The sequence below is a fragment of the Sphaerisporangium sp. B11E5 genome (assembly GCF_039871875.1).
Lineage (GTDB): Bacteria > Actinomycetota > Actinomycetes > Streptosporangiales > Streptosporangiaceae > Sphaerisporangium.
The window spans coordinates 1-57,671 of sequence record NZ_JBDPMD010000016.1 but is presented as its reverse complement, the minus strand read 5'-3'; the positions used below and the strand labels follow the sequence as shown (position 1 = coordinate 57,671).

51 protein-coding genes and 1 tRNA gene (1 of these 52 running past the window's edge) are annotated in these 57,671 nt (G+C 64.2%); 37 read left to right on the top strand and 15 right to left on the bottom strand.

Annotated elements, in window-relative coordinates; translation table 11 throughout:
• The 16 genes from ABGB17_RS17270 to ABGB17_RS17195 all read left to right on the top strand — a co-directional run.
• A protein-coding gene (locus tag ABGB17_RS17270; RefSeq protein ID WP_347630583.1) for a carbamoyltransferase C-terminal domain-containing protein crosses the window boundary here: on the top strand, positions 1–193 show its 3' end. 1,544 nt of this gene lie to the left of the window's left edge; only the last 193 of its 1,737 coding nucleotides appear in the window; the start codon falls outside the window, past its left edge; its stop codon occupies positions 191–193.
• Complete coding sequence (locus ABGB17_RS17265) at positions 190–1,257, top strand: hypothetical protein (RefSeq protein ID WP_347630581.1); 1,068 nt, start codon at positions 190–192, stop codon at positions 1,255–1,257. Before ABGB17_RS17270 ends, ABGB17_RS17265 begins: the two co-directional genes overlap by 4 nt.
• 84 nt (positions 1,258–1,341) lie before the next feature.
• Positions 1,342–1,854: a topology modulation protein gene (locus tag ABGB17_RS17260; protein WP_347630579.1), complete on the top strand. Its 513-nt coding sequence runs from the start codon at positions 1,342–1,344 to the stop codon at positions 1,852–1,854.
• Between the two features lie 34 nt (positions 1,855–1,888).
• Complete coding sequence (locus ABGB17_RS17255; RefSeq protein ID WP_347630577.1) at positions 1,889–2,716, top strand: class I SAM-dependent methyltransferase; 828 nt, start codon at positions 1,889–1,891, stop codon at positions 2,714–2,716.
• An 11-nt stretch (positions 2,717–2,727) separates the two neighbouring features.
• Positions 2,728–3,486 carry a phosphotransferase gene (locus tag ABGB17_RS17250; protein ID WP_347630576.1) on the top strand — a complete coding sequence of 253 codons (759 nt, stop codon included), beginning with the start codon at positions 2,728–2,730 and terminating at the stop codon, positions 3,484–3,486.
• The gene (locus tag ABGB17_RS17245) at positions 3,483–4,130 is read left to right on the top strand and encodes a histidine phosphatase family protein (RefSeq protein WP_347630575.1); all 648 of its coding nucleotides are present in this window, start codon (positions 3,483–3,485) and stop codon (positions 4,128–4,130) included. Before ABGB17_RS17250 ends, ABGB17_RS17245 begins: the two co-directional genes overlap by 4 nt.
• On the top strand, positions 4,127–4,969 hold the full coding sequence (locus ABGB17_RS17240) for an aminoglycoside phosphotransferase family protein (protein WP_347630574.1): 843 nt from the start codon (positions 4,127–4,129) through the stop codon (positions 4,967–4,969). The genes ABGB17_RS17245 and ABGB17_RS17240 overlap by 4 nt, the downstream gene beginning before the upstream one ends.
• An 83-nt stretch (positions 4,970–5,052) precedes the next feature.
• The gene (locus ABGB17_RS17235) at positions 5,053–6,189 is read left to right on the top strand and encodes a hypothetical protein (protein ID WP_347630573.1); all 1,137 of its coding nucleotides are present in this window, start codon (positions 5,053–5,055) and stop codon (positions 6,187–6,189) included.
• Between the two features lie 256 nt (positions 6,190–6,445).
• Positions 6,446–7,251 (top strand): IS5 family transposase gene (locus ABGB17_RS17230; protein ID WP_347628319.1). Its coding sequence is split into 2 segments (ribosomal slippage): positions 6,446–6,791 and positions 6,791–7,251, totalling 807 coding nucleotides; the frame shifts between segments, so codons are not numbered across the junction.
• A 387-nt stretch (positions 7,252–7,638) separates the two neighbouring features.
• Positions 7,639–8,391 carry a hypothetical protein gene (locus ABGB17_RS17225; RefSeq protein ID WP_347630572.1) on the top strand — a complete coding sequence of 251 codons (753 nt, stop codon included), beginning with the start codon at positions 7,639–7,641 and terminating at the stop codon, positions 8,389–8,391.
• A gap of 556 nt (positions 8,392–8,947) precedes the next feature.
• Positions 8,948–9,286 carry a hypothetical protein gene (locus ABGB17_RS17220; RefSeq protein ID WP_347630571.1) on the top strand — a complete coding sequence of 113 codons (339 nt, stop codon included), beginning with the start codon at positions 8,948–8,950 and terminating at the stop codon, positions 9,284–9,286.
• Positions 9,287–9,457: 171 nt separating this feature from the next.
• Positions 9,458–9,886: a hypothetical protein gene (locus ABGB17_RS17215; protein WP_347630569.1), complete on the top strand. Its 429-nt coding sequence runs from the start codon at positions 9,458–9,460 to the stop codon at positions 9,884–9,886.
• Positions 9,887–10,004: 118 nt separating this feature from the next.
• Complete coding sequence (locus tag ABGB17_RS17210) at positions 10,005–11,063, top strand: DUF4192 domain-containing protein (RefSeq protein WP_347630567.1); 1,059 nt, start codon at positions 10,005–10,007, stop codon at positions 11,061–11,063.
• A complete protein-coding gene (locus ABGB17_RS17205; protein WP_347630565.1) occupies positions 11,060–12,586 on the top strand; it encodes an ATP-binding protein in 1,527 nt (508 codons plus the stop codon). Before ABGB17_RS17210 ends, ABGB17_RS17205 begins: the two co-directional genes overlap by 4 nt.
• 81 nt (positions 12,587–12,667) lie before the next feature.
• The gene (locus tag ABGB17_RS17200) at positions 12,668–13,696 is read left to right on the top strand and encodes a DUF932 domain-containing protein (protein ID WP_347630563.1); all 1,029 of its coding nucleotides are present in this window, start codon (positions 12,668–12,670) and stop codon (positions 13,694–13,696) included.
• Positions 13,697–13,755: 59 nt separating this feature from the next.
• The gene (locus tag ABGB17_RS17195; RefSeq protein WP_347630561.1) at positions 13,756–14,343 is read left to right on the top strand and encodes a hypothetical protein; all 588 of its coding nucleotides are present in this window, start codon (positions 13,756–13,758) and stop codon (positions 14,341–14,343) included.
• Positions 14,344–14,469: 126 nt separating this feature from the next.
• On the opposite strand, the gene ABGB17_RS17190 is transcribed toward ABGB17_RS17195, so the two are convergent.
• On the bottom strand, positions 14,470–15,339 hold the full coding sequence (locus ABGB17_RS17190; RefSeq protein WP_347630559.1) for a helix-turn-helix domain-containing protein: 870 nt from the start codon (positions 15,337–15,339) through the stop codon (positions 14,470–14,472).
• 259 nt (positions 15,340–15,598) lie between these two features.
• On the opposite strand from ABGB17_RS17190, the gene ABGB17_RS17185 reads away from it, so the two are divergent.
• Positions 15,599–16,075 (top strand): DUF2690 domain-containing protein, encoded by a 477-nt coding sequence (locus tag ABGB17_RS17185; protein WP_347630557.1) that lies wholly within the window; start codon positions 15,599–15,601, stop codon positions 16,073–16,075.
• A 123-nt stretch (positions 16,076–16,198) separates the two neighbouring features.
• Here ABGB17_RS17185 and ABGB17_RS17180 read toward each other — a convergent pair whose 3' ends face one another.
• The 8 genes from ABGB17_RS17180 to ABGB17_RS17145 form a co-directional block, all read right to left on the bottom strand.
• Positions 16,199–17,512 (bottom strand): NlpC/P60 family protein, encoded by a 1,314-nt coding sequence (locus ABGB17_RS17180; protein ID WP_347630556.1) that lies wholly within the window; start codon positions 17,510–17,512, stop codon positions 16,199–16,201.
• On the bottom strand, positions 17,509–18,414 hold the full coding sequence (locus ABGB17_RS17175) for a replication-relaxation family protein (protein WP_347630554.1): 906 nt from the start codon (positions 18,412–18,414) through the stop codon (positions 17,509–17,511). The genes ABGB17_RS17180 and ABGB17_RS17175 overlap by 4 nt, the downstream gene beginning before the upstream one ends.
• 12 nt (positions 18,415–18,426) lie before the next feature.
• Positions 18,427–18,939 (bottom strand): type IV secretory system conjugative DNA transfer family protein, encoded by a 513-nt coding sequence (locus ABGB17_RS17170; protein WP_347630692.1) that lies wholly within the window; start codon positions 18,937–18,939, stop codon positions 18,427–18,429.
• Between the two features lie 683 nt (positions 18,940–19,622).
• On the bottom strand, positions 19,623–20,798 hold the full coding sequence (locus tag ABGB17_RS17165) for a hypothetical protein (protein ID WP_347630552.1): 1,176 nt from the start codon (positions 20,796–20,798) through the stop codon (positions 19,623–19,625).
• Positions 20,795–22,552 carry a conjugal transfer protein TraC gene (locus ABGB17_RS17160; protein WP_347630550.1) on the bottom strand — a complete coding sequence of 586 codons (1,758 nt, stop codon included), beginning with the start codon at positions 22,550–22,552 and terminating at the stop codon, positions 20,795–20,797. Before ABGB17_RS17160 ends, ABGB17_RS17165 begins: the two co-directional genes overlap by 4 nt.
• Positions 22,549–23,487: a PrgI family protein gene (locus tag ABGB17_RS17155; RefSeq protein ID WP_347630548.1), complete on the bottom strand. Its 939-nt coding sequence runs from the start codon at positions 23,485–23,487 to the stop codon at positions 22,549–22,551. The genes ABGB17_RS17160 and ABGB17_RS17155 overlap by 4 nt, the downstream gene beginning before the upstream one ends.
• Positions 23,484–25,055 (bottom strand): hypothetical protein, encoded by a 1,572-nt coding sequence (locus ABGB17_RS17150; protein ID WP_347630546.1) that lies wholly within the window; start codon positions 25,053–25,055, stop codon positions 23,484–23,486. The genes ABGB17_RS17155 and ABGB17_RS17150 overlap by 4 nt, the downstream gene beginning before the upstream one ends.
• Positions 25,056–25,061: 6 nt before the next feature.
• On the bottom strand, positions 25,062–26,213 hold the full coding sequence (locus tag ABGB17_RS17145; RefSeq protein WP_347630544.1) for a pilin: 1,152 nt from the start codon (positions 26,211–26,213) through the stop codon (positions 25,062–25,064).
• Positions 26,214–26,634: 421 nt separating this feature from the next.
• Here ABGB17_RS17145 and ABGB17_RS17140 point away from each other — a divergent pair, with 421 nt between their 5' ends.
• From ABGB17_RS17140 to brxL, 8 genes are all read left to right on the top strand, one after another.
• The gene (locus ABGB17_RS17140; protein ID WP_347630542.1) at positions 26,635–26,946 is read left to right on the top strand and encodes an XF1762 family protein; all 312 of its coding nucleotides are present in this window, start codon (positions 26,635–26,637) and stop codon (positions 26,944–26,946) included.
• Positions 26,943–27,968: a site-specific DNA-methyltransferase gene (locus ABGB17_RS17135; protein ID WP_347630540.1), complete on the top strand. Its 1,026-nt coding sequence runs from the start codon at positions 26,943–26,945 to the stop codon at positions 27,966–27,968. The genes ABGB17_RS17140 and ABGB17_RS17135 overlap by 4 nt, the downstream gene beginning before the upstream one ends.
• A gap of 215 nt (positions 27,969–28,183) precedes the next feature.
• Entirely contained in the window at positions 28,184–30,094 is a 1,911-nt protein-coding gene (locus tag ABGB17_RS17130; protein WP_347630538.1) for a recombinase family protein, read from the top strand.
• A gap of 1,364 nt (positions 30,095–31,458) precedes the next feature.
• Positions 31,459–32,019 (top strand): hypothetical protein, encoded by a 561-nt coding sequence (locus tag ABGB17_RS17125; protein ID WP_347630536.1) that lies wholly within the window; start codon positions 31,459–31,461, stop codon positions 32,017–32,019.
• Positions 32,016–35,483, top strand: coding sequence for a BREX system P-loop protein BrxC (gene brxC, locus ABGB17_RS17120; protein WP_347630534.1), 3,468 nt, complete (start codon positions 32,016–32,018; stop codon positions 35,481–35,483). Before ABGB17_RS17125 ends, brxC begins: the two co-directional genes overlap by 4 nt.
• Before the next feature lie 435 nt (positions 35,484–35,918).
• A complete protein-coding gene (locus ABGB17_RS17115) occupies positions 35,919–38,675 on the top strand; it encodes a DNA methyltransferase (RefSeq protein WP_347630532.1) in 2,757 nt (918 codons plus the stop codon).
• A complete protein-coding gene (gene pglZ / locus ABGB17_RS17110; RefSeq protein WP_347630529.1) occupies positions 38,666–40,987 on the top strand; it encodes a BREX-1 system phosphatase PglZ type B in 2,322 nt (773 codons plus the stop codon). Before ABGB17_RS17115 ends, pglZ begins: the two co-directional genes overlap by 10 nt.
• A gap of 2 nt (positions 40,988–40,989) precedes the next feature.
• Positions 40,990–43,455 carry a BREX system Lon protease-like protein BrxL gene (gene brxL / locus ABGB17_RS17105; RefSeq protein WP_347630527.1) on the top strand — a complete coding sequence of 822 codons (2,466 nt, stop codon included), beginning with the start codon at positions 40,990–40,992 and terminating at the stop codon, positions 43,453–43,455.
• Positions 43,456–44,828: 1,373 nt separating this feature from the next.
• On the opposite strand, the gene ABGB17_RS17100 is transcribed toward brxL, so the two are convergent.
• Both ABGB17_RS17100 and ABGB17_RS17095 read right to left on the bottom strand, forming a co-directional pair.
• The gene (locus tag ABGB17_RS17100) at positions 44,829–46,397 is read right to left on the bottom strand and encodes a hypothetical protein (RefSeq protein WP_347630525.1); all 1,569 of its coding nucleotides are present in this window, start codon (positions 46,395–46,397) and stop codon (positions 44,829–44,831) included.
• 340 nt (positions 46,398–46,737) lie between these two features.
• Entirely contained in the window at positions 46,738–47,502 is a 765-nt protein-coding gene (locus tag ABGB17_RS17095; protein ID WP_347630523.1) for a helix-turn-helix transcriptional regulator, read from the bottom strand.
• Positions 47,503–47,661: 159 nt separating this feature from the next.
• On the opposite strand from ABGB17_RS17095, the gene ABGB17_RS17090 reads away from it, so the two are divergent.
• From ABGB17_RS17090 to ABGB17_RS17080, 3 genes are read left to right on the top strand one after another with little or no spacing between them, the layout of a single operon-like run.
• The gene (locus ABGB17_RS17090; RefSeq protein WP_347630521.1) at positions 47,662–48,009 is read left to right on the top strand and encodes a hypothetical protein; all 348 of its coding nucleotides are present in this window, start codon (positions 47,662–47,664) and stop codon (positions 48,007–48,009) included.
• Positions 48,006–48,539, top strand: coding sequence for a GntR family transcriptional regulator (locus ABGB17_RS17085; protein ID WP_347630519.1), 534 nt, complete (start codon positions 48,006–48,008; stop codon positions 48,537–48,539). The genes ABGB17_RS17090 and ABGB17_RS17085 overlap by 4 nt, the downstream gene beginning before the upstream one ends.
• Before the next feature lie 47 nt (positions 48,540–48,586).
• Entirely contained in the window at positions 48,587–49,249 is a 663-nt protein-coding gene (locus tag ABGB17_RS17080) for an HD domain-containing protein (RefSeq protein ID WP_347630517.1), read from the top strand.
• On the opposite strand, the gene ABGB17_RS17075 is transcribed toward ABGB17_RS17080, so the two are convergent.
• Together ABGB17_RS17075 and ABGB17_RS17070 are read right to left on the bottom strand one after the other, a co-directional pair.
• Positions 49,133–49,609 (bottom strand): NUDIX domain-containing protein, encoded by a 477-nt coding sequence (locus ABGB17_RS17075; RefSeq protein ID WP_347630515.1) that lies wholly within the window; start codon positions 49,607–49,609, stop codon positions 49,133–49,135. The two genes, ABGB17_RS17080 and ABGB17_RS17075, sit on opposite strands and share 117 nt — an antisense overlap.
• Positions 49,610–49,612: 3 nt before the next feature.
• On the bottom strand, positions 49,613–50,353 hold the full coding sequence (locus tag ABGB17_RS17070) for an XRE family transcriptional regulator (RefSeq protein WP_347630513.1): 741 nt from the start codon (positions 50,351–50,353) through the stop codon (positions 49,613–49,615).
• Positions 50,354–50,504: 151 nt separating this feature from the next.
• On the opposite strand from ABGB17_RS17070, the gene ABGB17_RS17065 reads away from it, so the two are divergent.
• On the top strand, positions 50,505–50,783 hold the full coding sequence (locus tag ABGB17_RS17065; protein ID WP_347630511.1) for a hypothetical protein: 279 nt from the start codon (positions 50,505–50,507) through the stop codon (positions 50,781–50,783).
• A 207-nt stretch (positions 50,784–50,990) separates the two neighbouring features.
• On the opposite strand, the gene ABGB17_RS17060 is transcribed toward ABGB17_RS17065, so the two are convergent.
• Positions 50,991–51,362, bottom strand: coding sequence for a winged helix-turn-helix domain-containing protein (locus ABGB17_RS17060; protein ID WP_347630509.1), 372 nt, complete (start codon positions 51,360–51,362; stop codon positions 50,991–50,993).
• Between the two features lie 106 nt (positions 51,363–51,468).
• On the opposite strand from ABGB17_RS17060, the gene ABGB17_RS17055 reads away from it, so the two are divergent.
• From ABGB17_RS17055 to ABGB17_RS17020, 8 genes are all read left to right on the top strand, one after another.
• Complete coding sequence (locus ABGB17_RS17055; protein WP_347630507.1) at positions 51,469–51,798, top strand: hypothetical protein; 330 nt, start codon at positions 51,469–51,471, stop codon at positions 51,796–51,798.
• A 1-nt stretch (position 51,799) separates the two neighbouring features.
• Positions 51,800–53,152: an FtsK/SpoIIIE domain-containing protein gene (locus tag ABGB17_RS17050; protein ID WP_347630690.1), complete on the top strand. Its 1,353-nt coding sequence runs from the start codon at positions 51,800–51,802 to the stop codon at positions 53,150–53,152.
• 36 nt (positions 53,153–53,188) lie between these two features.
• A complete protein-coding gene (locus ABGB17_RS17045; protein ID WP_347630505.1) occupies positions 53,189–53,821 on the top strand; it encodes a DUF2637 domain-containing protein in 633 nt (210 codons plus the stop codon).
• A 17-nt stretch (positions 53,822–53,838) separates the two neighbouring features.
• Positions 53,839–54,177, top strand: coding sequence for a hypothetical protein (locus ABGB17_RS17040; RefSeq protein ID WP_347630503.1), 339 nt, complete (start codon positions 53,839–53,841; stop codon positions 54,175–54,177).
• Positions 54,170–54,307 (top strand): hypothetical protein, encoded by a 138-nt coding sequence (locus tag ABGB17_RS17035; RefSeq protein ID WP_347630501.1) that lies wholly within the window; start codon positions 54,170–54,172, stop codon positions 54,305–54,307. Before ABGB17_RS17040 ends, ABGB17_RS17035 begins: the two co-directional genes overlap by 8 nt.
• Positions 54,308–54,402: 95 nt before the next feature.
• Positions 54,403–55,782 carry a replication initiator gene (locus tag ABGB17_RS17030; RefSeq protein WP_347630498.1) on the top strand — a complete coding sequence of 460 codons (1,380 nt, stop codon included), beginning with the start codon at positions 54,403–54,405 and terminating at the stop codon, positions 55,780–55,782.
• Positions 55,779–55,970 (top strand): helix-turn-helix domain-containing protein, encoded by a 192-nt coding sequence (locus ABGB17_RS17025; protein ID WP_347630495.1) that lies wholly within the window; start codon positions 55,779–55,781, stop codon positions 55,968–55,970. The genes ABGB17_RS17030 and ABGB17_RS17025 overlap by 4 nt, the downstream gene beginning before the upstream one ends.
• Complete coding sequence (locus tag ABGB17_RS17020; protein ID WP_347630492.1) at positions 55,967–57,331, top strand: tyrosine-type recombinase/integrase; 1,365 nt, start codon at positions 55,967–55,969, stop codon at positions 57,329–57,331. Before ABGB17_RS17025 ends, ABGB17_RS17020 begins: the two co-directional genes overlap by 4 nt.
• A gap of 207 nt (positions 57,332–57,538) precedes the next feature.
• Here ABGB17_RS17020 and ABGB17_RS17015 read toward each other — a convergent pair.
• Positions 57,539–57,611 (bottom strand) — tRNA-Arg (locus ABGB17_RS17015).
• Positions 57,612–57,671 lie beyond the last annotated feature (60 nt).

Below are 57,671 nucleotides of genomic sequence, written 5' to 3'. Positions count from 1 at the left end.
CGAGGATGGCAACCCTTTCCTGCACGATGTGCTGATGTCGTTCGGTCGCCGTACCGGCGTGCCTGTGTTGATCAATACGTCACTCAACGTCAAGGGCAAGCCGATCTGCGGCACGCCCGCCATGGCGTTGGACTGCCTGGCCGAGAGCGGACTGGACGCGCTGCTTCTGGAAGGCCGGTGGATCACCAAATGAGAATCGGCTACAGCTTCTGGGGATTTCTCGGACCGGGCATCACCGACACCCCGGACGGCGGGCGCAGCCATCGGCGCCCCTTCCTCGATGCCATCATCGGCGCCGGCCACGAGGTCGTGCTACTTCAACCGGACCGCGACCTCGCCGAAGCCGGAGACGCCGTCGCGTCCAGCTACCGGTTCCACGCGGGCCTGCCGGACATCGAGGTGCTCTTCCTGGAGTGGCGCTGGCCGATCGCCGGCCGTAACACCACACCGTGCGGCACCCCCGGGCACACCTGCGACCTGCATCGGCAAGACCAACTGGTCGCCCACTACATCGACAGTCTCGGCACGCCGACGATCCTCTGGGACAAGGACCGGCAGTTGCCCGCCCACGCTCCCTTACGGCACCACAGGCGCGTCATCGTATGCGAGGCGGCCCTCACCCCGACCGCGGGGGCTCGCTCCCTGCTCCTCCCCTTGGACGATGCCCGACTGCAAGGGGCCTACCCTGTGGCACTTGCCGCGAGGGAGCGCCCGCACCCTTTGTGCTACATCGGTAATCAATACGACCGAGACGAAGCTTTCGATACCTACTTCGTTCCGGCGGCGGCCCGCGTGCCGCACCTGGTGGCCGGCAAGTGGAGCGATGTCAGCCGCTGGCCCGGAGTGAACTTCATCGGTCGCGTTCCGTTCGACGAGGTCGAAAAGATCTACTCCCGAAGTTTGGCGACCGTGCTGCTGCTACCGGATCGATACGCAGTAGCCGGACAGATGACCCAGCGAATCTTCGAGGCGGTCCTGGCCGGGTGCGTTCCGCTGGCGCCTGCCACGATCTCCCAAGCGGACGCGTTCGTCCCTCCACAGATGGTCGTGAACGACGCGACAGACGTCGTTCGCGCTCTGCTCCAGCTCGATGAGATCACCGGCGGCACTGAACACGCCGAAATGATCAATGCCTGCCTGGACCGGCTCGAGATGTTCCGGCTCAGCCGTCAACTACAGGTGGTGCAGGAGATGCTGGAGGACCTGGGCAGCATTCGCTGCCGCGGTCGGTCCGGGGAGACGAGGGCGGGCCGATGAGACCGCTTGATCTGCATCTTCGGTGTTCAGGGCGCGAGCGTAACTCGTCACCAACCATGTCGCCCGCAGCTATCGTGGAGGACCATGCACATGAACCGGGTCGCCATTGTGGGGTCCGGCGGCAGCGGCAAGTCGCACGTGGCGCGCGAACTAGGTCGCATCCTGGGCGCGCCGGTCACTCATCTCGATGCCGTCTACTACGACGACGAGTGGAACCCGACGCCCCAGGACAAGTTCGAGGCGGTCCAGCGCCAACTCGTGTCCGAGCCGCGATGGATCATCGACGGCAACTACAACAGCACTCTGGAGATAAGGCTCCAGGCGTGCGACACCGTGGTGATGATGGACGTGCCGACCCGAATGGCTCTCTGGGGAATCCTGTCCCGCCAGGTTCGGCACGGTGGCGGGCAGCACACCGCGGGGGTCTACAACCGGGTCAACCGCGATGTGATCACATACGTGGCCACCTACCGGCGGCGCATGCGGCCACGGGTCCTCTCGAAGATCGACCAGCATGCCGCTGGCAAGCCGCTGGTGTTGCTCACAGATCGCGCGCAGACGCACCGCTGGCTGGAGAAGGTAGCCGCCGGCCGTTGAGCCGACGTCAGGGCCGTCCAAGCGGAGGACGGCCATGACGCCGATACGCACCGCTTTCACCGACGCAGCCACCACCGCAGGCCTGTACCGCGACAGTCGTCGCCTCGCCGCCCGCACTTCCGCTCTGCACTCCGCCAAAACAGCTGGACGGCCTGTCGCCGACGTCATCGCGGAACTGGCCGCGCGTCATCTCACCACCCCACAGACGGCGCTGATCACCGACATCGGGTGCGGACGGGGTACCACCAGCCGCGTACTGACCGAACAGCTTCGACCGCGACGGCTGCTCGCGATCGACGCGTCACCGGCGATGCTCGCCGCCGCCCGCGCCCGCGCTGCACGGCACGCCCTCATCGCGTTTGTGCAGGCCGACTTCCGCGAACTTCCGCTACGTGACGCGAGCTGCGACCTGGCCGTGGCCGCATTCTGCCTCTACCACGCTCCCGATCCCCGCCTGGCCGTCGCCGAGATCGCTCGCGTCCTCACTCCAGACGGTACGGCCATCCTCGTGACCAAGTCCGCCAACAGCTATCGGGCCCTCGATGAGTTGGTAGCCGCCGCAGGACTGGATCCGATCGCCACCAAACGTCCAAGCCTCTACGCCGCCGCACACAGCGGCAACCTGGCCACTTTGACCACACCTTTTCTCCACGTCAGGCAGGTGCAGCACGAGGTGCACCGCTTCACCTTCACCGGCGCTGATCACCTCGCCGACTACCTCGCCACCAGCCCTAAATATGACCTGCCGCCTGGTCTGCTCGGTAATCCGGGAGCCATCGCGACGGCGCTACGCGCGGCCCGGGCGGATGAGCAACTGGAGACCACATCCACCGTCACGTATCTGATCGCCACAGGCAGATGACCCTTCCCGCCATGAGCTGCGCAGAGACCTTCACCAAGTGGTACGCGAACAGCGAGGACCTCCGACAGGCCGCAGCCCACCACGCCTGGCTCAGCGAACACGCCCACCCGCTCCGGCAACCACCTATCGTCGCCGTCCACCCTGACCGCATTGACTTCACGTTTCTCCATGGCCGGCACGCGAGCATCATGGACTTGGGCGTCGTCGCAGCCCTTCTCGGACGCGCTCACGTCAGCGCGTGGACGAGTGACCTGCACCAGGCGAGGCTCACCGCGCCGCATGCGTTGCCCGGCGGGCGTGTGCTGGCCGACTTCGTCTCCCCGCGCGTCGCCGCCCTGCGTCGCCGGCAGCTCGCCGGGTTGGCCACCGAACGACAGGTGGAGGCCGTCCAGCCGCTCTTCGCCCCCGCTTCTGATGAGCCGGTCGCTTTCTACAAGGACACCAACCCGCGCAACGTGCTCATCACTCCCGCTGGGGAACCGGTCATGGTGGACATCGACGATGTCACCTTGGCCCCGTTCGGCTATGACCTCGCCAAGCTGGTGGTCACCCTGGCGATGACGTATGGCGCTATTCCAGCCGACTGCGTCACTACCGCCCTGGCCGCCTACAACAGCCCTTTACTCACACGCGGTCTGCGACCCGTCTCAGAGAACCGACTGCTCGACTACGCCGAACTGCATCACCTGCTCACCCGGCCCTACCTCGGCATGGGCGGCTATCGCCATCCATGGCCGACCGTCCGCTCCACACTGGAGAAGCTACGGTGATCGTCACAGAACTGGTCTTCGTCCGGCACGGCGAAGCGCAATGCAACGTCGACGGCATCGTCGGCGGGCCCCGGACCTGCACCGGCCTGACCGACCTCGGCCGCCGTCAGATGGCCGTCACCGCAGCCCAGCTCGCCATCGAACACGAGGCCGCCCGGTTCACCCACCTGTACGCCGGGCCACGCCTCCGCCTGCGTCAAAGCGGCCGGATCCTTGCCGACGCTCTGAACCTGCCGCTGACAGTGAGCACCAGTTTGGACGGACCAGTGCACGGCGAAGCGGACGGCAAACCCTGGCATGCGATCAAGACACTCTTCCGTGGCGGCCCTCATGCCCATCCCGACCGCCCATGGGCGCCTGGGTCCGACACATGGAACGGATACCTCCACCACGCAGGAACGATGCTCGCGGCTTTGATCCGCCGCCATGAGGGCGAGCGGCTGCTGTTCGCCGTCCACGGTGAAACCGTGCTGACTGCCCACACCTTGCTGCTGGAGCTCCGGCCGGGCGTGACAGCGGGCTTCACCGTCGACCATGCGTCAATCACCCGATGGGATCAGCACCGCAACCGGTTCGGCGCCGAGCGCTGGATGCTGGCCCGCCACAACGACACCGCCCACCTCACCTCGTCGAGCACCCCATGACGGCTCTCGACGGGCGCGTGCTCGCCACCGCCCGCCGCACGCTAGGCCCTCTCACGCCTGTGCCCGACGCGTCCCTGCCACCACACCTGCTTCTCGTGGCGACCGCGGACGGCCGGCGTTACGTCCTCAAGAGACACAAGACGCCTCACCGCTTCCAGGCCGAGGTTCACGCTTACGCCTCCTGGTTGCCGCATCTCGCGGACCACACACCCACTTTGATCAGTGCCGACGCCGCAACCCTGTCTCTGCTGCTCACCCACGTCCCGGGGCGAAGCGCCACACAACTTCCTGGAGGCTCACCGGCGGAATGGAACGCTCACCACGCCGCCGGCCGTGTCCTCCGCCTGATTCACCAGATACCGCCCGGGCCGCACCCCAAGCCGGATGTAGCCGTCTATCTGGCCGAACGCATGCGCTGGTGGTCAGTTCGAGCCCGTAACTCCTCCCTCATCTCGACAGCCCAACTTCGCGCCTTACACATCAAGGCCGACGTCCTGGCTGCCACCACCCTGGACAGAGCGGTGTGCCACCTCGACTACCAGCCTCGCAACTGGATCGTCACTCCCAACGGAGCCGTCACCGTCGTGGACTTCGAGCACACCCGCCTCGACGCCCGCATTCGCGACTTCACCCGCCTTTGCTGTCGCAACTGGATGATCGAGCCCCGCCTGCGCCAAGCCTTCTTCAATGGTTACGGCCACCACCCCACGCAAGAAGACCAGGTCCAGCTTGGACTGTTCGCCCTTCTGGACGCCATCACCGCACTGGTGCGCGGTCATGAGACCGGCGACCCCGAACTCCTTGCCCACGGTCGGACCGTACTGACTCGCCTACCTTGAGAAGCTGGGCGTTTCGACAAACGAGGCCGTTATCGTGCGATGGGCGTCTTGCGGTTGATTGACCGTCCCTGTACTCGTTGACCATGACGGCGTCATGGCCTGCGGACAGCCTGGAGCTGGCACGTCTGGTCAGCGTGCTCGGAGAGCTCACCATGGAACCGACGGCCACGCTCTTCGACGAGGGCAACCCCCGGCTGTTCCGTGCCGGCTCCGCGCCGCACGACCCACGGCTTGGCGGCATCCAGGCGCTCCGCGGCCTCGGGGAGACCTTCTACGAGGGCGTACGGCACGAGGCCGGCGGTCTCAGCCCTTCATGGATCACGTTAGGTACACCGGGAACTGCGCTGCCATCGCCTGTGACAGGGGCGACCCTGGTGCCGCTCGCGAGTGCCCAGTGGTCGCCCGAGCAGGACGTCTGGATCAGCCGGCTGCTGCCCTACTCGGATCTGACCGTGTTCGTACTGCCCCTGCGCGTCAGCGAGACCTACACCACGTACTCGGAGTCGGCGACCCGGCACGACTACCACCTGGCCGCCGACGTGCTCGAGTTCAACAAGCACTACGAGAGCGCGGTGCGCGCGGGGCGGGCGGTCTTCCTGCCGCGCGAGTTCTTCGTGCACGACGAGACGGCCATGTGGTCGGAAACCAGCCGGTACTTCGCGCCGTACGCGCCGTCCGTCCAAGACGCCGTGTTCGTGCCCGCCAACCAGGCCGCCCGGCTGCCCGGCGGGCTGGAACCGCTGACGTTGTCCCGGCTCATGCTGCCGTACTTCGAGGGCGCGACCCCGGAGACGCTGATCAAGCTACGAGAGAGCGAGAACGAGGCATTCAGCCGTTTCGCGTACTGGATGCGGGCGAAACTGAAGGAGTTCGACGAGGCGCCATCCGAGGCGGCGATCAGGGACATCGTCGCCGAACTGGACTACGGCGTCGCCGAGCTGGCGGTGGAAGCCAGGAAGCTGAGCCGGGGACGGCTGCTGAACGGGGTTCATGTCGGATTCTTCTCGATCAGCATCGCGGTGGTGACCATGAACCCCGACCCATTGGCGCAGCAGATCGCCGGGATAGTCGGCTCGGTCTCTCTGCTCGACCTCGTCCGCGAATTCGTCGCGAGTCGCGACGCCCGCGACGACCTGCGCAAGAGCGAGTTCTTCGTCCCCTACCTGATCAAGCGGCCCGACGGCCTCGGCCGGGTACGGCGGCGGCGCCGCCGGAACTGAACGGCCGCGCCCCGGCTGCCCGCCAATCTTTCAGCACCCCTCCCGTTACCGCTCCTGATACTCCTCCGATTGATCCTGCCGTTTAATCAGGCCTGCCATGACGTGCATCTATGCAGGTGGCAGACGAATCGCGGGGCCGGAAGCGGCACCGACTGGATGAGGGTGCAGCTCTCTCTTAGAGCTCCTAACAGAATGATCTCTGTTGTGCTTTGATCTCTCGCTGTAGCGGTGGCGAGAGGGGTGGGTCGTGGCGCGGCTGAAGCCGTGGGAGGTCAGTGACGAGTTATGGGCGGTCATCGAGCCGTTGCTGCCCAAGCATCAGCGGCGGGTCCGCCATCCGGGACGCAAGCGGCTGGATGACCGCCTGGCCTTGCAGGGCATCCTGTTCGTCCTGCACACCGGGATCGCCTGGGAGCATCTGCCGCAGGAGCTGGGGTACGGCTCGGGTATGACCTGCTGGCGGCGGCTGGCCGAGTGGAACAAGGCCGGGGTCTGGCAGCGCCTGCACGAAGTGCTGCTCGATCGGCTCCGCGCCGCCGACGCCCTGGACTTCTCTCGCGCCGCGGTGGATTCTTCCCACATCAGAGCGCTAAAAGGGGGGCGCAGACCGGTCCGAGCCCCGTCGACAGAGGCCGGTTGGGCAGCAAGCATCACCTGATCACCGAAGCGACCGGCGTCCCGCTGGCAGTCATCCTGACCGGCGGCAACCGCAACGATGTCACCCAGCTGGTGCCGTTGCTGGAGGCCGTCCCAAACGTACGCGGCAAGCGTGGCCGGCCTCGCAGGCGTCCCGATGTCGTCCTGGCCGATCGCGGCTACGACCACGACAAGTACCGCAAGCAGGTCCGAGCCCTGGGCATCCGACCGCTCATCGCCCGCCGAGGAACCGAGCACGGCTCCGGCCTGGGCAAACAACGCTGGGTCGTCGAACAGACCTTCGCCCTGCTGCACCACTTCCGACGGCTGCGCATCCGCTGGGAGATCCGCGAGGACATCCACCGAGCCTTCCTCAGCCTCGGCTGCGCCCTCATCTGCTGGCGACGCCTCACCTCATTGCGTTAGGAGCTCTTATAGGGCAGGGGCGGGCGGAGAAGGCTTTGATTATCTATGTCGGAGTCGCCTTTTGTGGCAGAGAAGCTTTTTCTGTTATGGCTCGCCTTTCTGTCCCGCCTCTCTGTATCTATTGCGGCGGCTGCATCTGATTGTCAGCTGATAGCCCGCTGGATAGGCTTATTGGGCGCCGGATCTGGACAGGTAAAACCCTGTGGCGCCAGCGGGATTTCATTGATTCGATCTCTGTTTTGCGATTCAATTGAATTAGTCAGGAAGGGTGGATGACATGTAAACCGCGCACATGTCCCGAACGATCGGAGGAGCTCAATGTCGGGGTGGATTTTCGGAAAGTACGTCCCGTCCAATGTCCCGGGGGCAAACCTTACCCCTGAGGACATGGCGCGCGTCACCGTAGCGGACTGGGAAGACATCCGGAAGCTCGCGCGCGGGTACTGCCGCACGGTCGATTCCACGCGGTCGCGTAAGCGCATGGATGGAAGCGCCACCGTCGTCAAGGAAGGTCACGCACCCTACGGCACCGATGACGTCTCGGACGACGTCACCCAGGACGCCGTTCTCCTCTTCGCTCAACGGCTCCGCGACGTTCTCTCCTCCTGCGCTCGGGCGCCGGAGAGCGGTCCGGCGCGGGAGTCTCAGGCATGGATCTACGTCCGCAAGGACGGCGCGGAGATGACCATCACGCGCGTCACGCTTCAGCGCTGGGCTGTGCGGGACGCGGCGGCGCGGAACGGGTACCGGCTGGACGTTCCACCAACCGAGATCGATGCCACACCTGGCGCTCAGGTCATGCGGGGTCTGCCGCATGTCGAGAACGCGGCGCGTGCGGCCGTGGCGTACCACGCTTCGCAACACAGCGCGGAGATCTTCAGGACGGCGTTCGGGGACGGACAGGAATTCCCCGTGCTCCGGGACGCGCTGACCATCGCGACGCAGGCGGAGGACTTGGGGCGTGCGGGCATCCTGGCGCGCATGGCGCAGGCGCGGCACGGCGGGGCCTACGGCTCCCGCCGTGCGGTCATCCGAACCAGGGATGCCGCGCGTACGGAGTGGCAGGAGCTCTCCGGGCGCTTGGATGAGGCCAGAGACGCGCTGGTGTACGGGGGTACCCTCAGCGCCGAGAGCGACTGACAGAGCTTCACAGAGCGCCCGGAGCCGAATGGCTCTGGGGCGCTTTGCTGTGTGCCATAAGTGCGCTTATAAATCTTGAATTCTTCGGACGGTTGGGCCGTGTGCCCTCCCGTATTTATGTGAGAGCGAAATCGCTGACGGTACGCGCCGGACGGTGCGCGCCACGCTGTGCCATACGACGCAGCGAGCTACGCCTCATACCGTGATGTAGACGCATACGGAGCAGGCGGGCATCGGATAGAACGCCATGCGCGTGCGGTGAAAGAATCTTGCCGGGCGCGGACGGTCGGGCCATTCCGGTCCCCGTATTCAAGTGAGGGCAAGACACCGTGACGTGCGCGGTGCTCGCCTGACTCACACGGTGTTGACAGCACCGTGGCTGTTCGTCGGCGGAGAGTTCGCGTCTGGCTCTCCGCGTCCGGAACGACGCAATGAGACGGCTTCATATTCAGGTCCGCATGGGGCTCGCTGGTTGAACCCGTGGACGGCGAACTGACACGCCACATCGCTGTGGCCTGGGCGTAGGGCTCGGGCCCTGTCGTTCACGGGAGTCCGCATGGACATCAGCCAGGCGCTAGTGAACATGATCAGGTCGGAGCTGCTGCGCAAGGATTTCTCCACGGGGTCGAAGGGTTTCTACGGCTCCGCCAAGGTCGTCGCAGGAGGGGTCCGGTATCAGGGCCAGGCACAGGCGGTGCTCGTCGGCTCCAAGCTGGACCCCGACGCCGTGGTGGAGGCGACGGCTGAGGAGATGGCGGCAGCTCTGGCCGATGTGTTGACTGGCCTCAAGCCGCGCACCTTCAAGAGCGGCCGGACCGGGTTCCGGGCCGCGGCCAAGGTGGAGCTGCACGGGCAGCGGTACCAGACCAGCGTTCAGGCGGTCCGCCTGTCCTGACCGTGCGGCGTGCCGGGATCTCGCGTGTCTCCCGGGCGCCCACTGGAGGACGGCCACGCCCCGATCGCCGGCCTGTGGATCTCAGCCGCACTTCCGCTTCATCACCCAAGATCGTCGCCCGAGTACCGCGCCTACTCGGGCGGCTTACGCATTCCGGAAAGGAGGATGCTCATGACCGCTCGCGAATACGTGGCGCTCCCCCCAGGGTGGATGATCTCGTCCCGTTTGCTGGCGCTGTGGCCGATAGACGATGACCACAGCTTGGAGCTGGGGCCATGTGGTCGCACACCAGAGGGCCGACTCCGGTGGTACTACCGGCTGGCTCGGAAGAACGACACCGTTTTCGCCGGTACTGATATCGCCAGTGGAGTCGGGGGCACTCTCACCACGAACGAGCTGGTCAACGCCGCCCGAGCTGTTCTGTCATTGCTCACGCTCCGGCCCGGTGACACCGACCGGGAGTACTTCTACGCCTACACCGAGGACCAGCGGAACTGGTGCGACGCGCACGCCGAATCGCTGTCCATCTACGCGATGGAGGACGTGTGCGGCTACTGCGGTGGCGTAGATCATCCTTCGCCCGGCTGTGTGAACCGGTGATCTAAGTGGATCAAGGTCCTTCGGACCTTCGCCACCCCACGCGCTGACACCCCTGGCGCTACTCAGTGCCTGTCGCCCTCGGCTCCGCCGAGGGCTTTCGCATTTCTGGAGGTGTTTCATGAGCGACTTCGTGCGGGTATCTCGCCCATCCGAGTTGGTTGCGATGGTGCCCTATCTCCTGGGCTTCCACCCCAGCCTCAGCATGGTCCTGATCATGCTCAAGCCGGAAGCGACCAGCGTCCTCGCTACGATCCGCTTCGATCTGCCGGACGACACCTGCCGGTGGAGGGTCCAGGAACTGACGGATCTGATCACGCGTAACGCGGTCACTCATGTCGTGCTGGTCGGGTACGGTCCCGGTGCACGCGTGACCCCGTCGATGGATGCCGTCCTGACGGTGCTTTCGGAGCAGGGAACCGAAGTGGTGGACGCGCTTCGGGTGGAAGAGGGCCGGTACTGGTCGTACCTGTGCCCCGATCCGGGGTGCTGCCCCCCGGAAGGGGCGCCGGTCGACACGTGCGAGAGGGTCACGGCTGCGGCCGTCGTGGCTGGGTTGGTCGCCCTCCCGGATCGTACGGCCGTAGCGGCGAGACTCGCCCCGGTCGAGGGTGAGAAGCGCGAGGCGATGCGGGACGCGACGCTGGCCGCCCACGAGAAGGCGACATCGCTGCTGGCTTCCACGACGTCGATCGGCGCGTACTGGTACGCCGAGGGGCGTGCCCGGATCAAAGAGGCTCTCGAACTGGCGGACCGAGAGGAGGATCTCTCCGACGAGCAGGCCGCGTGGCTCGGCATCCTGCTGACGATCATCGTGGTTCGCGACTCGGTGCTGACCTTCACGGACTTCTCTGATCAGACGCATCTGCGCTTGTGGTGCGAGGTCGCCCGCCGGGTGGAGCAGGCATACGTTCCCGCACCGGCCACGCTGGCCGGCCTCATGGCGCTGGCCACCGGTGACGGCACCGTCGCGAGCGTCGCCGTCGAACGTGCGCTGTCGGTCGACCCGTGCTACTCCTTCGCTGTACTTCTCCGTCAGGGGTTGAAGGCCGGCATCCGCCCGGACGTCATCGACCGCCTCAGGACGCCGCCGCTGGCCCAGCACATCGCCGCCGTGGTCACTCAGAACCCTGACGTGATCCGTCCGATCCTGCGCGACATCACGTCCGAAGGGCGGTGACGTCTGTGGGATTCGCCCGCGTCCACACCGCCGTCTTGATCGGCGTGACAGGACATCTCCTCCAGGTCGAGGCGGACGTCACTGACGGGTTGCCCAGACTGCATGAGACCGGCCTGACGGAGCCGGTGACCCCAGAGACACGTGATCGGGTGCGCGCGGCGGTCATCAACAGCGGGCTGGCCTGGCCTGAGTCGCGCACCACGGTGAGCGTCCTTGCGGAGGGCAGACCTCAGCGGAGCACCAGCAGCGACCTCGCCGTGGCGGTCGCGCTCTTGTCCGCGTCCGGCGCGGTGCCCGCATCTCAGCTCTCGCGCTGGGTCTTCCTTGGCGAGCTAGGGCTCGATGGTTCCGTCCGGCCGGTCCGGGGTGTGCTGCCCATGGTCCGCGCAGCCGTCGCCACCGGGCGTGCCCGCGTCGTGGTGCCAGAGGCAAATGCTGAGGAAGCATGTCAGGTGGCCGACACCACGGTGGTACCGGTCCGAGTCCTCTCCCAACTGGCCGCGTTGCTCCGAACGGAGCAACTGGAGGAGCATGCCCGCACCTGCCCTCTACCCGATCAGCGCTCGGCCGGCACCTCTGTGGATCTCGCCGACGTCAGAGGCAATCCAGCGGCCCGCCGAGCCCTGGAGATCGCCGCAGCGGGAGGGCATCACATCTTCCTGCAAGGACCGGCGGGCAGCCCGACCACGATGCTCGCCGAGCGGCTGCCCACGATCCTTCCGCAGCTCGATGAGGAGGCGGCTCACAAGGTCAGGGACGTCTACTCCGCAGCGGGCCTGTACCCTCCTGACGATCCGATGGGCGCCCGCCCGCCGCTGGTGAGCCCGCACCACACCAGCACCTCAGCTGCGATCTTCGGTGCCGCTCGCCCAGGAGCAGTCTCCCTCGCTCACCGTGGTGTGCTGTACCTGGACGACGCCGCCGAGTTTCCGGCCACGATCCTTCATCGCCTGCGGCGCACGCTGGACGCCGGTACGGCGTCCCTACTCTGGAACGGGGAAACCATCCCCTACCCAGCCCGCTTCACCCTCGTTCTCAGCTCACCGCCGTGCCCGTGTGCGACGCAGGGGTGCACCTGCACCCCGCTAGTCGGCCGCCGGTACATATCCCGGCTCGCGGTCTTGCTGGATCGTGTGGAAATCCGTACCAATGTGGTCCGGCCGAGTGAGTTCGAACTGCTGCGCGGCCCGCGAGGCGAGCCCAGCACGACCGTGGCCGAGCGTGTAGCCATGGCACGAGAACGCGCCGCCGTCCGCCTGGCCGACACACCATGGCGGACCAACGCCGAGATCCCGCTACTGGAGATGCAGGCCGCCTACCGCCCCGCAGCCGGTGCGCTGGACCCGCTGGACCACGCCCTGGACACCGGGCTGGTCGGCATCGCCTCCTACACCCGAGTACTACGGGTCGCCTGGACGATCGCCGACCTGCGCGGCGTGGACATCCCTGACCACAACGACGTCCACGAGGCACTAGCCCTCTGGAAGGGCGACCCCCAGGACGTGAACGAACCCACCGCATAGCGCCACAGGTTCGCGACCGTGGCAGCACCGACCAGGGCACCGGAACGAACCGGTGCCCCTTCGCATGTCAGGAGGAGAAACATGTCCAAAGAGACCCTGGCCTGGCTCAACGCGAACACCCTCATCGGCTTCACCAGCAAGCGAGGCACCGCGTGGCACTACCGGGCCAACCTGCAAGGCGACGAACAGAACCACTACGTCGGCCCCATCCCCGTGGAGGACGTCAAGCGCCGCCTCTTCGGATGGACGGCCCTGTCCCGCCCCATCTACGTCGAGGACCCCGTCACCGGCGGCCTGGCCGAGATCCCCGACCGCCAGGCGATCCTGCGCAGCGACACCGGCCACGTCATGGGCATCTTCTCCGACGGCTACCAGCCCCACCCCTACATCGAATGGCTCATCACCACCATCGGCCGCCTCCTCGACGACGACCTGTCCATCGGCTCAGCAGGCCTGCTACGCGACGGCGCCGTCGCCTGGGTCTCCGTCGAAGTACCCGAGAACATCCGCACCCCAGAAGGCGTGGAATTCCGCCCCCACCTGTTCGGCGCGACCTCCTTCGACGGCTCGCTGGCGACCACCTTCAAACGAGCCATCACCAACGTGGTCTGCGACAACACCATGGCCGCCGGCCTGGCCGAGCGAGGACAACAAGTCAAGATCAAACACTCGAAGCACTCCAAGCTCCGCCTCGCCGAAGCCCGCGACGCCCTCAACATCGTCCACCAGGTAGCCGACGACTTCGCCGAGCAAGTCAGACGTCTCTGCCAAACCCCCGTCACCAACCGCCAATGGCAGGCGGTCCTGAACGAACTCGCCCCCCTCCCCGAGGACCGCGGCCGCGCCTGGACACTGGCCGACAACAAGCGCCAGACCCTCACCCAACTCTGGCACCACGACAACCGCGTCGCCCCCTGGTCAGGCACCGGCTGGGGCGTACTCCAGGCCGTGAACACCTACACCCACCAGGGCCAAACCGTCCGCGGCACCTGCCGCGCCGAACGCAACCTCCTCCGCGCCGTCACTGGCGGCATCGAAGACCTCGACCGCGACACCCTCACCCTCTTGGAGAAGGTTCTCGCCAGACCGGTCCTGACCTCCGTCGCATGAGGTGAGAGGCAGGCTGCCGGGCCGGCACTCATCCTGAGCCGGGCATCTGCGATCTGCTGGTGCTGATTTCCTTCGTCTTCAGCGTCCTGAACCCGGATCCCCTGGATTATGGGTTCGACGTCAGGCAGTGGAACTGCGAGGGGAGTGCCTGCGTGAACGACGAGACAGAAGCCCTGCTCCTCGACGTGGTCGGCCGCCTTGAGAAGGCCATCGTCGCCCGCGACTGCCCGGCCATCGTGGTCCTGGACGGTCGGCGCAAACTCGTGCTGAGCGACTACGACTACCTCCGGGACCCCCCGACCGCTGCCGCATTCGAGAGCAGGGCCGCTGTCAAGGCGCACGAGATCAACGCCGCACGCTGGGTGCTCGCGGTACCGCAGGTATGGGTGTTCCAACCGCCCGACACCGTCGCTACGCGAGCGGTTTCCAACCATCCCCTTCGCGAAGGTGAACAAGAGGCCATCACCTGGATGAGCTGCGATCGCAGCGAAGGCGTGGATTACGGGCGGGTGGCCTACGCGCGGCGTCCCAGCGGTGAGCCTGTCTTCGAAGAGCCGGAGGTCTTCACCGTGGGGGTCCGGCCGTACGAGAGCATGCCGGGATTCACAATGCTCCAGGCGTATCTGGCGGATGAGCCGGATACCTAGTGCACTGCACAAACATTCACCGCATGGGCTGATTCACCGCAGTGGTTGTACAACCTTCGGCCCTGCGAGGAAGCGTGCGTGCCGGCAGGTTGGCTCGCTGGGTCGGCGAGCGCCTGCATCAGCGCGCTAGCGGGAGCGAACGCATCGGGTTCTGGTGGGGGGGTAGGTTTGGCCCTCGCGTTCGATGGTCATCTCGGCGTAGACGCAGTCCTGGAAGCTGACGAGTTGGTCCCCGTAGACGCCTTGGCCGGCGTACCTGATTTGGAACCGGGCGGAGGCGGCATCCGCGGGTCGGTGAACGTCTATATGGATCATGAGGGTAGGTGATTGGGGAAGGCCTGCGCTCTGCGTGAACTTTCCCCATATGGTGCCGCAGCGAGGTGAGGCACGTAATTCCAGAAGACCGACCAGATATTGTGGAGGACCGTAAACATCTATGGCGTCTACCGTCTCTGCGTCGACGGCGCAGCCCGTTACCTTTGGGTCGCTTCCATCGGGAACGATGACGGCAGGGCTATCGGCGGTGACATTGGACCTGTGGCGTAGAAGCTCGTAGATCCCGATCACACCGAAAACCAGAAACAGCCCCGCCGTTACCGTGATAAGTGTTCGCCGTCGACGCGACCACGCGTACCGGCTGGGGTTCGCTGGGGCCGGGGGATCAATCGGAGTGACGGATGATGACGGTGGCGACGGATGCACACGGCGTTTGGCGAACACGTCGCCATGCCGTTCAAGCCTGGCCTCTTCCAGCACGCTCACCAATGTGCCGGGCTCAAGCCCGAGAACCTGCTCGTACCCCTTGACCACCTCGTCGGTGGCCATGGAACCGCCACGCTCGTAAGTCAGAAGCGTCGTGTGGGAATGGTAGCCGAGCCGTTTCGCCATCGATCGCAAGGAGAGAGCGCCCGCTTCACGGGCTCGCCGCATCGCGGAGCCGATCCATTGTTCCGGCTGCGTCGCTTCGGGGCGAACGAGTTCATCGTCTGAAGCCATCGCACCACCGATCTCTTGAGACGTTGACGATCCTCAGCCTACGCGGTCGAGCATGTGCATGAATCGACCATGGTCGGGTGGTCGGTCTTTGGTCGGTCTTCCCGCCGACCAGGCACCTCAGGTCTCAGGCTGCGTTGAGGAAGGCATCACGGAAGCGCGACGGAACCGGCTGAGAAAGGAGTGGCACCTGCTCGTATCCGTCCAGGCGCCCCGGTGGTGCTCCGAATCAACCGGCAACGTCTTATGAAGGGCAGTAACGATGCGCAAGCTCCGGCAGATGATCCAAACAGCAATTGGTGCACTGGTCCTTTTCGCAGCAGCTTTCGCCACCTCGGGGCCGGTCATGGCCGCAGGCTGTTCCGGCACCGGCTGCAACGGCAAGGACCCCATCGCGATGGGATGCGCCGATTCGCGGGCTTACGACGTTTATACGCGGGAGATCAACTACGGCGGCACCAATCTGTCCGCGACGATGCGGGTCATACTCCGGTATTCACCGACCTGCGGCACGAACTGGGCAAAGGTTGAGGTCACCAGAAGCAACCCGTCGAACTACTCGTTCCAGATCGCGTTGACGCTGCAAGACAGCGGCTACAACACGGTGTCCGGTACCAGCCACGGCACGGTGGGGCGCAGTGGCTACGGGAACATGTACTACGCGCCCACCACGCCCATGAGGGCCTGTGGAGTGCTTTCCACCTTCGGTGGCGGGTATCAGTGCACGAACGCGGGCTGACCACCTCCCCGCGTGGATGACTCAGGCGCCGGGCCCGGTATCGCCGGGCCCGGTGCCGGCGCGGTTCGGGAAAGAGTCGAATCGGCGTCGATCTTGATAAATCCAGGCGATCGTGATCGCCCTCTAGCGAGTGGGGCGGATGGCTCCGACATAGCCTGGGCGCTGGATTGAGGCTGTGCGTACGACGGTTCCTGTGCGGGGGGCGTGGACCATCTTGGAGTTGGAGATGGCGAGACCGACGTGGTCAGGGCCGGGCATCCGGGGGTTGGTCTCGTAGAAGATGAGGTCGCCAGGCTGGATGATGCTGTAGACGCGGGAGCCGTGGGTCCATTGGTCGTAGGTGACGCGGGGAATGGAGACACCGGCCCTGGCCCAGGCGTACTGGGTGAGCGCGGAGCAGTCGAAGCCCTTGGTTTTCGCTCCTCTGCCTACGCCGAAACTGGGACCAGCGGTGCCACCGCCGCCCCAGGAGTAGGGGACGCCGAGCATTGTCAGCGCGGCTCGGGCCGCGAGACTGCCTCGTAGTGAGCCGCCGGAGATGTTTGCTTCCAGCGGCTTGAACTGCACGGGCTCGTAGAGGCTTGCCTGCAGTTCGCGGCAGAGTCGATCAGCGACGGTGCTGACGAGCTTCTCGGCATGCTCCTGGAACGTTTTGCGGTTGGAGTCATTATCGTCATGCCCCATGCCTTGCAGGGTTTGGGCGATATCGCTGACCACCGTTCTGCGATCGACTCCTAAGGACGCTGCGATTTCGATATGTGAGCGCACTACCGATAGGTCGGCTGGAGTCACTCCGAGGTCCTTGGTCAACGGCCTTGCCTGGAGAGTTGGTGGAGTGGAGGTCCGTCCGTCGGAGGGCCAAAGTGCCGCGACGACGGCAGTGGCCAGCGCCTCGTGACGGGCGTAGGCATCTGGATACGCGGAGTTCTGTACGGCCTGGGCCGCTACGGTCAGCGGTTTGGTCCGCCAGTTTTTGACCTTCACCAGGGCGGAGTAGAACTTGCGGGCCGCGTAGTGGGGGTCCGTGGCCTGGGCTTTGGTACCCCATCCACTAACAGGACGTTGCTGGAACAGACCGAAGGCGGTGCCGTGATCGCCCACCGTTTCGTTGTTCAAGCGGGATTCCTGGAGCGCTGTAGCGATGCCGATGACGGCGGCGCGAGAAGGGAGGTGTAGGGCTATGGCGGTGTTGACGATGATGAGGGCATGGGCCCATTGCTGAGCATCTAGGACGGTAGTCGTCGTAGACATCGCTGTGGAGGCTGTGGACAAGGAACGGCCGGTGTAGGAGCAGACCGCGCGGGTGAGTTCGACTGGGTCGGCTGATGTCGCGGCGACTTGGGCTCCGCCGATCGTTCCGGCGATCAGGGCTATGCCTGAGACGATGCTGGCGCCGGCTATCAGAGCTTTTACTCCTGCGCCGGCCTCGACGATCACTCCTCGTCCTCCGTGGACGGGATGACTCGCTGGGTGCTGCCCTCGCGGGATCCCAGGCCGGGCCAGTACAGGGCGAGTTCGGCCAGGCGTAGGCGGGGGCCCTGGGTATCGGTGGGGAGCCACTTTTCGCCTGCTGGGCCGTCGTTGATGGGTCCTGCGATGGGTGATGGGGTGCCGGTGGCGATGGGGACGAAGATGTGGGCTGGGTGGTGGGTGAGTTTCTTGCGGAGGTTGGCTTCTCGGCGTTCGCCTTGGATCCAGAACAGGACGGGGGTGACGACCTGGGTGGCTTCGGTGAGGATGGCGTAGCCGTCGAGTTTGCGGACTACTCGGTCGAGGGGTTCGCTGCCGGTGTCGTACTCGAGGAAGAAGTCGAGGGTGTGGTCGTCTTCTTGCCAGCGGGCATAGGCGTCGGGACGGGCGGTGTCGCCCCAGAGGGAGGTGCAGCGGTCTTCGGGCCACCAGGTGTGCAGTTGGGCGGTGGGGTGGCGGCGGGCGAAACCGTGGAGGGCGGCGGCGATGTTGTTGGTGCCGACGGTGTGGTGGAGGCGTTGGCTGTAGGCGATGGCCAGGGTGCGGTCGCGGCGGTAGCCGTAGGTGGTGATGTCGACGCCGTCTTCGGAGGCCAGGACGGCGGCGCCGGCGGGGCCGAGGACGTAGTGGTAGGGGGCGGTGCCCATGCCGGGTGGGAGGTTGGGGCGGAAGCGTTCGAGTGCGCCGATGTGGTGGAGGGCGAGCAGGCGTTTGCGGGCGGCGTCGTCGGTGTCGAAGGCGATCTGGGCGATCTGGGGTGCGGTGAGGACGCGTTGGTCTTTGACCATGCGGATGAGTTGCCGGTCGCGGGTGGTGAGGCGGGCGGCGAGCTGTGCGAGCAGGGCGGGGGTGTAGCGGGGTGTGGACATGGTGTTCCTCCTTCAGGGGTGGAGCCGGGGGTCGTCCGGCCGGGGTGTGGGTGTGGTGGTGCGGCCGTATGCTTTGGCCGCGGCGGTTCTGATCCGGTTGGCGATCTCTTGTGATGGGTCGGGCAGGGGGGGGGTGCGCAGGGTGAAGGGTGGGGCTTCGGCTGAGCGGGTCATGAGGCGGGCGGCGGCTTGGAAGGCGCCGAGGTTGGCCAGATCGTGGGCGCGTAGGTAGGGGGCGAAGTGGTGTTCGACCTCGCGGGCGTCTTCGGGGGAGAGGGAGAAGTAGATCTTGTTGCGGGCGTCGGAGGAGATGGCTTGGCGGAGGTCGCGGGGGAGTTGGGCGAGGTGCTGGTGGGCGAGGACGAGGGAGAGGCGGTAGGCGCGGGCTTCGGCGAGCATGTCGCTGAGGGCGTGGGGGAGGGTGAGGAAGTTGTGGGCTTCGTCGACGTAGAGGGCGGCGGGGGCTCGGGAGCGGCCGAGTTTGGCGCGGTGGGAGGCGGCTTGCCAGATCTGTGCCAGGACCATGGAGCCGAGCAGGCGGGCGCTGTCGTCGCCGAGGACGCCTTTGGGGAGGCGGACGAGCAGGATTCCACCGTCTAGGACCTTGCCGAGGTCGAAGGTGGAGCGGGCCGAGCCGAGGACGTCGCGGATGAACGGGCGGAGCAGGAACGCTCTCAGCTTGTTCATGATCGGGCCGGTGACGGTGGCTTTGGCTGATTCGGAGAGGTGCTCGTACCAATGCCAGAAGCCGAGCAGCAGTGGGTCGCGCAGGCCGGCGGTGAGGCGGCGGCGGTACTCGGCGTCGATGAGCAGGGTGGGGACGTCGGCGAGGGTGCCGGAGTGGTGGGCGAGGGTGAGGGTGCAGCCGCGCAGGATGTCGTCGGTGCGTGGGCCCCAGTAGTCGGCGTAGATCTTGTGGAAGATGCCGACCAGGTTGTCCACGCCCATGTCGAGTTCGGCGGCGCCGAGGACGTTGAGGGAGGGGCGGGGGTGGGGGTCGTCGGGGTCGATGAGCACGACCTTGTCGCCGGCTGTTTCGGGCATCAGGCCGAGTAGGTCGCTGATCAGGTCGCCTTTGGCTTCGATGACGACGACGCCGCGGCCGGCGTGGATGTCGGAGAGGATCATCTGGGCCAGCAGGGTGGATTTGCCGGTGCCGTTCGGGCCGAGGATGTGCATGTGGTGGCAGGAGTCCGCGACGCGCAGGGCTACGGGGCGTTCCTGGCCTGAGTCGGAGAAGCCGAGGACTTTGGCGTTCGGCCCACCGTGCGCGATGGCCGGGGAGGGTGGGACGGTGTTGGCGCCTGCGCGTTCGAGGCCTGGGACGGCGACGTCGAGTGGGAGGTGGGCCAGGGCGGCGAGTTCTGGCACCGAGAGCAGGAACCCGCGTCCGAGGCGGCGGCCGGCGAGGTGGGCGGCGGGGAGGAGCAGCCGGTGGCGGTCGAAGCGGTTGTGGCCGGAGTAGAGGGCGCAGGCGGCGGCGATCGCGTGGACGCGTCCTTTGATCGCGTTGCGGCGGGCGGCGCGGGGGTTCTTGTGCGCTGGGTCGGTTCGTCGGCTTGTACGGCGTAGCGGATGGCTACGGCGAAGCGGGGGTGTACCGCCTTGTCTCTGATCGCGCGGGCCTCGGCGGCTTCCTCTAGGACGATCGCCCGGTCGCGGGCGTACTGGCGCAGATGGTGTGGGTGAAGGCGCGATTGCATGGGGCCTGGTGTCACGAAGTCGAGGGCGGCGCGCAAGAGCCATAGCGGGCCGCCGTTGAGGAGCGGGGCGAGGCGGCGGCCGGTCGCGGGGCGGGCGAGGATCTGCACGGCGGCGTGCTGCCAGGTCGGCATTCCTACGACGGCGCCGATCAATGCGCGAACGGGGTCGGTCTGGTGCTCATACCGGATCGGGAGCCGCTCGCTTCGGGCGATGCGCAGTTGCCCGCCGAGGGCGTGGCCGGTGAGAGGAATGGGAGGTGCCGCCAGTTGTACGGTCGTGCGTGCTGATGGCCAGGCGGCTTCGACCGCGTGCTCCACCAGGTGCTGGGGGATGACCCCGGGGACCCAGAGCCGGATGCGGACCCCGGCGGCGCTGAACACGTACTCGAAGCTCAGGTGGGGTTGTCCGAACAGGATCCGTTTCCAGGCCGGTCGCAGGAGCCCGACCAGGTTGCCCCAGAGTGCCTCGGCGCCTGGCATGTCGGCCGCGGGTGGGGCGAGGATTTCGACGCAGCGGGCGTTGCGGGTGTGCCGGCGATGCCGGAGTCGTATGACCGCGACGCGTCCCAGGGTGACGGTGATCTGTGCGGTGATGAGCCAGGTGATCACTTGCTGGGCGTGGGCGACGAACCAGTTGATCAGTTCGTTCGCGATGGCGTCCGGGTCAAGGTTTTCGATCACGGCTCCTCCTCGTCGTAGTCGAAGGCGGCCAGTTCCTGCGGGTCGCTGGTGACCAGCTCGTGTTCGCGCCTGCTGGCGATCACCTGGAGGGGCACGCGCTGGGCTCCGGCTCCCGCTGTGAGCAGGCCGGTGCCGCGTTCGGCGGACAGCAGCAGTTGCCGTTCGCCGTCGGAGAGCTGGAAGGCTTCGGCGATCCGGTCGATCGATTGGGGTGCCTGTTTGAGCAGGATCTGGGTGGTGGAGTTGGCGATCACGGCTTGGCCTGTTTCGGTGGAGAGCAGGTCGGCGGCGTCCTGGGTGACCACGGACAAACCGGCCCAGTGTTTGCGGGCAGCTTTGGCCATGCGCAGCAGAAACTTGGCCCCTTCGGGGTCGCGCATGAGCAGCCATGCCTCGTCGACCACGACCAGTCGGGGGCGCCGGTCGCGAGGGTTGGAGACGCGTTGCCAGACGGCGTCCAGGGTGAGCAGGGTGCCGGCGGCTTTCAATTCGTCGGGTAGGTCGCGCAGGGAGAAGACGATCAGGTGGGAGTCGGGGCGAGTGGTGGTGGGGCCGTCGAAGAGCTGGCGGTGGCTGCCGGTGACGTACGGCGCGAGCCCGGCGGCCAGGTCTTTGGCGTTAGGGTCGGGGTCATTGGTAAGCGCGGTTACCAGATCGCGTATGAGCGGCGGTCGGCGGTGCCAGGTGCGTCGTTCGAAGGTGATGCCGGCCGTGCGGTAGGCGAGCATGATTCCCCGGTCGAGGGCGGCCTTGCCGGCCTTGTCGAGTGTTTCGCCCAGCAGGATCTCGATGAGGGTGTGGACGAACAGGGCGCGGCGGGTGAGCGGGTCGCCGTCTCGTTGGTTTCCTGGTGGCAGGTCGAAGGGGTTGAGCCGGACGCCTGGTGCGCCCAGGTGCAGGTAGGCGCCGCCGACCGCTGCGCACAGGCGGGCGTATTCGTCTTCGGGGTCGATGACGGCGACCTCTACGCCGGTGTAGAGGGAGCGCAGGGCTTCGAGTTTGGCGAGGTAGGACTTGCCGGCGCCGGAGCGGGCGAGGATGACGGAGTTGTGGTTGTCCTGGGCGAATCGGTCCCAGGCGACCAGGGAGGCGCTGGCGGTGTTGGCGCCGTACAGGACGGCGGTGGGGCCGAGCTCCGCGGCCAGGTCTGGGCTGGTGAAGGGGAACGCGGCGGCCAGGGCGGGGGTGTCGAAGGTGCGGCCCATCGTGAGGTTGTCGTAGGCGAACGGCAGGCCGCTGATCCAGCCTGGCAACTGGCGGAAGGTCGTTTGGCGGGCATCCAGCAGCAGAGAGGCGGCCAGGGCGCGGACCTGGGCGCAGGCATCGTCGAGTTCGTCTTCTGTGGTGGCGTGGACGGTGAGGTAGATGGCGGCGCGGAAGAGTTTGGCTTGGCCGCGTGCGATGCGTGCGGCGAGGTCTTGGGCGTCTTCGGCGGCGGCCTCGGCGCTGGGGTCGAGCAGGCGGCCGTGCTGGTGGTCCGAGCGCAGGCCGGACTCCAGCCGGGCGAGTTGCTTGCGTAGCCGGTCGGAGGCGACCAGGGACGGTACGGGCTCGATGTGTGTGGAGACGTCCAGTCGTCCGGGGTAGGCCAGCAGCGGTTCCAGCCAGCCGGGGGCGACCTCGCGTGGGTAGCCGGTGATGGCGAGGGTGGTGCAGATGCCGCTGCCGACGTGCAGGCGGCGGGGCTGGACTTCTATGGCGTCCGGGCCGGGGGCTGGTGATGTGACGCTGGTGCGGCGTACGCGGAGCTTCATCGTCGCCCTCCCCAGGTGACGACCTCGTCGTGGTTGGCGAGCTCGTTGGGAGGCAGCGGCGGGGCGGTGGGGTCGAAGCAGGAGTTCAGCAGGGCGGTGACGGCGGTGGTGTCCAGCAGTCGGACGGTGAGTCCGCAGGCGCCCAGCAGGCGGGCTGCCTCGTCCAGCCGCCGGTAGGCGCGAGCAGCGGCTGATGCCTTGCCGTTGGTGCCGGGTGCCAGCTCGCGGATGACCAGCAGTACCTGGCGGTGGAGCAGTTCGTGGCGGGTGGCCAGGTCGGTGAGGAACGCGGCGTGTTCGTGGGCGGCGGAGGTCAGGGCGGGGTGGGGGAGCTGCTGGGCGGTGTCGTGGAGGGTGGTGATGGTCTGGGTCAGGTCGATGCGTTCGGCGCGGACCAGGATCTGTACGGGGCCGGACAGGGAGTTGAGCCAGCGGGCGAATGTGGCGACCAGTGCGTCTTGTTCGTCTGGCGTGCGTAAGGCGAAGTTGAGGGTGGATACCTGGGCGATCGCGGCGATGCCGTCCGGGCCGAGGTCGATCAGGCCGTCGTCGGACACCCCGCGTGCAGGCAGTCGCAGGAGGGTGGGCGGGCGGGGGGTTCGTGCGCTGATCCATCGAGGTGGGTCAGGGGCGGTCTGAGGGATGGTGGTCAGGTGCTTGGGGGAGCGTTGGTGGCGGAGGGCGGCGAGGAGGTAGCGGTCCAGGCTGATCCCGTCGTGGGTGCCGATGGCCAGGAGGAAGCCGAGCACGGCGACCGGCAGAGCGAGTGCCGCGAACACAACCAGGGGGATTCGGACTCCGAAGGTCACGTAGCCCAGGTAGAGGATCGCTCCGGCCGTGATCAGGATCAGGACCTGCCGGGCGGTCAAGCCCCAGGCGATCTTATCGGCTTGCTCGACGTCCGCGGGGATGCGGATGGCTTCGCTCCAGCTCATTGCCCGTCGCCTCCCTTCCTCCTGCGGGTGCGCCTCGAGGGAGAGTTCTGTGAGGGCGGGGGTGTGTGGCGATGTGAAGGGTTCTCCGGCCAGTCGATCGAGCCGGGGATGGGAGCGTTCAGCGGGACGATGGGCCGAATGGCGGGGCTGGGCACCGGCGGGGGTGAGGTCGTGCCCTGGGCACGTAGCTGTTGCATCTGGTTCAGCCCGGTCGGTCCTGCGGAGTAGAAGCGGTCGCGGGGGTGGCCGTAGACCGGAGTGGCGGGCGGGATGGGGGGCTTGGGCCGGGCCGGGGTGCGGTACTTGCCCTGGACCGGTGGTGCGCTGGGAGCGTGTTTGACGGGTGCGGGTTCCCAGTCCTCGGCGCGGATGGGGCGGCGGGCGGCGACCGGGGCGTGCTTGGCCGGTCCGGTACCGCCACGGGCGGCGGAAGTGGCTGTTGCCGCTGTGGAAATGCCGGTGGCAGCCGCACCGGCAGGGCCCGCGGCAAGGGCTGGCAGGAGCCTGCCGACCGGCGAGGCGGTCAGTGTGCGGCCGTTGCCGCCGGTGCGGTGCCCGGCACTTCTGCGCAGGTGCAGGACGTTGAGCAGCGGGCTGGTGAGTTTGTAGGCCAGGGCGTACTTGACGATGCGGACCACGCCCAGGCCACGTCCGCCGGGCAGGAACATCGCCCGTGACACCCAGCCGGGGATGCGGACCAGGATGATCAGCAGAGTGAGGGCGAGGAGCAGGTTGTAGAGCTGCCCGGTGCCTGCCAGGCCGGTGGTTTCGCGGCCGTCTTGGTTGAAGAAGACGCGTACGGCGGTGACCAGGGTGAGTGACTGGCACAGCTGGATGACCAGCAGCCCGCTGAAGACCCGCCACCACAGCCGTGCCAGGCCGTCGGTGTGCGGCAGTGCGTGGCAGGCCAGGGCGAGTGGGCCGGCGACCACCAGCAGCGTGGTCAGGGCCACCCGTAGTACGAAGGTGATCAGCAGGGCGACCAGCAGCACGACGGCGACCAGGGACAGCAGGATGTAGAAGATCTGCCGGCCGCCGGGCGGCACGATGAGGAAGCGGATGGCGTTGGCCGCGCGACGGGCGTCGAAGCCTCGCCCGAGGATGGCTCCCACCAGGGCGTTGGCGAGTTCGATGGCCTTGCTGGTGATCAGGAAGCTGAAGTTGACCGCCAGGAAGGCCACCACCAGCCGCGGCACGATCTCCTTGACGGCGTAGCGGGTGTGGACGGTCTGATGGCCCATGGCCAGGATGCCGCCGGCGACGACGAAGATGACGAAGCAACTGTTGGCCATGACCGCGGTGGCTTGCCACAGGTCGTGAACCCTGCCGGGGCCGGTGATGCTCGGCGTGGCCAGCAGGGTGGCGGCCAGGGTGTCGAGAAGGGGTTTGATCGCCAGGGCGACCAGGTCGGCGAACCAGGCGTTGATCTGGTTGCCGATCCATCCGCCGATGCCGAAGCCGATGCCGGGGTTGGCCGGGGGCAGGGGTAACGGCGGCAGTTCCGGTTCAGGGGTGGGCGGAGGTGTCGGTGCTGTCCACAGGATGTGGATGATGACGACGAAGGTCATGGCCGTTCACCCGCCGACCACGCGCTTGAGGACGTTGACGAACAGCGGTGCCAGCAGGGCGAGGGCGTAGCCCAGGGCGGCGGCCTTAAACGCGATCTTGGCTTTCTGGATCTCTCCGGGGTCGCCGCCGGCAATGAGGTAGCGGACGCCGCCGATGGTGAACATCAGCGTTGCCAGGGCGGCAAGCAGGCCGATCAGCCAGGTCCGAAGGTTGTTCAAGACCTTGTCGAGTTGGTCGGGGTTGGTCGGTGGGGCGGCAAGCTCGCCGGTCGCGGCGAACACGGTGGTTGCCGCAACGGCAATGAGCGCTGCGGTGAGCACCGCGATGATCAGTACGCGTACCGCGGGTCGTTGCCACAGCGGCAGCGGTGCCGCGGGGGTGGCGGGCGGCCGTGCAGAGCCGGAGGTGGTGCCCGGGCCTCCCTTCGGGTCGCGGTGATCGGGGTTCGCATCTGAGGAGCTCCGCCTCTGCACGGTCGTGGTCACCTCCACCCTTCTAGGGGCGGCGGAGGTGATCGTCGGGGACACTGCGGCGCAGACCTGGCCGGAAAGCACCGCCGCGACCAGGACCGGTTCGCTGCGCTGGCGACGTTTCTTGGCGGCCTCGGTGCTGAGCCCGAGCTCGCCGGCGACCTGGTGCAGTGGCTGGTCCTCTAAGCGGGTACGGCCGACGGACTCCGCCTCGGCGATGCGCCGTGCCCGCCGGCCGGCGCGGCGGGCGGCGTCGCACAGCCGGGGCCGGACGTTGCCGCCATCTAGGTCGAGGGTGCGGATGGCCTCGATGAAGACGGCGAGCACCTCGCTGTCGATGTCGGCTGGATCTCCCGCAGCGTAGCCGGTGGTGATCCGGCCGGCCACGCGGCGCAGGGCAGGGATGGCCATGCCGACGGCAGCCACCAGCCACGGGGCCCCTTCTGCGCGGGCGCGGGTCACCAGCTCGCGCCAGACGATGTCGCGGACGTGGTTGCCGAGCCTGCGATCCATCAGCAGCTCACGCAACTCGGTCAGGAGGACCGGCCGTTGCGGCAGCTCGCCGGCCAAGCCGGTGGCGTCCAGGGCCAGCCCACCGGGCTCGCAGCACAGGAGTCTGAACGCCTGCTCGGCGATGTCCAATGGCGAACGTTGCGCCGGGGTGGCGCGCCGAATTTCGGTACTCATCGAATTCTCCAGAGCCAGAGTTTGCGGGTCTCCTGCTCTGGTGTACGCGCCCGCTATGGCAAATCTCCGGCACCCAAAAATGCCGCCTCCCTATACCGCCGGATGCCGTTTTCTAGCCAGAGTTGCCAATAAACAAACAGACGCTCCGCGGGACCGGCGCCAGTCTTGCTGGGCTCTGGCAGGCAACTGTCTCCGCTGGACAGCAGGGGGTGCCAGAAATCCGCTCCGCTCGTGCGCGACCTCGGCCATAGCGGTCTGCTGCACTCGGAAACGCATCTGAGGCACGCCCGAACCAACCATGAGAAACACAAAAAGTTCACGGCCCGAAGGCGGATGGGATCAAACTCTGGAGTCCGCACGCAAAAGCAATACCGGCATCTGCGAAATAAGCCCCTCCGCCACCTCGTCCAGCGTTCTTTCCGTGGTCCCGATCAAGTTGCACACCGCCCGCGCGTTCATCGCCTGGACCCGCCACGCCCCACCACCGCAACGGGAGGCAACCTTCGCGATCGGCGTCAACGCCGCTGACGGAGTCCTGATCGGCGTCGCAATCGCCGGACGGCCCATGACCCCGGAACTCGATGACGGCCACTCCATCGAACTCATCCAGTTGGCGACCGACGGCACCCCGGACGCCGCCCCAGCCTTGGTCGGCGCGGCCTGGCGCATCACGCTGGTCCTGGGCTACCGCCGCCTCATCGCTCCCACTCGCGGCACGGGGAGCGAACGATGAGGACGCCGTACTGGAGCACCGAGCATGTGCGACTCTACCTAGGCGACGCCTGTGAGGTCCTGGGGGAACTACCCGGCCGGTCGGTCGACTGCCTGGTCACCAGCCCGCCCTACTACGGCCTGCGCGACTACGGCGTCCTCGGCCAGTACGGCCAGGAAGCCACTCCAGATGAGTATGTCGAACGCCTGCGCGCGGTGTTCGCCCAAGCTTGGCGGGTGCTGGCCGACGACGGCACCTGCTGGCTCAACCTGGGCGACTGCTACGCGGCCAACTCCGACGGCTGCGCACGCGGCAAGAACTACCACCAGCGGCAACCCCTGATCCGGCCCCGGACCCGGCTGGTACTGCCACCCAAGAACCTTCTCGGCATGCCTTGGCGGGTGGCATTCGCCCTACAGCACGACGGGTGGATCCTGCGCAACGCCATCGTCTGGCACAAACCCAACGCCATGCCCCAGTCGGTCACCGACCGCCTGTCCACCCGCCACGAACTCATCTTCCTGCTCGTCAAGCAACGCCGCTACTGGTTCGACCTGGACCCCATCCGCCAGCCCTACACCGGCGACCGCACCCTGAGCAGACGCGCCCGCCACGGCGGCAACAAACCCAACACCATCAAGACCCCCTGGCCGCCTGACGGCAAATACACCGACACCACCCATCCGCTGCGCGGCAAACGGCACGGCGCGGCAATGCAGCCCACCGGCCACCGCCACACCACCACCCACCCAAACGGCAGGAACCCCGGCGACGTCTGGACCATCCCCACCCGCCCGCTACGCGCCGCCCACTTCGCCACCTTCCCGATCGACATCCCGCTGCGTGCCATTGCCGCCGGCTGCCGCCCCGGCGGCACCGTCCTCGACCCCTTTGCCGGAGCGGCAACCACCGCCCTTGCCGCCCGGCAACTCGACCGCCCCTTCCTCGGCATCGAGATCAACCCCGACTTCTGCGACCTGGCCCGCACCCGGCTGCTGAGCGCTCTTGCTCAGGTCGGCGAAGGAGGCGCGGAGGGTGACTGAACGGATACAAAGGGCCTGCTCGGGGCCTCTCGAATCGAGTTCACCCGCGTACGCTGACGGGCCCGGACACGCCAGTACGCCTGAACCCTGTGTGGTGGTCGAGATCATCACGATCTCCGGCGAAGAGGGTGTAGAGCTGCGCGCGGCTCAGGCGTATGTGATCCACAAACTACTGCTGTGGCTAAGTGTGGAGCGACCACCGAAGGGAGTCCACGATGGGATGGGAGACCGAGGCGGTCAAAGATCCCTTTGACGGGCTGAAGGTCGCCTGGTGTGGAAGAACCTCAACGGAGGACCTTCAGGACCCTACGCTCTCCCTTCCCAGGCAACTGGACAACAGCCGAGGAGCTCTACCGGCTGGCTCCTTGATAGTCGCCCACTTCTATGACGTCGAGTCCGGCCGCAAGAATCTCGAAGATCGCGGGCATGGCCACGCGCACGAGCAGTTCACCATTCCGATCTCCCGCGACGGTGGTATCCAAGATCTTCTTGCTGAAGCCAAGCAACAGGGGCGCCGATTCGATGCGGTCATCTGCGAATCGATCGACCGCATCTCCCGCCGCACCTTCTACGGCACCAAGATCGAACATGAGCTGGAACAACTGGGCATCCCGCTCTTCGCGGCGGACGAGCCGATCACGCTCAACGGCAAGCGCGCCACCGCGATCCTCACCCGCAGGGTCAAACAAGGTATAGCCGAGTGGTACGCGGTCCAGATGATGGAGGCGTCCTGGGACGGCCTGCGAACCCACACGCAGCAAGGTTGGAACGTCGGCCGCCCACCATACGGCTACGAAGCTGTCCGAGTACCCCACCCGGTCCCTGCCAAGGCAGCCGATGGCAGGACCAAGACCAAGCTTGCCCCTCATCCCATTCGCGGGCCAGTGATCACGCTGATCTTCATGTGGCGGGTCCTGGAACGCCTTGGCTACGGCGACATAGTCGACCGTCTCAACGACGACCACGACCGCTATCCGCCACCCGAGTCGCTTAATCCCAACTTCCGGGGCCGTAACGCATGGTCGCGCTCAGGAGTCCGAGAGATCCTGCACAACCCCAAGTACACCGGCTACATGGTCTGGAACCGTAAGGCGACGACCAGCCGTCGGGGCGCCGGCAGCAGGAGCATGGTGAACCCCCCGAGCGCCTGGGTGTGGTCAGCGGAACAGACACACGAGCCGTTGATCACTCGGGAGATGTACGAAGCCGCCCAGGGCATAGGCAAGACGCGAGGCACTTCTCGCGGCGGCTCGGGAGCCAACAAGCACCCTCAGGCGCGGCGTACCTACCTGTTTCGGTCCTTCGTGTACTGCGCCCCCTGCGAACGCAGGATGTTCGGGAAAACCGAGACCCGCAGAACAGCGCGAGATGCCTACTACGCCTGCCAGCCGGATCTCAACCACCGAGGTCGCAGCGACCGGTTCCCAGGCCATCCCTCGATCATTCGCGTCCGTGAAGACGCTCTGGCAGATGCGGTTCACGACTTGTTCCAGCGCCGTGTCTTCGGACCTGAGCGGCATGCGCTCCTGGCAGCAGACCTGCCCCGCAGCAGTCACCAAGCCGAAGCCGACTGGCAAGCCAAGTGCCAGGCGATGCGCAGAAGTCTGGCGAACCTCACCAGAAAGCAGGACCGACTGATCACTCAGATCGAGGAGTCCGACCCGGCATCAGCGTCTGATGCCGTTTTCTCCCAAAGGCTGCGCTCCCGCTTCGCCGAACTTGAGGCGGAGCGCCGGGGCAAGGCCCAGGTACTGGCCGAGCTAGAGGCCGAGCCCCCAGGTACTGATCACCACTCAGAGCTACTGGACAAGCTCCCAATGCTCCAGACACACCTCGCCATGCTCCCGGAAGACCTTCAACGAGAGCTGTTCACGATCTTCCGGCTAGAGATCCGATATGACCATCAGACCGACACCGCGCTGATCAAGATGACACTCACAGACGACACCGTAGAAGGGATCGCCACCATGACCGAGATGCTGACCACACAATCTGCCCAAGTGGACAGGAACGGCCCTGAACGCCGCGCTTGCGCCGCAGATTTGATGCGTGCCCCCGGCAGGATTCGAACCTGCGGCACCCGCTTTAGGAGAGCGAGGGCGAAGAGGTCTATCCATGTGATCTGACCTGCAGAAACGCTATGGCACTTACGCACGGCTTGCTTGATCGTCCCGTGCATGTCCCCATAGGACGGACTATGGTCTCCACGTCATCTCAGCGTTCTGGTCCTCCCACCGTCCACGGCGGGACTGAACGGCGCCGACGGAGATGGTGCTGCCAAACAAACCGCCAGCAGCCAAGCTCGGCCAAGGGCGGAAGTCGCGCCCACGCATGTGACTATGTCATCAAGCGACCTCAGGATCGCGGGGCCGGCCACCAGAGAACTCGGCCCAGCAAAACACACGGGCACATCTGGAGATATGTCGGGTTTATGTCCATGTGTACGTTTTTCGATGACAGGTCTCACTAAGGGTTATACCGACAAGGTCATCTGTTGTAGCCTACCTCGATCGATTGACACGGCCGGAGCTCGGTGGTGTGAGGATGTTGGACGCTACGGACAGCCGCCTATTGTGGGCTTTCCTTTGGAGGGTCCAAACAACCCCTTCGCAAGAGATGGCAACCGTCGCGGCTAGACCTCCCCGTAGGCGGCGAGGTAGGTTGAGAGAGATTTAATGGGTAGTTGGGTGGGATCGGCGATGGTTGCGGTTGAAGCAGACATACTTCATCCGCCGACGGAGATCGTTACTGGCGACGTCAGTGGTGGGCCGAACACGAGTCATACCATCGTCACCGATGCGCTTAGAGCTCTTCTCGATAACGTTACTGCTGGAGCCAAGCGCGATGAGTACAAGTATGCCGCATTGGAGCGCAATGTCATCGGGAAGCAGACCGAAGCAGCCCGAATCCGGACATTTCGATATCTAAAGGAGTTGTATCTCCTTCGATCGGACTCCGTGTTGTTCCGGGCACTCCGGGACCTATGGCCGAGCGATCCCGCCGCGCAACCTTTGCTGGCCGGGCTATGCGCGCTCGCTCGAGACCCTGTCTTTCGCGCAAGTGGTGGCGTAATCACAGGCTCATCACCCGGTGATGTGCTCACGTCGGCAGATTTGGCTGCCGCGGTGGGCGAACGGTTTCCCTCGAGCTACCGCGCGACTACTCTCGCGAAGATCGGGCGGAATACTTTCTCATCATGGGAACAGACAGGGCACTTGGCCTCTGGGCGCCGAACGTCCAAGGTGCGAACGCGAGTTAACTGCAGGCCGGCGAACGTAGCCTATGCGCTAATGCTCGGTTATCTCCAAGGTCTGCGAGGAGACGCGCTATTTGAATCAGAATGGGCACGTTTTCTGGATCGGCCCAAATCGGTTCTTCTTGACCTCGCCTATGCTGCGTCCCAGCGGGGGATGCTTGAGTTTCGACACGCAGGCGGCGTAGTTGAAGTCAGTTTCCACGAGCTCCTTCGCCCGTTCGAAGGCGAGCTGTCATGAGTTACATTGATGGCCTTGTCGCTGTTTATGGCAGATTTGTGAGCCTGCCGTGGCAGAAGAACCTAGCGGCACAGCAGCGGGTGTGGATGGCGGTGTACCCGCCGGAGTACGAACGCCGACTCCGCTTACATCTGCCGTCATTCAAAGCTGCTACGAATAAGAGCGGCCATCCTTGGGCTTCAATCGACATTACGACAGCATTTGAAAATTGGATGGCCAGTCACGAGTATCGTGACGCCTACTTTGAAGACCCCGAACTGATCGCTCCTGCACTGCCGGCGTTTTTCAAACATCTCACCGATGACCTGCGGAGTCAGCTAGCAAAACATGCCGATCCGAATGGCGTGGTCGGACTTCTGGGGGCTGGAAGCCTGTTCGGTCTTGGGGCGGCGGTAAAAGTTTCCGCGCTACTAAATGAGGTCAGCGATTGTATCTCAGGTCGGCTGCTTGTGTTCTTCCCGGGCGGCCATGAAGGAAATATCTACCGCCTTCTCGACGCACGTGACGGCTGGAACTATCTCGCGATTCCCCTAACACCGAATGGGAACAGTCGATGACGATCACGAACCGTGAGCTCTTCTTTCGCGACCCGACTAAGACGAAGATCCCGAATGATGGCGTTGCTAAAGTTATACGTCCTCAGACTGACCAGCAATGGGAGGTGCTCGTCTGGGAACTGAGCAGCTTCGTCTGTAACGGTCAATATGCGCGCGGTCTGGAGCGCATCCTCGAAAGTTTTCTCGCTAACCTCAGCCAAGCGCAGCAGCCGGCGGTATGGGTTAGCGGCTTCTATGGGAGCGGCAAGTCGCATCTGGCTCGGGTGCTCGAACACCTCTGGTGCAATGCTGAGCTACCTGACGGTCGATGTGTCCGCGACATTGTCAGTCTACCCGACGAAGTCCGTGACCATCTCACTGAACTGTCCACAGCAGGGAAGCGGTTGGGTGGGCTTTGGTCCGCTGCGGGCACGTTGGGCGCAGGAAAAAACGACGCCGTGCGACTAGCCTTTCTTTCAATTATCTTTGAGAGTGCCGGCCTGCCAGAAGAATACGCCTTGGCTCGATTCATCCTCTGGGCGCAAGAGAATGGCTATCTTGAGGCGGTGCGTGCTGCCGTCGAAGCGAACGGACGCTCTCTGGATAAAGAGGTCCACAATCTCTATGTCTCCCCAATCATCGCTAAGTCGCTCCTCGAGCTAGACGCGACACTCGGCAATTCAATTAAGGACGTCAGGGATCTACTAAAAGCACAATTCCCTCCAATGGTCACGGACATCACCGACGAAGAGATGTTCGATGTAATGGATGACGTCTTACGTCTACAGTCAACTAGTGAGGGAAAGCTACCGCTTACTCTTATCGTATTGGATGAGCTGCAACAGTATATCCAGGACGATAGCGAAAAGGCGCTTGCGGTACAAAATCTCGTAGAGGGCTGCTCAGCCCGATTTCAAAGCCAGGTTCTCTTCGTGTCCACTGGCCAGAGCGCGCTCACGGCTACACCCACCCTCCAGAAACTCACCGACCGCTTTGCTGTGCAGGTGTCTCTATCCGATAAGGACGTAGAGACGGTAATTCGCGAGGTAGTACTCCGTAAGCGTCCCGAGCAAGTTCCGATGCTGAAGTCCGCCCTTGAATCAGTGAGTGGTGAGATCGACAAGCATCTTGGTGGAACCCACCTTGCTACCAAGGCGGCGGACAAGCCGGATCTCGTCCCGGATTACCCATTGCTACCGACTCGACGCCGATTCTGGGAGTTGGCGCTTCGTGCGATTGACCGCGCTGGCAAGGCTGGAGTGCTTCGGACTCAGTTGCGCACGGTTCATGAAGCGGCTGCTCGTGTTGCGGATGCGCCGGTCGGACACGTAGTTGGTGCGGACTTTCTCTATGAGGAGCAGGCGCCTGGAATGCTCCAAAGCGGAGTCCTCCTCAAAGAGATCGACGAGCTAATCCGTGGACTTCGCGCCGAGGGCGAGGATGGCGCATTAAAGTCCCGAATCTGCGCCCTAGTCTTCCTCATCTCGCAGATCCCTAGCCGGACGGTGGCTGGGGAAACAGGCCTTAGGGCGACGGCGCCGTTCCTCGCCGATCTCATGGTTGAAGATCTCGTCCACGATGGAGCCAGGCTACGTAAGCGAATCCCTGAGCTCCTTGAAGCCCTTGTAACTGACGGCCGACTCATGCGCATCGATGATGAGTACCGGCTCCAGACCGAAGAAGGCGCGGAGTGGGAGAAGGAGTTCCAGAGCCGGCTTGCAGTGATCCGCGACGACTCCTCTCGCATAAATCAACTGCGCACAGAACGTCTAGCTGCTGCTGTCGACAAGGCCATGGGAGGACTGAAGCTCCCACACGGAGCTAGCAAAACGCCTCGCACGCTAGATATCCACTGGGGCCAGGATGAGCCGGCCGCTCGCGACAATGGGGTACCGGTCTGGATTCGAGATGAATGGTCGGTGGCGTTATCAGCAGTAAAAAGGTCAGCAGCCGAGGCCGGCGATGAAAGCCCTATCGTTTTCGTTCTGCTTCCAAAGTATGAGGCTGAACGGATCAAGGAATCTCTCGCCAGCTACGCCGCGGCGGAGGACACTCTTCGGCGGCCTACCCCGCAGACTGATGAGGGTAAGGCTGCTCAACGCGCCATGAGAACTCGACTCGCCACTGACGAGGAGCGTCTCACCACGCTATTTCGGGAAGCAACAGCCCGCGCTCGAGTCTTCCAGGGTGGTGGTGCCGAGGTCACCGTATCGACTCTTCATGACGCAGTGCAGACTACGGCTACACGTTCATTAGTCCGGCTCTACCCCAAGTTCAGCGTTGGGGATAATGCTTATTGGGGCAAGGTAGTAACGAAGGCCCGAGACGGGGCCCCTGATGCGCTGGAAGCGGTCGGGCATCATGGAGAACTGACGACTCATCCGGTCTGTAAGGAAGTGTTAGCTGCTATCAGCCCGAGCGGCACTAAAGGCGCAGATGTACAAAGACGCTTTGCTGCTCCGCCATATGGCTGGCCCAAAGATGCCGTAAACGGAGCGATCCTTGCCTTGCTAGCTGCTGGCAACATTCGCGCTGTGCAAGACGGCAAAGATCTGGCTGGGCCTAAAGAGCTACCACCCACCCAGATCGGTAAGGTCACGGTTTATAAGGAAGATGAACCACCGTCTACCAGCCAGCGCTTCGCAGTGAGAGGGCTGTTGAGTGCAGCGGGAATTCCTTACGAGCCTGGTCAGGAAGGCGCCCAGCTTTCTGGCCTTATACAGCGGCTTAAGGACCTGGCTGCTCGGGCTGGCGGATTGCCTCCTTTGCCGGAGGCGCCCAACACGACGCATCTCAATGCTCTACTAGCGCTCGGCGGAAACCAGCAATTTCGGGCGATTGCCGACTCCTATGCCCGCTTGAGCAAGGAGCTCGATCTGTGGAGGTCGGCGGATAGAGAGCGAGAGAAACGGGAGGGCGCTTGGCAGAACTTGCAGCGGCTTCTTCGGCATGCCGAAGGGCTCCCAATCGCTGCGACTTTTCTCCCCGCTATCCAGGCTATCCACGATGGTCGTCAGCTCCTGGACGCGCCTGACCCGGTTCCTCCGGTACTCAATCAACTTACGCGTGCGCTGCATGATGTGGTCGTTCAGCGGGTAGAACAACTCGCCTCAGCTCAACGTGATGCTGTCGCCGAGCTAGAGGCTTGGGAAGAGTGGGGCAAGTTGTCCCCGCTGCACCGTGAGGCGATCCTTACTGAGTCCAAGTTGTCGCCTGTGGAGGGGCCAGACCTTTCCACGACTGCCAAGTTGCTAGAGGTGCTCGATGCCATCCCGCTGAGTGCCTGGCAGGATCGCATAAGTCTCGTGCCAGGTCGTCGAGATCAAGCGCGGCTTCGCGCCGCGAAGATGCTAGAGCCGACAAGTATCACGGTGGCCGTTCCATCGGCCACCATTAAGACCACTGAGGATTTGGAGCGGTATCTCGATGACCTAAGAAATCGCGTGCATGCCCACCTGGACGCTGGCAAGACCGTGATCCTTTGAGGAATGATTATGCGAGCTCTCCACCCGACTTCCCGTAAGCAACTTGAGACAGCAGTACTCGTGGCTCGCCGCGCCGCCGAGAGTGCGGTTCGTGCTGCTATCGATAGTCTTGGGGTGTTCGCAGAGAAACGTCCGGAGCACCTCAATGAAGATCAAGCGGGCCTAAGGAACGCGCTACGAGCGAAGTGGCGTCAATTCGGGAGTGACCGTGAGCTACTCATTAGTGAATGCGCATATGAGCAATGGCATCGCTTGCTGTTCGCGCGGTTCCTCGCAGAGAACCGACTACTATTGCATCCACAATATCGGATCCCGGTAACTATTGCTGACTGTGACGATCTAGCTAGTGATCTAGGAGAGCCGGACGGATGGTCAGTAGCTGCGCGGTTCGGAGCTGACATCCTACCGGGGATTTTTCGATTGGATGATCCGTGCGTGCGGTTACGTCTAGCGCCTGAAGGTCGCCACGCCCTGGAAGAAGTCATCGATGCGTTGCCTGTAGAAACTTTTATAGCAGACGACGCACTGGGATGGGTGTATCAGTTCTGGCAGAAGGACAAAAAGGAGGAGATTAATGACTTAGAGCTCAAGATCGAGGGCTCCGATCTCGGGCCAGTCACTCAATTGTTTACCGACACCTACATGGTCCGTTTCTTGCTCGAAAACTCCCTCGGTGCATGGTGGGCGACCCGCCATCCGGATAGCCCGTTAATTCGGAGCTTCAAGTTTTTGCGCTTGCGCGAGGACGGTAAGCCAGTAGCCGGTGCTTTTGATGATTGGCCGAGTCGTGTGGCAGACGTCAGTGTGATCGATCCCTGCTGCGGCTCGGGGCACTTTTTGGTCGAGGCATTCTCCATGTTATGGACGATGCGTGCAGAGGAGGAAGGATTATCTGCGGTAGCTGCCCAGGACGCCGTATTGCGAGACAATCTATTCGGCCTCGAGCTAGATGCTCGCTGCGTTCAGATTGCGATGTTTGCTGTCGCTCTGAGGGCTTGGAAAGCTGGTGAGGGATGGAGGCAGCTTCCCGTTCCCAATATTGCTTGCTCTGGGATCCCGGTGAAAGCTCCGGTTGGCCAGTGGATGTCGCTTGCTGGCGGAGATGAGCGTCTTGAAAATGCGCTTGCCAGGATGCATATGCTGTTTCGCGACGCGGACACGCTAGGCAGCTTAATTGACCCTCGACACACAACCACAATGACGGACCCAGAAAACCGTCAACAGTCGTTCGACGATATGGATTGGGAGGATATCGCGCCCGCGTTTGTTGACGCAGTTACCCGCGAGAGCGGGCGGGATATGGCGGCGGCAGTACTAGGCGCGGATTTGAATGGACTGATGAGGGCGGTCATTCTACTAACGCGAAAATATACTCTTGTTTCGACGAATGTGCCGTTCTTGTCCCGCTCCAAGCAGGCGTCGAGATTGCGTTCATATCTCGACCAAAGGGCTCCGCTTTCAAAGGGTGATCTGGCCACGGCAATGCTCGAACGCTGGATGCGTGGTGCGCACGCGATCGCCCTGGTAAGTCCCCAAAACTGGCAAGAGAAGCCTGGATACACCGCATTCCGCGGGCTACTGCTTAAGCAAGCGACATATAGGTTGTTCGCACGCATCGGAAATAATGTTTGGCAGACACAGTCTGGTCGTCAACCATTCAAGATCCCCACCGTACTGTCTGTCCTTTCCTGCCATCCGCCCGCGAAAGATCACGATATTAGCGCTATAGATATAGGCAATGGCTCGGTGCATGAAAAGGCTGACTTGCTAACTCAAGCCATTGTTGGATCGGTGCAACAGAAGGCTCAGATCTCAAACCCTGATTCGCGGATAATGACTTCCTCTCTGGGCGCTCATCCTTTGCTACAGTCGGTGGCGTCAGCGAGACAAGGAGTCAAGACAGGCGACGATCCGCGATACCGTAGATTTTTTTGGGAAATTCCTCTGCCTCATAAAGATTGGGTTTATTTCCAATCCAGCCTCGTTGGTAACCGGTTCTATGGTGGCCGATCATCTATTCTTTTTTGGGAGCAGGGGAGAGGTTCGCTTGCAAAAAGTGCAGGCGCGAGGATTCAAGGCCAGGAGGCGTGGGGTCGACGGGGCGTCGTCGTTAGCCAAATGGGTGACCTCTTCGTAACTCTCTACACCGGCGAGATATTCGACTCGAATGCTGCTGCAGTGATCCCAAAAAGAGAATCGGACCTGCCGGCGCTATGGGCGTTTCTGTCGTCGCCTAGTTACCGGCGCGCCGTTCGTGAGATAGACAACAATGTCGCTGTGACTAATCGCACACTCGTCAAGGTCCCTTTTGATGAAATGAAGTGGCGTCGAGTTGCCGAAGAAGTCCCGCAACTGCCGGAACCCAACACCGATGACCCCACACAGTGGCTCTTCCTTGGACGCCCGGAAGCTTCGTCTGCTCCTTTGCACGTCGCTGTTGCGCGGCTCATAGGTTACCGATGGCCGGATCAAGTTACGACCGATGCTTTCGATCGGTTCGCTGATCGGGACGGCATTGTGTGTCTGCCGTCCGTGTCAGGTGAGGCGCCGGCGGCTGATCGCCTGCAACAAGTGCTGCAAGCGTCGTTTGCCGATTCTTGGTCTCCGTCCAAACTTAAGGAGCTGCTGGAGCAGTCGGGTAGCAAAAGGAAGAACTTGAACGACTGGCTTCGAGACGACTTCTTCAAGCAGCACTGTGCGCTTTTCGGTAATAGGCCGTTCGTCTGGCATATCTGGGACGGACTGCGGGACGGTTTTTCTGCGCTTGTGAATTATCACCGGCTGGATCGCAAGGCATTGGAGAAGCTTACGTATACCTATCTCGGACAAGATTGGGTAGAGCGTCAGCGGGCTGGAGTACGCGACGAGGTGCCAGGAGCCGAGGGGCGATTGGTGGCTGCGCTCGAGCTGCAACGGAAGCTAGAGATGATCCTTGAAGGTGAGAAGCCTTACGATGTTTATATCCGATGGAAGTCTCTACATGGACAGCCAGTCGGATGGGAGCCCGATCTTAATGACGGTGTACGCCTAAATATCCGGCCCTTCGTCATGACGGGCGTCCTGCGGGCGCCATTTAATATTCATTGGAAAAAGGATCGCGGCAAGAATCCCGATGGCACTGAGCGCCACAACGAGATTCATCTTAGTCATGCAGAAAAGAATGATGCGAAGAAGAGGGCTGGGTGCAATTGAGTAGGACGGTCCTTGATAACATTATTGACTGCCTGAACGTTGCGGTCGCTTATAATGCCAACGTGCATGAGAAGCCCGTTGCGTTACTGTGGCCGGATGAGAATGCACAATGGCAGCAAGTCATTGAACGGATCTCCAAGCGGGTGCCTCTGATTTCGCTGGGTGCGTATGAGCCGTCGCGCCTGCGCGGGCCGGCATATTGGATCCGCTGCGTTGTCGCAGGCACACTTGATGTCGGGGTTCCGGAGGGTCCGGTAGTCGTTTATATGCCCGGAGTGATGCGGAGTGCGCTGAGGGCGATCGAGACGTGCCCGGCGGAACTGGCGCCTATCGCTGAGCTTCAATACCGTAGTCAATGGTTTTCCCATCCAAACCATCGTGACTGGTCAGTTCGGGCTTTGCTAGCGCACAGAGAACGTGGCCTTGGCCTGCGGATCGCTGACGACGCCGAGACAACCTCCGCCCTGCTGCTCGCGCTTGATCGTCTTCTAGACGAGCCAATCGAGCGCGTTTCGAAGCATCTACTCGACGCCGACTATCTTCTCGAGCTAGTCAATGAAGACCCTGTCCGAAGCCTTCTCCGGTGGCTCGATGACCCGCACGGCTTCCGGACACGCTCCGATAACAAGCAGTGGACGGCGTTCGTTCAGCAGTGCAAGGCGGACTACGGCTTCGACCCGACCGCCGATGGAGAGGTCACGGCTGCGCGTAAGCTCGGTGGTCGCACGGGTGCGTGGGCGAATGTGTGGATGCGGTTCGCTGAGACGCCTGATCGGTATGGTGGAGTCGTTGACCAGCTCCGCAAGGCGCGCCCGCGTGAGCTATGTGTTGCAAATGCTGACTCCTGGCCACAGGACAACGAGAGGGCCGAGCGTCAATTACGGGACCAGCTGCGTGACTTCGAAGCGCTCACACCGGATAGGGCCCGCAATGAAGTGGCCAGGCTGGAGAACGAACACGGTTGGCGGCGCGGCACCGTGTGGGCGGACCTCGATCATGCACCGTTAGCGTTCGCACTTGAGCAACTAGTCGTACTAGGCGAGTTGACCACCCAGCCGCTATCGGCAGACGATCTTGATGTCCTCGTAGCTGACTATGCTGCCCGAGGCTGGCAGGCCGATGACGCCGTGGTGCGAGCGCTCGCTGCTACGGGAACGTTGGCCGATCGCGAGGCGGTGTCGGCTGCGGCAGCGGCCCTGTACCTGCGATGGCTCGACGCCGGTGCTAAGGCGTTGCAGCAGGCGATCGGGTCCATGGCGAATTCGCACAAGTACCGGCCCGGACCTCCAGCGTCGGCGACGGCTGGGATTGTTACGGTGTTTATCGACGGCCTACGCCTTGACGTCGCGCGCCGAATCCAGGAGCGGCTCACCGGAGCTGGTTTGCATGTCGAAACCATGGCAACTCTGTCAGCGCTTCCGACAGTCACCCAGACGTCCAAGCCCGCGCTGGTGCCTGTGGCGCCGGGAACGCTCACCGCGGGGCCTGACCTCCACGCATCAAACGCCACCACGCATACGAAGGCATCTATCCAGGTGCTTCGCTCCCTAATGACCGCTAACGGTGTCCAAGTCCTTGACTCTACTGAGCACGGTGATCCCTCTGGCACAGCATGGACTGAGACTGGCGAAATCGACCATCGCGGTCATGACGTCGGTATCCGGCTTGTCGATCATCTTGACGAGGAGGTCATTCGCATCGCCGCCCGTATCCGGGAGCTCCTGGATGTAGGTTGGCAGCAGGTCGAGGTGGTGACTGACCACGGCTGGGTGCTTGTCCCTGGCGGTATGGAAAAGGTCGACCTGCCGCCCGCCACAACCGAGGTGAAGAAGGGCCGATGCGCCCGCTTAAAGAGCGGCGCTGCGGTCGATGTTCCGACCGTACCTTGGTTCTGGGATGACAATGTACGGATTGCGCTGGCCCCTGGTGCTAGTTGCTTCGAAGCCAATAAGGTCTACGAGCACGGCGGTGTGAGCCCGCAGGAGTGCATCGTGCCCCGGCTCGCTGTCCGCACTGGGGTACAAGCCGCGGCGACGCGCGGGCCTGAGTTCACTAAGGTGAAGTGGCTCGGGCTGCAATGCCGGGTGGAGTTCACCGGTGTTACCGATAAGGTGGTAGTTGACCTCCGAGGACTGCCGGCCGAGCCGAAGTCGAGCATTGCCAAGCAGGCGAAGGAGACAGCCACCGACGGGAAAGTATCGCTCGTCGTTCTCGACGAGGAGCACGAAGGCGAACGCGCCCACCTCGTGCTCGTCGCCCCTGATGGTCAGATCCTCGCTCAACGTGAGGTTGTGGTCGGGAGGAACCGATAACCGTGTCTGATGAGCTCGACCGGCTTGCCGCTGAGGTATTCGAGGGTTACCTGGTCAGAAAGGACCTCGCCCAACAATTTCGTGGACAGTACCCGGTTCCGACCTATGTAGGCGAGTTCCTCCTCGGCCGCTACTGCGCGACTACAGACCCTGATGAGATCTCCGAAGGCCTGGCAGTCGTCGAGCGGTTGATGAAAGAGCGCACCGTCCGCGCCGGGGACGAGGAATTGTTTAAGTCGCGTGCGCGTGAGAAGGGCAAGGTCAAGATTATCGACCTGCTCCGAGCGCGGCTCGATGCCCGTGCTGACGCCTACAAGGCTGAGCTCCCAAGCCTGCAGCTCAGTGATATTCACATCTCGGACAAGTTGGTAAACGACCACGATCGTATGCTTACTGGTGGCTTCTATGCCGAGGTCACTCTCGAATACATCGCTGCGCTTGCACGCGAGTCCGGCGGGCAGCCGTTCCGAGTGGAGTCCGTGCGGCCAATCCAAATGTCAACTCGCGATGCGCTCGACACGTTCCTACGTGGCCGCGCACACTTCACGGCCGACCAGTGGCGCCACCTCCTGTTGCGTAGCGTTGGCTTCGAGCCAGGACGCTTTACGCACAGAGAGCAAGACATCCTCCTGGCCCGCATGGTCCCATTCGTGGTCCCAAACTACAACGCTGTGGAACTCGGCCCACGCGGCACCGGAAAGTCGCATCTTTTTCAGCAGGTGTCGCCGTACTCTCACCTAGTTTCGGGAGGAAAGGCGACAGTCGCCAATATGTTCGTGAACAACGCGACTGGTCGGCGCGGACTCGTTGCGCAATACGACGTCATTTGTTTTGACGAAGTCTCCGGCGTGTCGTTCGACACAAAGGAGGGCGTGAACATCCTCAAGGGTTACATGGAGTCTGGAGAATTCAGCCGTGGCAAGGAGAGCATCCGTGCCGATGGTGGCATAGTTATGGTGGGCAACTTCGACGTCGACGTCGATGAGGAGCTGAGCCGTGGACACCTCTTCGGGCCTATGCCTAAGGAGATGCGCAACGACACGGCGTTTCACGACCGTATCCACGCCTACCTGCCGGGATGGGACATCCCCAAGCTCGACCCGAGCTACTTCACCGACCACTTCGGCTTCGTAAGCGACTTTCTCGCCGAGTGTTGGACCCAGCTTCGCCGCGCATCACGACTCGATGCCACCCAAGGTCGCCTCCAGTGGGGCAGTCAGCTTAGTGGACGCGATCGCAAAGCGGTCAACAACACGGTTAACGGTCTACTAAAGCTCCTCTGGCCAGACCCAGAGATGGAGGTGCCGGAGGACGCACTGGCGTGGGCGGCAGAGTTGTCGCTGGAACTACGCCGGCGCGTCAAGGAACAGCAGGCACGGATCGGTGCTGCCGAGTTTGGCCAGGTCGATCTCGGCTACCGCCTGGACGATCAACTTGAACGTGTTGTTTACTGCGAGGAGTCCCTGCAGCATCGCCTGCGCACTGAGAGGGAGCTCAACACGTCGGCTGCGCAATGGGACAGCGAAGTACTGCCCGAGCCGGATCCCGCCGAGGTTAAGTCATCAGTTCGTGCTAGAGCCGCCAACTATGCTATCGGTGACGTCATCGACGGGCGCTTTGAGATCCTCGGCATTCTCGGCCAAGGCGGGTTCTCGAAGGTCTACCGAGTTCGCGACAACGTCGAGGACGAAGATCGGGCGTTCAAGCTGTTTGAGAGCGCAGCGGGCTACGAAGCAGTGCGGCGGGAGATCGGGGCACTGCGTAAGATCAACCATCCCAACGTCGTGAAAGTGTACTGGGCCGGCAAGACCAGCGCTGGAGACTGGTACCTGATCACTGAGTTCATCGACGGCGAGTCGCTCGACGAATACGCCACCGGTAAGCGCCAACTTCGGGATCGAGAGGCGGTTGATGTCGCGCTTGACATCCTGGACGCCCTGGTTGCTATTCACCCTGACTCGGTTCGCCTGAAGGAGCTCGATGAGAAGCGGCGGGGCGGTGAGTTCTCCGAGACTGAATACGCAGAATGGATGGAGCTCCAGGATAAGGGTCTCGTCCATCGCGACATTAAACCTCTAAACGTGATGCTTACTCGTACGGGGGCGAAGTTGCTCGACTTCAACATCGCCTCCCGGGTCGGGGATGAGGTTAGGACACGGTCGGGTACGCCTCCCTACCAGGCGCCCGACGTGGATCTCACCCGCTGGGATGTCTCCACTGACCTGTTCGCCGTAGGTGTGCTTCTCTATGAGCTGCTATGCGACGGCCACCACCCGTACCCGAGTTCGAAGCCCATAGTGGGCGAGTCTGTGATCGACCCCCGAGCAATCCGACCTCGCCTTCCCGAGGACCTCGTCGCGTTCCTCATCAAGTCGTGCGCCCCCTACCGCAATGAGCGGTTTGCGACAGCTCTCGAGATGAAGGAAGCGCTCTATGCCGTTCGACCGGGGACTCGTCGTAGTCACTAACGAAGCGTTCCCGTGCGGTCGTCGCTGAACTCGACGACCCGGGCTTGGCTACCTCGGAAAGCAGAATGCGGTCAGGCAGATCTGTCGGTGGCGTATGGCACATTTAACCCATGCCTCGAAAAAGTTGGGCTCACGCACCAGAGGATCCGGTGCTACTTCAGACTCCCGGCGCCATCACTCTTCCCTGTTCAAAGGTGGATCGCGATATCCATCGCAGGCACCGCGGCAAGGTCGCCGTCATGATCGAAGAGTGCGGTAAGCCATACGTCCGCTGCGAATGTCCCGTCTGCGACCATCCGGAACTGGTGGCGAAGAAGCGTGGACGCCCTCCGCACGTGCAGATCAGGTCGTACCTGACGTCCATCCCAGTCAGACAGTAGGCCCAAAGCCTTCGGTTCAACATAACAAGGGCTGGCCCTCCGTCGAGAGCCAGCGAGAGTATCAAGAACTGTGTGAGTCCGTGGAGTCGCGCGAGGCACTGAGTCGGAACCGGAGATCGGCGACACAAGCAGTTCGAATCTTCCGCTCAAGGAGTGCTAGGCAAGCTGTGCTACTTCGTGCTGCGGGACGTTGCGAGAACCCCGCCTGCAGTGGCCAGCCCGACGACATCACCGATGGCGGAGAGCCCATCCTCGAGGTTGACCACGTAGACGAGTTTGCCCAAGGAGGGCGGGATCACCCCGCATTCATGATCGCGCTATGCCCGAACTGCCATGCAGTTAAGACGCGCGGGAGGACCAGGAAGTCTTCCAGGCAAGGCTCCTGTTGATCGCCTCTAGCCTGCACCAGGAGGCACTGCAGAACGAGACCCAGTTGCCCTGATCACCTCTACGCCTTCGGCCAGCACGACGCGGCAGCGGGCCGGGGACGGAGCGTCAAGGGAGACCTCGCGTGTACGTTCGTCGATCGCCCCTCTTCGATCATTTGGTTACCCAATGCCACAGCCGAGCTTGATACTGAGGAGTTAGGCTGTGGCTAGGCGTATCTGGGTGGTCGGGGGATGGCGTCCTTCCGAATGGCATAGTCACCCGTTCCAGGCGTCGCGGTCTTGCGGTGGGGGATCGCCCCGGATGTGTCGGTGTGTGAGACGTCGCTGTTTAGTGCTGCTGTCACCTTAGCCACGTTGCCCGGTGCCGGGGCCCGACGAAGGAGGGCCTCGGCGTCGATCGCCCTAGCCGTGGACGGCGATAGGCGAAGTGAGCGATCGTCACGGCCTCAACCACTACAAAATGCAAACTTCGACAGAAGGCGGCGCGTGAAAAATCGCCGACCCCGGATCTCAATATGCGAAGAGACAGGGGGCACTGCGCAATGGGCAGGGCGTCAATACTGTCGATCGTCACCACCGCCTAGCTAGTCATCAATTTGCGAACCTACAGATCGCCGGCTATGCCGCCGCTTGCATCGTGCACTGCATCTAGCAGGCCACGAAGCATTTCTTCCTTTTTCTGTTGATATTGAGCCATGGCGGATTGGTTTTTTGAAGCTTCCTTTCTAACCAGTGAGTCAACATGCCGCAGTATTTCGATAAGGCGCTTCGCCGCGGGAGCGGGATAGATCCCAAGAGCTCCATTCGATGCCCAGCTACATTGCTCGACGTCTGGTTCCTGGAGTATTCGTTCCCTTACCTTTAGCTGGCCCGGCGTGTCAGGTTTGACTGTAAGCAGGCATCCCACATCCTTCCGGTAATGAACTGCGCGCTCGAGCGATATGCCAGTGACCCGCTCCGGCATATGTTGTTCCATTGCGGAGCGCAGATTTTGTTCGCGATTCTCAATCTCGCGCTTCTCATCCTCTTGACGCTGTCGAGCCTGACTCATAGATGCTTCGGCCATTCGTAGCGCAGAAGTCACGTAATCTACTACACGCTTCGGTTGCGACGTCGCACCACTATAAAAGACTAGTGTTCCATACTCTGTGATTCGCCAATGTTGACCAATATCTTGATTTTCGCCATGCTGAAGATGATAGACAGCATGGCTACGCCATTCATTAAAGTCTTTCTCGGCTGGAACGTCCCTGAGGGTAAGCTCGATCTTCCAGGAATTCTCCCAAGCGCCGTCGACAGCAATCGTTTCGATGCCGGCGACGACGTCCTCTTGTTGACGGACCTTGCGACGCGATACAAGCCACTGCTGTTCTCGATCAACAACGAGTGTCTGCGAAAAACCTTCCCAGCGGACTATCCACCAGAAAATGAAGTCAAGCATCCTCTCGGCTTCATCGCGCGTATAAGGCGTATCGGCTTCCCTTAGTAGTGACGTAACCCACAATGCTTCCCCTGCATCGTCCACAAAAAGAGAAAGGGCGGCATGTTCATCAATATCTGCGAGGCGTTTTTCTATGTCGTCCCACAATGGACCCAGAACCTCTCTGTCGGAGTTGGGTGTGAAACTTGCAATATGGCGTGTTAGGTGTCTGCGCTGCCTCTTCCAATGGCCAGTCGCTTCTTCGAAAGCCGTTCTAGCTAGGTGTATAGCTTCTTGGTTATCGCCTGCGTGGAGCGCTGCCTCTGCTTGTCGGAAACACCCTGAGATGCTTGTGTCAGAAATAGCATCAGCTCGCCATATGGCATAGACGTCCACGCCATACAGATGATTGACTAGGGATCTCACAAAGCGTTCGCCGAGTGCACACCAAGAGCTAAATTGGCCGGAGTTAACGCGAATGCCGTGATGCTGGGCACTATTCCTTGCGCGATGAAGGTCGAGAAGGCTGCCGACTCCTTGGAATGTCCATCCCTCGGTGCGAAACTGTTGGACGACGCGATTCAAGGTCTTTTCGAATTCTATCTCTACCTTGAGCGATCGCTCCTTAGCTGCAATACCTGCGGCACGCTCACACGCGCCATCTAGAAGCACAACCGCAAGATGCTTATCTGCATGTGAGGTCAGCTTGGATGCTTTTAGCGCACGTTCAAGTAGCAGGCGTAGGTCTAACAAGCTATCTATTATCGCTGGGGTCAAGGGCGGCGGCTGTGACATGAGTTCTCGCAACGATTAACTAGGTGCGTTGGTAGAGACTGAAGATAAGTAGGTTAACACCTGCGGTGTGTTGCTGTGTCGCTGTATGGGCGGAGGATACCGACCATCCATCGTGCTCTCGCCTGTCGAAGTCGGTCATCGTCTACGTCTAGGGATCGACATTCATAACAGCCATTCTCACCTTCGCGCCTCGGGCGGCGCGGGCCGCGACCGGCCGAAGAGCCGCAGCGCGGCCAGCGACCGCCCGAACGCGGCAGGCCGCCGCAGGCGGGCTGCCCTTGATAGATGTACAGATAAGTTACTTTCGGATCTTGGTCATGCGTTCTGGGTCGCTCGGCTGGGTGAGTGGTGCGGCGCTGGCCCAGGTGTGTTCGATGCTGGTCAGGTAGGTCGTTGCGGTGGTGGTGTCGTCTTGGGTGTGGATGTGCATGACGGGGGCTTGGGCGGCGGGGGTGGCGTAGGCGTGGAGGTTGACGAGGATGTTGTTGTCTGCGCGATAGATGGAGTTGTAGAGGGTGGTGCGGTGGAGGCGGATCTCGATGCCGTCGACGCTTTGGAGTGGTTGGTAGAGCTTGATGGCGTTGTTGATGCGGGCGGTCATGAGGTCGGGGCCGATGCCTTCGTCGGTGCCGCGGGCGGCGACGTGGGGGCTGGTGGGGTCGCCGAGCATGATGCGGACTTGTGCGCCGGCGTTTGCTCGTTGGGTGATGAGGTGGACGATGCCGGTGTTTTCGGCGAGGAAGAGGCCGCTGTAGACGAGGATGTCGATGTGGTGGGTGGCGTTGGCGAAGAGTTGGTGCCAGAGGGGTTGGGGGACGGTCCAGCGGTGGGGGTAGATGGCTTTGATGTCGGGGCCGATGGGGCGGTGTGCGTGGGTGGCTTCGGGCCATAGGTCGGTTTCGGTGGTGTTGAGGAGGTCGGCTATGGCCCAGCGGTGGCGGGGGTGGGGGGTACGGCCTTTTAGCCAGCGGTCGACGGTTTTGGGGTCTACGGCCAGGTGGGTGGCGAGGTCGATGGTGCGCATGCGGGCTTGGGCTAGGGCGTGGCGGAGGTTGTCGTTCATGCGGGTTCCCTCCTTGGCGGATGTACCGGCACGGCGAAGCTAACACAGGACGTCCCTAGACGTCCCTGGGAGTGGTGGAGAGGTTCTGCGGCTCAGAGCAGGCTCGTGGGCACCAAGCGTTACCGGTTGGGCGGTGCGCTAGAGCGGAAGGGGTGCCCGATGGGCAAGATCGATGAGCGGGAGCGGCCGGCGATGGATCGGCTGTTGCTGGGGCTGCGGGATCAGCTGGCGGGGCGGGGAGTGGAGGCGCATCACCTGTCCGATCAGGATGATCGGCCGTGTCTGGAGGTGTTCGACGGTCGGCTTCGGGTGCGGCGGGTGTATGTGCACTTGGTGTTCTTGTGGTTCATCTGGGGTGGGCGCAACGATGAGCGCACCTCGTGTCACCAGCTCGACGACGCGGCCGAGGTGATTGCGGGGGCGGCGCTGGCTGGGTGGTCGCAGGAGGACTTGGAGGGGGTTCGGGTCGCGGAGCTTCACAAGATCCTTGACTCCTACAAGTCGTGAGCGGCTTACCGGGCCAGGAGACGCAGAAGGGCGGGGCGGTGGGTAGGTGGCTGACCGGGTGGCGGGTGTATTCCCAGCTCGCTGATCGGCTGCGGGAGCGGATCACGGCGGGGGTGTATCCGGCGGGTGCCTACCTGCCGTCTGAGACGGCGCTGGGTGTGGAGTTCGGGGTGGCGCGCAACACGGTGCGTCGGGCTCTGCGGGTTCTGGTAGAGGAGGGGATCGTGGTGACGGTTCCCTCCAAAGGGCGGCTGGTGTTGCGGGAGGAGGTTCGTCATCTGGATCGGGAGTATCTGTATCAGGCGATCGCGACTGAGTTGCGGGGGCGGATCGCCTCGGGGGAGTTGCCGCCGGCGGGGAAGGTGCCCAGTGAGCGGGATCTGCGGCGGCACTATGCGGCTTCGCGGACGACGGTGCGTCAGGCACTTGGCCTGTTGGAGGGGGAAGGGCTGATCGTCGCGGTGCATGGGAAGGGGCGGTTCGTCCGCCCGGATCGAGAGGGAGGTGTTGAGACGTCTCAAGACGTCTGAGTCGGACGCCTGGCTCGGGGGTGAGGGGGCCTGCGATGGTGAGGGACATGAAGGACATCAACATCGCTTGGGCCCGTGAGCTGGCACGTAAGACGCTTCAGGACGCGTTGCCGCGTCGGTGGGAGCACTCGCTTGGGGTCGGACGGCGGGCTGAACAGCTCGCCCCGATCCTGGGCAAGGACGCGGAACTTCTGGCCATGTCGGCCTACCTGCACGACATCGGGTACGCGCCGGATCTGGTGGACGTCGGGTTTCATCCGATTGACGGGGCGCGGTATCTGCGGGACGTGCACGGCGCCGATGAGCTGCTGTGCAAGCTGGTCGCGCATCACACCTGCGCGGAGATCGAGGCCGGCGACCGGGGGCTACTGGACATCTTGGAGAGTGAGTTCCCTAAGCGGCGGACTGACCTGGTGCAGGCGCTGACGTACTGCGACATGACCACCAGCCCGGACGGCGTGCCGGTTGAGGCGGTTGACCGGCTGGCGGAGATCCGGCAGCGCTACGGGCCGGACGACTTGGTCACTGCGACCATTGCCAAGGCGACGCCGTGCATCATGTCGGCGGTGCGGGCGGTTGAGTTGCGGATGGTGTCAGCCGATGTGCGGCCGGGGTTCACCGCTGAGGTAGTGGCCGATGCGCAGCCGCATCGAACGATCCATCGGATAGCTCTCGGCCTGGTCCCGGCTTACCCAGCGCACCTCGCGTGACTCGTCGCTGGGGGTCGGCTCGCCGCTGACGGCTTTGGCGGTGAGCACGATGGAGAACTCCTGCCGGGCTTCGCCGTTGCTGGTGTAGAGGATCACATGCTTGGGGTCGCTGTAGGTGCCCACGATGCCGGTGATCTCGCAGTCGATGCCGGTTTCCTCGCGGGTCTCGCGGATGGCGGCCTGGGGGATGGACTCGCCGAGATCGATGGCTCCGCCGGGGACGGCCCAGTTGTCGTTGTCGGTGCGGCGGATGAGCAGGATGTCGCCGGCCTGGTTGGTTACCACGACGTTGACCGAAGGGACCAGGCTGTTGACCTTGGGGGCCTGGGGGTCGTCGTAGTAGTCGATGCGGCGGGCCATGGCTCAGGACTCTACCGGGGTGGCCTGATCCCAGACCTTCTCGAAGCTGGCGGCGTAAGTGGACACCATGTCACCGCCAATCACCTTCTTCAGGTGCAGGACGGGGGCGTTGGCGGCGGGCTGGCCGTAAACGTGCGGGTTGATCAGGAACTGATCATCGGCACGGTAGATGGAGTTGTACAGAATGGTGCCGTGCTGGCGGATCTCCACGCCGTCGATGTCGCGGATCGGCTGGTACAGCACCAACGCGTTGCGGGCCTTGGCGGCCATCGCCTCGCCGATGCCCTCGTCCGCGCCGCGCTGGGCCACCTGTGGTGAGGAGGGGTCGCCGAGAAGAATGCGCACCCGGACTCCGCCGGCGGCCTTGTCGCCGAGAAGCTTGACCATGCCGGCGTCTTCAGCGAGGAACATGCCGCTGTAGAGGAGCAGGCCGATGTCTTGTTTGGCTTCGGTGAAGAAGCGTCCCCAGATGTCCCGGGGGACGGCCCAGCGGTGCGGGTAGACGTGGATGATCTCGCTTTCGCCGGCCGCGGTGACCTGCTCGGGGGTGAGGGCGTCGGGCCATAGGTAGGTCTCGTCTACCTGGAGGAACGTGGCGATGACGTAGCGGTGTTTGCGGTAGGGGCGGCGGGCCTGGGTGATCCAGCGTTCGACGGTCTTGGGGTCCACGGCGGTGGCGGCGGCCAGGTCACCGATCGACACGCCGCGTTCCAGCAGCGCCGCTCGTAACCGCTCGTTGGCCATCTCGCCTGCCCGCTAGGACGTCCAAGGACGCCAAAACCCTAGTCGGGACGTCTTGCACACGTCCAGTCGTGTAGTGATCTCGTCCCTACGCTGCGTCGCATCCTCTAACTCGCACCACGAAACGCCCGTGACGAGAGAGGAGAAAACGCAGATGACCCACGAGATTCCCCCGCTGGACGAGACCCCGCCGTGCGCGTGCGGCGCCCGGATGCCCCAGGGCGCCGGGGTCTGCCGCAAGTGCACCGCCGTCCTTCGCTGGCAGCGCCGTCAGCTCAAGCGGCGCAAGAGCCGTGGCGGGAGCACGCGGCCGGCCGGTCGTCCCCGTCGTCCCGGTGACAGCGGGCCCGGCGCGGCGGCGGTCATCCTGACCGTGACGCTCGTCGGCCTGGTGGCCTCGGCTTGGCGGTACGCCGGGGTGATCTGGTCATGAGCACACTGTTCCCCCTGGCAGTGATCGCGCTCGGGGTGGCGGGGATCATCGGCTTCCTGGTCGTGCTGGCCGGGGTTCGTCAGGAGGAACGGCGGATGAGCCTGCCGGTCACGCCGCAATCGCACTCGGCGGCGTTCGCCCGGCGCGTCATCGGCGTGCACGTCCGGGACAACCGTTCCGGAAGGGACGCCGGGGACGGCGGAACGGTCAGCTTCGCGGGGAACGGCGGGGCCGGCCGGGCTGCCGTGACAGCGTCGCCTCGACCCGTTCGAGGCGTTCGGTGAGCTCTTTGATGGTAGCGCGGATGTCGGCCAGGTCCTCGGAGGTCGTGGCAGGGGTTGTGTCGGCGGTGCCGGTCTCGCGGACGTACACGCCTTTGCCCTGCTGGCCGATGACCAGGCCTTCGTTTCTCAGGATGCCGACGGCCATCTTCACCACCGACAGCGAGGCGTCGTAGTCCTCGGCAAGTCGGCGCGTCGACGGCAACGGGCCTCCTGGCGCGAGCGTGCCGCGGCGGATCTGCTCGCGCAGCTCGTCGGCTATCTGGAGGTACCCGGGGCGGCCGGTCTTCTTGACCATTCCCCAAGTTGAGCACACCAGCTCCAACCAAGCCAACCACGCTGTCATTGACATCCAGGCCAACTAGGTTAACTATGTTGGCTAAGACAGATAGGAGGTATGTGCAATGCGCAACATCCCGATCCCCGTCGACACCGGACGGCTGAGCTTCACCTGCGTCAAGGCGCCTCGGCCTCGCCTGGTCAACACCGACACCGGCGAGATCAAGAAAGACAAGGACGGCCAGATCGTTCAAGAGGTCGTCCTGCTGGTGGAGGACGAGACCGGCCGTATCGAGCTGGTCAAGGTCGGCCTGTCCGGCGACTCCCCGATCTCCCCCGGGGACGAGGTGATCCCGGTCGGCCTGGTCGGCTACGTCTGGGAGATGGGCCAGCGGTGGGGCATCTCCTACCGCGCCACGTCCTTCACCCTCACCGGGGCGAGTGCCCGTGCCTGAACTGCTGCACATGCTGTTCGGGACGCTGGCCTACCTCGCCGCGCTGCTCACCGCACTGTGGACCTGGCGGCACTGGCACCACCGGTCCTACTGGCTGCTCCTCGGCGCCGTCGTCACCGCGATCCACGTGCGGGTCACCTGGCGCAAGGTCGCCCTGGGCTGCGGGCTGACCAAGAAGCAGCACCGCTGGTGGTTCACCGTCGTCCCGCGTGCCGTCGCCTCTACCGGCATCGTCAAAGTGCGGCGCCGTTTCCAACGGGTCACCGTCGACGTCAAGCCCTGGATGTGGCTTCCTCGGCCCACACGGCACGGCTGGCGCGTCACCGTCCGGCTGTTAGAGGGACAGGTCCCCGGCGACTACGCCGATGCCGCCGAACAACTGGCGCACGCCTGGGGGGTCCACGCGGTCCGGGTCTTCTCCCCGCGTCGCGGACGGGTCGTGCTGGCCGTGACGATACGTGACCCGCTGATCCGCGTGGACAGCGTGGCGGCCTCTGGTGAGCTGTTGAAAGTCGTCGTCGGCGCGCTGGAAACCGGCCGTCCGTGGGTCATCGACTTCCGGACCGTGCCGCACTGGCTCAACGCCGGCGCCACCCAATCGGGTAAGTCCAACCTGGCGAACGTCCTGCTCGTCGGGCTGGCACCGCAACCGGTCGCCCTGGTCGGCTTCGACCTCAAAGGCGGAGTCGAGTTCGCCCCCTACAGCGAACGGCTGTCGGCGCTGGCCACCGACCGCGCCGAGTCACTGGCGCTGCTGGATGACCTGATCGCGGTGATGCTGGACCGGATGGGCCTGTGCCGTGCCGCCGGTGCCCGCAACATCTGGCAGCTCCCCGCAGGCCTTCGGCCGGTGCCGGTGGTAGTGCTCGTCGACGAGGTCGCCGAACTGTACCTGATGGCCGACAAGTCCGAGAAAGACGACGTCGCCAGAACTTCCACGGCCCTGCTACGCATCGCCCAGCTCGGCCGAGCGTTCGGCATCTACCTGTTCCTGTGCGGGCAGCGCATCGGGTCCGACCTCGGCCCCGGCGTCACCGCACTACGCGCTCAGTGCTCCGGACGCATCTGCCACCGGGTCAACGACCCCGAAACCGCGACCATGACCCTCGGCGACCTCGACCCCGCCGCGCTGGTGTCGGCCCGCGCCATCCCCGCCGAGACACCAGGCGTGGCCATCGTCGCCTCTCAGGACGGCCAGTGGTACCGCGCACGGTCCTTCCACGTGGCCGAACACATCGCCGAACACGCCGCCCGCACCCACGCGCACCTCACCCCGTCCTGGGACGACCTCACCGCTCCACAGCACCGCGTACAGGTCACCGCGCCTGACCTTCCCGCCCTGCTCGACGCCTGACCCGTAAGCCATCCGCTCATCAGAAAGGGGGACACGATGCGACGCTTCGCCGCTTGGCTGGCCGACTCCGGGCCGGTCATCATCCTGGCGGCCATCGCCGGCGCCGGATCGTTCACCCACATCCGCGACACCGCCATCGCCCACGGGCAACACGGACCAATGGCATGGGCCGTCGCCGTCTGCGTCGACCTGACCTGTGTCATGGCCGCACGCGAACGGCAACGGGACAGGAAGACAGGACGTCCCCGGACGGGCCTCGCGTCCTGGCCGACCCTCGTCCTGGCCGGTGGAATCGTCCTGTCCCTGGCGGCCAACCTGCACCAAGCCCAACCTTCGGCCTGGGGCTGGATCGTCGCGGCCACCCCTGCGGGTGCGTTCCTCGTCGCCGTCTCCATGCTCGAACGCCGCTCCACCGGCGGGCCACGTCCCGCACCGTCCTCGATCGCTTCGGCCTCCGTCCGGGACGGTCAGGACGACGAGGACGGCCAGGACGAGAACCCAGGACCGTCCCCGGAACTCCTCGACTACGCGCGGAAGATCGCCACCGAGTACCACACCCAGCACAGCAAACCGATCAGCCGCGACGCCTTACGCGCTCGGCTCGGCGTCTCCAACCAACTCGCCTCCGATCTCCTGCGCCACCTGCGTACAGCAACCCAACCCACCTGACGAAAGGAGAACCCACCATGACCCCCGACCGTGCCGCCTACATCACCGGCCTGCGGGACCCGGCCGACTTGCTCGACACCAACCCCGACATCCCCACCCCCTGCCAGGACGTCACCGCCTACTACCTCCCCACCACCGCCCCCGACCCCCAGATGCGTGCCGACATCGACAACATCGCCGCCTACCTCGGCAGCACCATCGACCCCACCGGCCTGCCCGGCGGCCACTACCGAACCTCGATCACCTTCGGCCCGGTCGAATACCGCGCCGTGGCCGTCCTGGCCAAAGGCCGCGCCCGCCACGACGCGGACAGCAGCTACACCGGCTGCATCCGCCCCGACACCCCCGATGAATGACACCGACCCCGATGACGAGGTGATCATCCGGGCTTACCGCTGCTGCACCTGCAACGGCACCGGCATCGACAGCCTCGGCGACACCTGCGCCGACTGCCTCGGCACCGGCATCGACAACCACGGGGCATAGCCCCGGGCGCCCCCGGCCTGGCCGTACATCCGCCAAGACGCCTGCCAGGTCGGGGGCCATCCCTCCACCCCAACGAGCGAAGGGAGGACACCATCTTGCCCGCACCCACCACCGATCCGCACGCGATCACGGCACTGATCGCCCGACTCAACAGCCCTGACTACGAACGCCTCGCCACCCAGCTCCACCGTACCGGCGGATGCCGCAACCCCATCAACGTCCGCGGCACCGTCATCCACGTCGACCCCGCCACCGGCCGGCGCCTGCACACCTACACCACCCACACCGAACCCGGCGGCATTCTGCGCCTGCCCTGCAAGACCCGACGCGCCAACCGCTGCCCCGCCTGCGCCACCACCTACCGCGCCGACACCTACCAACTCATCCGCGCCGGCCTCATCGGCGGAAAAGGCGTCCCCCCCTCGGTCAGCACTCACCCGACCCTGTTCCTCACCCTCACCGCCCCATCCTTCGGCCCCGTCCACACCAGACGACAGCACGGCGGCAAGACCCTGCCCTGCCACCCTCGACGCGGGGCCAAGCCCTGCCCGCACGGCGGCGTCCTGTCCTGCGCCGCTCGGCACGCCTCCGAAGAACAGGTCCTCGGTGAACCACTGTGCCCGGAATGCTATGACTACTCCGGCGCGGTCCTGTTCAACGCCGCCGCCTCTCTGCTGTGGGCACGCTTCACCGACGCATTGCGCCGCCGACTCGCCACAGCGGGCGGCCTCAGCCTGCGTGACCTGCGCAACCACCTGGTCCTGTCCTTCGCCAAAGTCGCTGAGTACCAACGCCGCGGCGTCGTCCACCTGCACGCTGTCATCCGCCTCGACGGCCCCGACGGACCCCCGTCCCCTCCACCTGTGTGGGCCACCACCCATACCTTCACAACGGCAGTACAGAGCGCGGCCTCGGCGGTCTCGGTGCGCATCTCCACCACACCGGGTGAACCGGTCCGGGTCCTGCGCTGGGGCCGGCAACTCGACATCCGCCCGATCCACACAGGCGGCGGCACCCATGAACGCAACATCGCGGCCTACATCGCCAAATATGCCACCAAAGCCGCCGAGTGTGTCGGCACCCTCGACCGGCGCATCTATCCCCTGGAAAACCTTGACGCTCTCGGCCTGCGGGACCACCCACGGCGCCTGATCGCCGAATGCTTCCGCCTCGGTAACCTGCCCCACCTGGCTGAGCTCCGCCTCACCCACTGGGCTCACATGCTCGGCTACCGCGGCCACTTCTCCACCAGAAGCCGCCGCTACTCCCTCACCATCGGTGGTCTTCGAGCGCTACGGGTCCGCCACGCACGGCAGGAGGAGATCAATACTGGTCGCCTGCCGACCTTCGGAGAGGACGAGCCGGTCGTCATCGCTCGTTGGACGTACGACGGCCGGGGCCTGCCGATCGGTGAACAGCTCCTCAATGCCGCACTCACCGGCGGATCCTCCGTTAGTCCGGACGGTGTGCGATGACGCGCCGAGACGAGTTGCTGACGTTGCCCGAGGTGCTCGAAGAACTCGGCGGTGTCTCCCGGCGGACCTTCTACCGCTGGCGTGAACTCCGTCACGCACCCAAGTGCGTCAAGCTCCCGAACGGCGAACTCCGCGTGTGGCGAAGTGACCTCGTCGTCTGGCTCGAATCCCTCCGGGAGGCTGCGTGACCACCTCCTATGACGTGAGGTTCTGGGACATCCGGCGTAACGCCTCAAGCAAGACCCCTTCGTACGTGACCCGCTGGAAGGTCGGGCCCAAGGAAAAGTCCAAGACCTTCCGCACCAAAGCCCTCGCCGAGAACTTCGTTTCCGACCTCCGGCAAGCGGCCAAGCGTGGAGAGGCATTCGACCTGGGGACGGGTCTTCCCGAGTCGATGGCTATGCCTGCCGACACGGGGCCGACCTTCTTCGAATTCGCTCAGTCCTACATGGCGTCCCGCTGGGTCCACACGGCGGCGCGGACGCGCGAGACGATGACGTACGCACTGCTGTCCCTGGTGCCCGCGCTCGTCAGGGACGTTCCGGGTAGGCCTGATGACGAGGATCTTCGCGCGGTACTGCGCGAGTACGCCTTTCTCCCTGCCAAACGACGTGGCGAACTGCGGCCAGAACACAAGGTGGCGTCTGGCTGGCTGGAAGCGGCGTCACTGCCTCTCGGTGATCTGGCCGAACCTGCCGTCATTCGGACGGCCCTCGATGCGATTGCGCTGCGCTTCGATGGCGAACCTGCAGCGGCCAACACCGTGCGGCGAAAGCGTGCGGTGCTCCATCACATGATGGAATCCGCAGTGGAGCTCAAAAGGCTGTCCGCCAACCCACTGCACGCGGTGAAGTGGAAGCCTCCAAAGGCTGTAGGCGCCGTCGACCCCCGTACGGTGATCAGCCCGGTTCAGGCGCGGGCCTTGCTTGACGCTGTGAAGCTGGTGGGCCGGACGCGTGGCGCGCGAATGATGGCCATGTTCGCCTGCATTTACTACGCGGCGCTGCGGCCGGAGGAAGCCGCGGGGCTTCGTCGGCAGAACTGCGACCTTCCGGCGGACGGGTGGGGGTTGATCACCCTTGAGAAGGCGCGTCCGCAGGCGAACAAGCGGTGGACGGACTCAGGGGAGACACACGACGAACGTGGTCTCAAGCACCGGGCCAGGGACGACACGCGGGAGATCCCAATCCCTCCGGTGCTGGTTGCCGTTCTGCGTCAACACATCGACAGCCACGACACGGCGAAAGACGGCAGGCTCTTCCGGACGAGCAAGGGCCGGCCGTTCTCCTCGTCGGCGTACTCCGCCGTCTGGCGCGAGGCCAGGAGGTTGGCGTTCACCGCGGAACAGGTCGCCTCCCCACTGGCGGCCCGTCCGTATGACCTTCGGCACGCCGCGGTTTCTCTGTGGCTGAACGCGGGTGTACCGCCGACCGAGGTCGCTCAGCGCGCTGGCCACGGCGTTGACGTACTCCTGCGCGTCTACGCGAAGTGCATCGACGGGCAGCGCGCTCAGGTCAACGGTCAGATCAGCAAGGCACTGGAGACATGATCGATATCACTCCCGCGAGGCCCCGGCAGCGCCCGGGGCCTTCTGTATTCCTGGGGCTGACCTGGCCGAACTCGCACAAGATCATCCCGTGCATATTCCGCGAACAGTGCTTCAGGGCTGCTTTCCGTGGCCTACGGCTGCATGAGGGCACATAACGTCGACAGTGAGAAGCCGCAGGTCAGGGCATGTAATGCAAGGTCAACTCGGTGCCCCCGGCAGGATTCGAACCTGCGGCACCCGCTTTAGGAGAGCGGTGCTCTATCCCCTGAGCTACGGAGGCGGGGTCTGGGGTAAGCGTACCGAAAGGTGGGGGCGTGTGTGGCGGGGTGGAGAGGTGGGG

Bases quoted from the DNA above. Each gene is read 5' to 3' on its own strand.
- ABGB17_RS17025 (WP_347630495.1), top strand. From the start codon at position 55,779: ATGACGCGCCGAGACGAGTTGCTGACGTTGCCCGAGGTGCTCGAAGAA.
- ABGB17_RS17175 (WP_347630554.1), bottom strand. From the start codon at position 18,414: ATGTCCACACCCCGCTACACCCCCGCCCTGCTCGCACAGCTCGCCGCC.
- ABGB17_RS17210 (WP_347630567.1), top strand. From the start codon at position 10,005: ATGAGCGACTTCGTGCGGGTATCTCGCCCATCCGAGTTGGTTGCGATG.
- ABGB17_RS17090 (WP_347630521.1), top strand. From the start codon at position 47,662: ATGGGCAAGATCGATGAGCGGGAGCGGCCGGCGATGGATCGGCTGTTG.
- ABGB17_RS17070 (WP_347630513.1), bottom strand. From the start codon at position 50,353: ATGGCCAACGAGCGGTTACGAGCGGCGCTGCTGGAACGCGGCGTGTCG.
- ABGB17_RS17265 (WP_347630581.1), top strand. From the start codon at position 190: ATGAGAATCGGCTACAGCTTCTGGGGATTTCTCGGACCGGGCATCACC.
- ABGB17_RS17145 (WP_347630544.1), bottom strand. From the start codon at position 26,213: ATGAGTACCGAAATTCGGCGCGCCACCCCGGCGCAACGTTCGCCATTG.
- brxC (WP_347630534.1), top strand. From the start codon at position 32,016: ATGACGATCACGAACCGTGAGCTCTTCTTTCGCGACCCGACTAAGACG.
- ABGB17_RS17185 (WP_347630557.1), top strand. From the start codon at position 15,599: ATGCGCAAGCTCCGGCAGATGATCCAAACAGCAATTGGTGCACTGGTC.
- ABGB17_RS17250 (WP_347630576.1), top strand. From the start codon at position 2,728: ATGAGCTGCGCAGAGACCTTCACCAAGTGGTACGCGAACAGCGAGGAC.
- ABGB17_RS17190 (WP_347630559.1), bottom strand. From the start codon at position 15,339: ATGGCTTCAGACGATGAACTCGTTCGCCCCGAAGCGACGCAGCCGGAA.
- ABGB17_RS17075 (WP_347630515.1), bottom strand. From the start codon at position 49,609: ATGGCCCGCCGCATCGACTACTACGACGACCCCCAGGCCCCCAAGGTC.
- ABGB17_RS17225 (WP_347630572.1), top strand. From the start codon at position 7,639: ATGGCGCGCGTCACCGTAGCGGACTGGGAAGACATCCGGAAGCTCGCG.
- ABGB17_RS17065 (WP_347630511.1), top strand. From the start codon at position 50,505: ATGACCCACGAGATTCCCCCGCTGGACGAGACCCCGCCGTGCGCGTGC.
- ABGB17_RS17160 (WP_347630550.1), bottom strand. From the start codon at position 22,552: ATGAAGCTCCGCGTACGCCGCACCAGCGTCACATCACCAGCCCCCGGC.
- ABGB17_RS17095 (WP_347630523.1), bottom strand. From the start codon at position 47,502: ATGAACGACAACCTCCGCCACGCCCTAGCCCAAGCCCGCATGCGCACC.
- ABGB17_RS17215 (WP_347630569.1), top strand. From the start codon at position 9,458: ATGACCGCTCGCGAATACGTGGCGCTCCCCCCAGGGTGGATGATCTCG.
- ABGB17_RS17125 (WP_347630536.1), top strand. From the start codon at position 31,459: ATGAGTTACATTGATGGCCTTGTCGCTGTTTATGGCAGATTTGTGAGC.
- ABGB17_RS17045 (WP_347630505.1), top strand. From the start codon at position 53,189: ATGCGACGCTTCGCCGCTTGGCTGGCCGACTCCGGGCCGGTCATCATC.
- ABGB17_RS17155 (WP_347630548.1), bottom strand. From the start codon at position 23,487: ATGAGCTGGAGCGAAGCCATCCGCATCCCCGCGGACGTCGAGCAAGCC.
- ABGB17_RS17260 (WP_347630579.1), top strand. From the start codon at position 1,342: ATGCACATGAACCGGGTCGCCATTGTGGGGTCCGGCGGCAGCGGCAAG.
- ABGB17_RS17240 (WP_347630574.1), top strand. From the start codon at position 4,127: ATGACGGCTCTCGACGGGCGCGTGCTCGCCACCGCCCGCCGCACGCTA.
- ABGB17_RS17055 (WP_347630507.1), top strand. From the start codon at position 51,469: ATGCGCAACATCCCGATCCCCGTCGACACCGGACGGCTGAGCTTCACC.
- ABGB17_RS17170 (WP_347630692.1), bottom strand. From the start codon at position 18,939: ATGGTCCTGGCACAGATCTGGCAAGCCGCCTCCCACCGCGCCAAACTC.
- ABGB17_RS17040 (WP_347630503.1), top strand. From the start codon at position 53,839: ATGACCCCCGACCGTGCCGCCTACATCACCGGCCTGCGGGACCCGGCC.
- ABGB17_RS17200 (WP_347630563.1), top strand. From the start codon at position 12,668: ATGTCCAAAGAGACCCTGGCCTGGCTCAACGCGAACACCCTCATCGGC.
- ABGB17_RS17220 (WP_347630571.1), top strand. From the start codon at position 8,948: ATGGACATCAGCCAGGCGCTAGTGAACATGATCAGGTCGGAGCTGCTG.
- ABGB17_RS17060 (WP_347630509.1), bottom strand. From the start codon at position 51,362: ATGGTCAAGAAGACCGGCCGCCCCGGGTACCTCCAGATAGCCGACGAG.
- ABGB17_RS17150 (WP_347630546.1), bottom strand. From the start codon at position 25,055: ATGACCTTCGTCGTCATCATCCACATCCTGTGGACAGCACCGACACCT.
- ABGB17_RS17080 (WP_347630517.1), top strand. From the start codon at position 48,587: ATGAAGGACATCAACATCGCTTGGGCCCGTGAGCTGGCACGTAAGACG.
- ABGB17_RS17135 (WP_347630540.1), top strand. From the start codon at position 26,943: ATGAGGACGCCGTACTGGAGCACCGAGCATGTGCGACTCTACCTAGGC.
- ABGB17_RS17130 (WP_347630538.1), top strand. From the start codon at position 28,184: ATGGGATGGGAGACCGAGGCGGTCAAAGATCCCTTTGACGGGCTGAAG.
- ABGB17_RS17235 (WP_347630573.1), top strand. From the start codon at position 5,053: ATGACGGCGTCATGGCCTGCGGACAGCCTGGAGCTGGCACGTCTGGTC.
- ABGB17_RS17255 (WP_347630577.1), top strand. From the start codon at position 1,889: ATGACGCCGATACGCACCGCTTTCACCGACGCAGCCACCACCGCAGGC.
- ABGB17_RS17035 (WP_347630501.1), top strand. From the start codon at position 54,170: ATGAATGACACCGACCCCGATGACGAGGTGATCATCCGGGCTTACCGC.